Below are 57,671 nucleotides of genomic sequence, written 5' to 3'. Positions count from 1 at the left end.
GATTCATCTTGGGTCTTGCGCAGGCGAGCGCCTCCCCGGTCCGCCATGCGATCCGGTCGGTTGCCGGCGTCGAGACTTGACGGCGGACGCACCACCACCACGATGCTCCAGCGGCCGCTCCGGCGTGAATGACGACGACCGGCGCCGGTGCGTTCCCCTACGTCGAGCGCCGACCCTCAGCCTCGGATCGCCGCATCCCGTGCCGCCTCACGGCGGCGCTTGAGCAATCTGTAGACCACGATGCAGCAGGCAACGGCCGTAAAAGGGACGGTCAAAACCCAGCGAGACACATTCTGCCATTCCAGGAGCCGATGTGCGACGTTGAGCACCACGACCCCCGCCCAAAAGATAAGCATCCAGCGTCGACTATTGCTTTTCTCTTTCGGCGCGGTCATCGTCTCAGCGCGGGCGCTCATGGTGTCAGGGTAGTTGGCGGGACTCATCGGCCCGGCGCCGGATTACTGCCTCCTTCGACGCCTTACGGCGATCTTTGACCCATACGTAAATCACGATGCAGCCCGTAACGGCCGCAGCAGGGGCGGTCAAGAACCACCGAGACACATTGAGCGATTCCATGAGATTGGGCAGCACGATGAGCAAGAGAACGGTCGGTGCCCACGCCCACATTTGAACCTTCTTCTTTTGCATGGGCGGCGTGTCGGTGTTCGTTAGTTCACGGTAATCGGCGGCGCTCATCGGCGACGCGGAGGTCTCTGCCGGCATCGAACGGGCGGAGAGCCGCATCTGCCACCTGGTCGTAGCGCCGACCTGGAAGGGACTCTCAAGAACTGACCAGCACTCAGCGCGCTAGCGCGTCCGCTCAGGAGCTGCAGGAGAGCTGGCTGCAGCCGACTCTGGTGCGTGCCCAGTCGGGTCGCAGCGCCGCGTAGGACTCCCGCTCGGGCTGTTCGTCGTAGGGGCGGCGCATGACGTCGAGCAGCTCGCCGATGGCTTCAGGCCGGCCCTCGGTCGCGCTGTCGATGGCGAGCTGGGCCAGATAGTTCCGCAGCACGTACTTGGGATTGACCCGATTCATCGCCTCGGCCCGGGCGGTGTCCGCGATGGCCAGCTCTCGCAACCGCTCGGCATAGCGCTCGACGAATTCGCTCGTGGCTGAGCGGTGCTCAGCGGTGACCTCGGCGGGCCGGTAGTAGGCGTCTGCCAGCGGGGCGATGCGATCGGCCGGTTCGACGCCGTCGGAGGTGTCGACCGTCGCGAGCCGTCGCCAGAACACCGTCATGTCGGTTTCGACCAGCCGCAGCACCTCCAGCACGTCGGTTGCCAGCTCGCGGTCGGTCTCGGTCTCCAGCCCCGGCAGGCCGAGCTTGGCGGCCATCATCGCCGACCACTGCTGCTCGAAATAGGGCACGTAGCCGTCGAGGGCCGCCTGCAGCGGCTCGGCCTCGCCGACCAGCGGGTACAGCGCATTGGCGAGCTGCATCAGGTTCCACTGCGCGACGGCCGGCTGGGTGCCGAAGCGGTAACGGCGGTGGGTCGCATCGGTCGTGTTCGGGGTCCAGTCGGGGTCGTAGTCGTCGAGCCAGCCATAGGGGCCATAGTCGATCGTGAGACCCAGGATCGACATGTTGTCGGTGTTCATCACACCGTGGACGAAACCGACCCGCAGCCATTCGCACACCATGTCCGCAGTCGTTCGGACGACCTCGTCGAAGAACCGCACGTAGCGGTCCGGTGCCCGTTCGGCCGCCAGGTGGGCGAAGTCGGCATCGATGACGAAGTCGGCCAGCGTGCGCAGCGTCTCGATCTCGCCGCGCGAGGCGAAGATCTGGAAGTTGCCGAATCGAACGAATGAGGGCGCCACCCGGCACACCACCGCCCCGGGCTCTGGCGCACGGTTGCCGTCATAGAGCATGTCGCGCATGACCATGTCGCCGGTCGCCACCAGGCTGAGCGCCCGGGTGGTGGGCACGCCGAGGTGTGCCATGGCCTCACTGCAGAGGAATTCGCGCACCGAACTGCGCAGTACCGCCAAGCCGTCAGCGGTGCGCGAGTAGGGCGTGGGTCCGGCGCCCTTGAGCTGGAGAGTCTGGTGCTGGCCGAGCGTGTCAACCACCTCGCCGAGCGCGATTGCCCTGCCGTCGCCGAGCTGGCCAGCCCAGTTGCCGAACTGGTGGCCGCCGTAGCAGTGGGCGTGGGGGTCCATGCCGTCGAGCACGACGCTGCCGCCGAATACCGCGGCAAACTGCGGGTCTTCGAGCAGTCTCGTCTCGAACCCGAGCCGTTCCATCATCTCCGCGCTGTGCGCAAGCAGCCGGGGCGCAGGCGTAGCGGTAGGCGCTACCCGCGAGTAGCAGGCGCCCGCAACCTGGCGACGGAAGTTGTCGCGCTCGGGATCCGCAGGCAACGCTGCGGTGAAGCGATTGTCGAACTGGATTTCGTCGAGCGTCCCGATCGGCGCCGACGCCGGCGCCGCTGAAGCGACGCTCATGATCCCGCTCCCGGGCACCTTGCCAGCGCCGATGACCGAGTGGACGACGCGAGCACGGCGCTCACAGCAGCTTCAGCCCCTCGTTGTAGCGCCGAGTGGGCAGATGCTCCTCGCAGAGCAGACGCGCCATGTCCCTGAAGACTCCGGCGGTATCACTGTTTGGATCGACCGCGGTGATCGGCATGCCCTCGTCTCCGCCTGCGCGCAGTTGCGGCACCAGGGGCACCTGGCCGAGCAACGGCACCTCCAGCTCGTCGGCGAGCGCTTGCCCGCCGCCGGAACCGAACAGCTCGTAGCGCTTGCCGTCGTCTCCGGTGAACCAGCTCATGTTCTCGATGACCGCTCTCACCTGCAAGTTGACGCGCCCAGCCATGTGGGCGGCGCGCTGGGCCACCTTCTGAGCGGCGGGCTGCGGCGTGGTCACCACCAGCAGCTCAGAACGAGGAAGGAACTGCGCCAGCGAGAGCGAGATGTCGCCGGTTCCAGGGGGAAGATCGATGAGGAGGTGGTCGGGCTCGTCCCAGAAGACGTCGGTCAGGAACTGCTCGAGCGCCTTGTGCAGCATCGGGCCACGCCAGATCACCGGTTGGTCCTCGCGGGCGAAGAAGCCCATCGACATGCACCGCACGCCATGCGCCTCGGTGGGCACGACCATCTGGTCGATCACGGTGGGCGGACGGCTCACGCCCAGCATCCGCGGAATGGAAAAGCCCCACACGTCGGCGTCGATGACGGCGGTGCGGGTGCCACGCTGGGCCAACGCTATCGCGAGGTTCACCGTCACGCTGGACTTGCCGACGCCGCCCTTGCCGCTCGCCACGAGCAGCACGCGGGTCTTGTTCCCGGCCTGGGCGAACGGCACCTCGCGGCCTTCGGCGTGGCCGTGGCCTTCGTGTGTGCCGGCGGATGCCGCAGGATCGCCGATGAGCTGGGCCCGCAATGCCGACTGCTCAGCCTCGTCCATCACCGTGAACTCGACGACCACGTCGTCGATGCCGTCAAGCGTGCGCCCCGCCTCGCTGACAGCGTGCGAGACGTGCCCAGCCGCAGGCCAGTCGCGCGACGGCAGGGCGACGAGCACCTGGCCAGCGCGTCCGGCGACGGCCGCGGCCCTCAGCATGCCCATCTGGCCGATGGGTCGGCGTAGCTCGGGATCGATCACATCTACCACTGCGGCCGCCAGCTGCTGGTCGGTGACCTTGACTGGACCGCCGTTGGCGGCAGACCCTCGACGCTTGCCCTTCACTGGGTGCCCCTGGCCGGTTGCGATCGATTGCCGCGTAGTGGCTGCACCGGCGTTGCAGCCGCATCTGCCGCTCGCCTCGCACGCTACTGCCGGTACTGCCGCCGCCCGCAGGCGGCGGAGCCGGTTCGGCCGAACATGGGCTAGTTGGCAGAACCTGACGACTCTTGGGGGCCTTGTTCGGACTCCATCTCGGCGATCGCGCTCTCGAGGGCGGCAGCCATGGCGGGCGGCGGGTCGCGCTGGAGCGCCGCCTGGTAATAGCCGATGGCGGCGGACAGATCCCGTTCGATGAAACGGGCCGTGTAGCCGCGGAACACCCACGGGTCGAACTCGCCGGGTTCGAGTGCCACTGCGGCATCGAGCGACGCGATGCCTGCTGCGACCAGCTCGCGGTCGGGGATGCGCACCAGCAGCCAGCCGCGCAGGGCCAGTGCCTCGGTGTCGCTGGGATCATCGGCCAGCACTCGGTCGAGGTCCACGAGAGCCGACTGCAGGTCGCAGCCGGCCGCAGGGGCATCGGCTGTCTCGCCGGAACCCGACCCGTCCTGAGCCGACAGCGATTCGCAGTGGCGCAGATGCAGGCGAGCCGACAGCACGAGCGCGCCGCGCAGGTCACGGTCGAGCCGGAAGATTTCTTCCAGCGTGGCGCGGGACTCGTCGAGCTGGTTCGCAGCGAACTGGCGCTGGGCGTCGACGAGCAGCGAGCGAGCCGAACGGTCGATATCACCCGAGAGGGTTTCGCCCGACAGGCGCAGCCCGGCCGAGCGCGCCACCACAACGCCAGCCAGCGCACCCACCAGCAACAAGGCGGCGACGGTGGCGACGGAGACGAGGCGCGCTGGTCGCGTGCGTGGTTCGCCACCGGAAATTCCTGCCGCTGAACGACTGCCAGAGCGATCATCGACCAGACCAGGTTCGGCATCGCTGTCCACGCTGGGCCTTGCGCCGCTCGAACGGGAATCGGCGCCGTCGTCTGGTGCGCCCGCGGCGGCGGCCCGCAGCTTCCAGCGACGGGTCGCGGCCCACAGCCCAGCCCCAGCCGCGGCGAACGCGGCCACCGGGAGCGCCCACACCAGCGTGCCGATCCCCTGCCCCGGCGGCAAGGCGTTCACGTCGTCGCCGTAGGCCGCGGCAAGGTCGGCCCGGATCTGGGAGTCGCTGCGTCCTGCATCGACCCACAGGTCGATCTGCCGGCGCATGGCCGCTGCTGCGGGCGCATTCGACTCGAGCACGCTCTGGCCGTCGCAGACCGGACACAGCGTGGCCTGCTTCAGCTCGTAGGCGCGCTCGGCCTCTGTCGCCGGCGGGCGCGACGCCGTCGCGGCCAGCACACCGGCGACGATCGCCACGGCAGCGACGACGAGCCAGCCGATTCGTCGCATTCCCGTGCCATCGCCCGTCCCAGAAGCCGGAGCAGTCGGCTCCGTCGGCTCCGTCGGCTCGGTCGGAACAGCAGGCGAGGCCTCCCCCGAGACGCTCATGGCGCGTTCACGACCCGGGCTGCGGCGAGGCGTCCCCGCTCGCAGTGCCCAGCAGCAGTTCAATGACAGCATCGGGATCTTCCGCGCTGATCTGACCCTGCCAGCGAGCTGCCACGATTCCGTCGGGCGTGATCAGGAACGACTCGGGCGGACGCAGCACCCCGAACTCGACGGCCCAGCGGGAGTCTGGATCGTCGACCACCGACCAGTCACCGCCGAGACGCTCGTAGAACGCCACCGCGTCCTCGGTCCGATCCCCAAACGGGACAGCAACCACGACGCCGTCGTAGGAATGCCGAGCCGCCCACTCGGCGAGCGCCGGGTGTTCGCGCTCGCACGGCACGCACCACGATGCGAAAAAGTTGACGAGCACCCACCGGGGGGATGCCGTGTCGATATCGAAGCGCGCGACATCATCTGGACCGATCCGTACCCCGGGCAAGGCGTGCGCACCGCCAGCATCGAGGAACGACGCAGGCGGCCAGATGAGCTCGCCGCGCAAGGGCGGCACCAGTTCGCCGATGAGCGGACTGGCAGCGCGGATGCCGCCGCTGTCGGTGTCCTGCGTCGCGAGGACTGCGATCAGGCCTGCCGCTGCCAGCCCGACCAGCACCGCGGCTGCACGCACCCACCCATGACCCCGCCGAGCCCGGGTGTTCGGGTCGCCGCCGGACGGCGCCGGCAGATCACCACTCGACGGATCGGCGGAGGGCGGAGTCACGGGCCGCGCTGCCCCGCCGCCGCATCCGCTCGATCCTCGACGGCACCAGCATTCAAGCGAGTGTCGTGATGGTCGTCGGCATGCACGCCCGCGGAACCTGTGGCACCCACGGCGCTGCTGGCACGACGACGGACCCGGTCGCGTGCCCCGATGCGGATCGGCACCAGTGCCGCGGCGATGCCCAGCACGAGCACAGCACCACCGAGCCACATCCATGCCACGAGCGGCTTAATGAGCACACGCAGCGCCACCTCGTCGCTGCCCTCATCAGGAATGGAGGCGAGCGAGAGATACACGTCGTCAATCAGGCTCGTCGCCACCGACGGTGTCGAGATCGGCTGGCCGAACTCGGCGAAGCGCGTCACGGCGGGCTCGAACACGCCGCGGCCTTCGACGTCGACGCGCACACGCACGACCCGGTTGCCGTCGGAGATCCCGTCGGTCAGGCCGAGGTAGGTGACCTGGTGGCCTGCCACCACGCCCGACTCACCCGGTGACAGCGTGAACTCGCCTTCAGAGCCGTAGGCGCTCGATGCGATGAAGCCGAAAGCGATCACGCCGACGCCGATGTGGGCGATCATGCCGCCGCCGGTGCGGCCAAGCAGGCCGCGCCAGCCATTGCGTCGCACCCCCAGCCACAGCAGCCGCACCGCGCTGCCGATCACGAAGCCGCCCAAGCCCAGCGCCAGCACTTGCCACAAGCCATGTGCTCCTGCGGATACCGACACGACCATGGTCAGCGCCCCTGCCGCCGCAGGCCACAAGAGCCGCTTCGAGCGGAGCTCAGCCGGCGTGCCGCGCCAATTCAGCGCCGGCGACAGCGCCATGAGACCGAGCAGCGCGATGCCCACCGGTGCGAGCATCCGGTCGAAGTACGGCCGACCGACGGCCAATCGCTCCTGCGAGACAGCCTCGGCCAGGAGCGGGAAGACCGTGCCGAGCATCACCACGAAGGCCGCCACGGCAAAGATCAGGTTGTTTCCCAGGAAGGATCCCTCCCGCGACCAGATGGACCTCAGGCTGGCGGGATTTCGCAGCGCCTCGCCGCGCCACGCCACCAGCACGACGCCCGTGACCACGATCGCTGCGAAGAACCCCAACAAGATCGGTCCGAGCGAGGACTCGCTGAACTCGTGGACTGATTCGAGCACGCCTGAACGGGTGAGGAACGTGCCGAAGATGGTCAACGCGAACGTGATGATGAGCAGCGACAGATTCCATACCCGCAGCATCTGACGGCGCTGCTGGGTGATGAGCGAATGCACGAATGCGGTGGCCGTCAGCCACGGCAGCAACGAAGCGTTCTCGACGGGATCCCACGCCCAGTAACCGCCCCAGCCCAAGACCTCATAGGACCACCAGGCACCCAGCAGGATTCCCGCGCCCAGGCTGCCCCACGCCACGAGCGTCCAGCGGCGCGTATCGGCCAGCCAGTGACTGTCGAACTTCCCCGTGACGAGCGCGGCGACGGCGAACCCGAACGGCACGGTGAATCCGACGTAGCCGAGGTACAGCATCACCGGGTGAATCGCCATCAACGGGTGGTTGCGCAGCAGCGGGTTCAAGCCGCCGCCATCGGGGGGTGGGTCAGCCAGCGTGGCGAACGGGTTCGCCGGGCCGGCGAGCAGCGCGAAGAAGAAGACGCACACGATCAGCATCACTGCCAGCGCCCACGCCACCGTCGGGTCTGCGGTCCGGCCGCGGAATCGCCACGCTGCCGCGCTCACGTAGCCGCACAGCACCAGTGCCCACAGCAAGATGGACCCTTCGAGCGCGCCCCACAGCGTCGCGATCTTGTAGATGAGCGGCGTGGCGATCGTGGAGTTGCGCGCAACGTAGGCGAGCGAGAAGTCGTCGCTGAGCAGCGCGAACTCCATCGCCCCGACGGCGAGCGCGCAGCCCGCGGCCATGGCCGCAATCCACGCGAGTGCCTGGCGGCAGCGTTCGGGCTGGTCGAGCACTCTCGCTGCAACCAGCGTTCCGGCGCCGCCGAGCGCGCTGACAAGGCCGACGGCCACGCCGAGCGTGCCCAGCACGGCAATCACAGCCGGGGCACCTCGAATGGACAGTCGTCGAGGAAACCCTCGGGTGGCTCGTCAGGGTCAGCGATGCGATCCTCATTCGCTGCTACGTACTCATTGGTGTGCTTCACGAGCATGTTGTCGCTCGAGAAGAAGTGCGTGTCGCGGCCGGCAACCGTCACCACATCACCGCGCACCCAGCGGCCTTCGAGCACCACCGGAATCCAGGGCGACTCGAACAGGTCCGGAGGATCAACCGAATGGCGCACCGAGACCGACGCACAGTTGTGAATCACTTCAAAGGTCGTCACACCGCTGTCGACCGCTACCGAGGACGGCACGACCCGTCCCTGCAACCGAAAGCGGCGGTCGCCCAGTTCGACCCGCTCCCCGATTGCCTCATCGGCATTGCGGAAGAACAAGGTGGCGTTGCGCAGGCCGGCAACAGTTGCCGCGCCGCCCGCGATGAGCAGCAGCAACACGAAGGCACCGATCATGGCCTTGCGCCGGCGCCCCATCTGCTGGCGCACCGCCGCACGATCAGGCGCTGATTCCAGCGGGTGCCGGGGGCTGAGGTCGCTCATGGCTCGATGGATGCCGGGTCCGAATTCTCGCGAGGCGCGCTTCGATCGACGCCGAGACCGCGTCCAAGGACGCGGCCGCGGCGCACTACCCATGAGGCGTATCCCAACACGGCGATCGTTGCCAGCACGTAGCCGCTGAGCACGTTTGCTGCGTGGGTCATCGGCTCGTCACCTGTTCGGCGTGGTCGCTGCTCTCTTGGCCCGTGGATCGGGGGCCTGCGCTTTCGTATTCGGCCCGGCGTGCTGCAAGCAACTCTTCGAGGGCTGCTTCTTCGGCGAGCTCTTCGAGGCGCAGCACCCGGTAGCGGTGAATGCCGATCCACAGCGCCACCACCGTGAAGGTGGCCCAGGAATACAACAGCGTCCAGTACATCTCACCGGTGTAGTTGCGGGCACCCCCGGGCCCGAGTTCCAAGCTGGCCTCTTGATGCAGCGTGCGCCACCAGTCCACGGAATAGTGGACGATGGGCAGATTGACGACCGCGATGAGCGCCATGACCGCCGAACGGCGCGCACGCGAGCGCGACTCGGCCGGGAGCCGGCGCAGCGCCAAGTACCCCAGGTAGGTCACGAACAGCAGCACGGTGGTGGTCAATCGGGCATCCCACTGCCAGTAGGCGCCCCAGGTCACCTTCCCCCACAGTGAGCCGGTCATCAGGGTGAGCGCAGTGAAGATCACACCGAGCTCGGCAGCGGCGCCGGCCACGCGGTCCCAGTGGCGCGCCTGGCGGTCCGCGATCACTCCCTGCGAACCACCGGCCCCGCTGCGGGTTCGCCGCAGGACACGTGCGCTGGCGAACGCAGTCAGCACGAAGCTCCCGTACGCCACCCAGATGGACGGCACGTGCACGTACATCAGCCGAACGGCGTCGCCCTGCACTTCGTCGGCAGGCGAGATCCACAGAGCCAAGATCGCCATCACCGCTGCCGCTGCCAGCGCGACGGCACCCAGCACCCTGGTCGCCAGGCTGCCGGTCATCGACAGTGACCCTGCTCGCTGCGCCTGCTGACAATGGTCATGGCTCAGGCGTCCTCCAGCAGCGGTCCGGCCGCCGCCCAGCCCACTGCGATGTAGGTAACCAGCACCACCGCCAGCAGTGCTGTCCAGCTCCAGCCTTGGTCGGCGCTGGTCCCGAGCGCCACGTCGAACGCCCGGGTTCCGGCCAAGAGCACCGGTGCTGCCACCGGGATCAGCAGCAGCGGGAGCAGGGTATCCGCCGACCGCAGACCTACCGTCATCACCCCGTACAGCGTGCCGCAGATCGCGAACGCAGCGATGCCGCAACATCCCGCAACCACCATGAGGAGCCAGTCCTCGACCGTCACCGAGAAGAGCACCAGCAGACCTGCGGCCGCGAAGATGCCGATCACCATCGATTGGAGCGCCAAGGCTGCTGACTTGCCCCACAGGATGGACGCAGGCGCGAGCCCGCCGAGGCGCAAGGCGTCGAGGTTTCCGCCTTCGGCTTCGACATCGAAGCTGCGCTTCGCGCCGAGCACTGCCCCGAAGAGCACCGCCACCCAGAACAGACCGCCGGCACCGGCACCCAGCAGCGACGGATTCGCGTCAAATGCGAATGCGAAGACCACCAGCACGAGCAACACAGTCGGAACGATCTGGACGAGGGTGACGCGGGCTCGCCACTCGATGGTCAAGTCCTTGCGGCAGACGAGCCAGATCTCACGCAACATCGTCAGAGGCTGAGCCGAGAGGCGAAGCCGTGGCCCGAGCGGCCCGTGAGCGCGAGTGAACAAGAGCGGGAGACAACGGGTGCGACAACGTCAACGTTCACCTATCCGCACCTTTGCTTCGCACCGGTCGCGGGCGTCGTGGGCGAATCCGTCTCGACGCGGCCGCCGCCCAGCAGTACCTGGCGAGCCGCCGAAACTCCGGGTCGGCCCACTTCGTGAGTCGCGAACATCACCGTGGCGCCCGCCGTGACGGCATCGGCCAGCAGATCGTCGAGCGCGTCCCGGTTCGAGCTGTCGAGCCCGGCATGGGGCTCGTCGAGCAACCACAGCCGCGGGCGCGCAATGGTCAGGCACGCCAGCGCGACGCGCCGTTGCTGACCTTCGGACAGTCGCCGAATCGCCACGGCGCCAAGCCGGCCGCCGATCCCGAATCGTTCGACCGCTGCTGACACCTCGGCAGGAGCGGCAATATGCAGTTCGGCGCAGTGACGCACCTGATCGTCGACCCTCAGATCGCCGTACAGCGGCGCCCGATGTCCCAGCAATCCGACGTGACGCCGTACCGAGCGACGATCAGCTCGCAGGTCGAAACCCAGCACCTCGGCTCGCGCGCCCCGCACGGGCACAAGTCCCGCACATGCCCGCAGCAACGTGCTCTTGCCCGCGCCGTTGGGACCTCGCAGGCAGACCATCTCGCCGGCTTGCACGCTGAGGTCCACTCCCGCTAATGCGGGAAAGCGGTCCAACAGGGCCACGACGCCCTCGAAGGAAACGGCAGCTCCCACGGAGCATCAAGGCTACGGGTGGGCTCGCCACAGGCCTTGCGCAAGGTGCAGGCGCACCGTCTCCCGACGGTGCGGGCACCAGCACTTACGACGTAGCGACCACCGCGAGCACATCGCCTTCAGCCACGGAGTCGCCTTCAGCCACATGTATCTCGGCCAGCGTGCCGTCCTCGGGCGCCGTGACCGGAATCTCCATCTTCATGGACTCGAGGATGAGCAATTCGTCGCCCTCGGCGACGGTGGTACCCACCTCGGCGACCACTTTCCACACGGTGGCGGTCAGCTCTGCTCGAACGTCCAGCACGTCGTTGCTCCTCTAGAAGTCTCGGGCTCACGGCCGGCGCCAAGCTAACCGCGCGAGCCGGCAGGTGTGCTCGCAGCTGCCGCTGCGCCCGCTCATGGCGCGCCACAGTGATGTCTGTGAAATCCCCGAACGTTCGCGCGCCTACCGGTACTGTCGGCAGACGGTGTTCCTCATCGTGCTCGCGACCATCATCGGACTTGGCCTCGGGTTTGCTGTCGCTCTGGTCACGGGCGGCACGCCGCGCGAGATCTTCAGCAGGCTCCGTGTAGTGCAAGTCCACTACTGGCCCGTCCTGGCCCTGGGAGCAGTGCTGTCGCTCGCTGTCGGACTCGACACCAACATGCTCGCGGGAAGGTTCGCGCTCGGCATCTCGCTGGCGTTGCTGCTCGCCGTCTGCCTGCTCAACCGGCACATCACCGGCGCAAGCGTCGCTGCGATCGGCATCGCAGCAAACCTCGGCGTGCTCCTGTTGAACGGTTACCTGCCGGTGAGCGAAGGCGCTGTCGTGGCCGCAGGGATCATCGACTTCGAAGGACTCGACCGCGTGCTGCTCGGTGCGGCACGCCGGTGGTCCAACGACGCGACGATCGCCGCATGGCTGGGCAGTGCGATCCCTCTCGCACCACTGAAAGACGTCATCACGCTGGGCGATCTGGTGACCGCCGCCGGCTTGGCCAATATCGGATTCCGGCTGATGTGGCCCGCTGTGTGGCCCCTCAGGCGGCTCGAGTCGGTCTCGCAGTCCGCTTTCGACGACTACGAGAGCGCAGTCGTGCTGAGGCCCGCAGCACAGCCCACGACGCTCGAGCACGCGCCGCTCGTAGGCGCGGCGACTGCGACACCCGCAGCGATGCCGGCACCGACGGCGCCCGCGACCGCACCGAGTCCTGAGCCGGCATACGCCGAGCCCGCTTGGGCGTCGCGTGTCGAGCCGGCACCATGGCCGGCACCCGCCCCGTGGCCTCGCGAGCCGTCGCCCGAGGGGTCCCCGGCAGCCCGACGGGCCTCAGGCGACGAGCCGACTGAGAACCACGATCCACTGCTGTTCGGAGCCTGAACGCCGTGTCAACCGTTCGATTCTGAATCAGCAGCATCGCCGTCGTCTGCGGGCACTGGCACCAGATTGTCGACGAGGATGCGCCCAAGCTCGACGAAGCGCAGAACTTCGAGAGGCCAGGAATTGTTGTCCAATTGCGTGCGCGCCTCCACGAGCAACGCGTCTACGCCTACTTGGGGAACTTTGCCTTGGGCCGCGGACAGCAGGAGCTCAGGCAACAGAAACTTCCAGTCGTCATCGGAGCGACCCTTGAGCTCTCCGATGAGCGCCTCGCACTCGTTGTCATCAACACCCCACCAGGCGCGCGCTGGCTCCGTCCAGCGCAGGATCGACGCGTGGATGATCCCGTCGAAGTAGGAACGAAATGCATTTGGCAGATCGAATCTCACCCACTCCGGCACCTCCTCGTCCGTGCGCCGAAGCAGTGCCGCCTGCATTGCAGCTCCCACCGCGACAAGCACATGCCGATCGTCCAAGTTGCCGTAGAGCGACGTCAGACGCAGTTTCTGCGGCTCAGGGCTCCAGAGCGGGCTCTGCGGCAATCCGACGGCGTTGGCATCAGGTTCAAGCCAAGTGAGCCGCTCTTGCCACAACAAGCCTGTGCCGTCGATCGTGCCACCGAGCCATTCATCTTGAACCTGGTTTAGAACCCTGAACTCGTCCTCAAACGGAGATGTCCGGGGCAAGTAGGTCAGCCACAAAGCCAGCAGCCGTGCGGCACCGCTCCGACCACGGAACGTGTTCCTCAGCGCCCGCCACGTCTGTCGGTCAGCAGGATGCGCGTGTATGACAAGTCCGTGCATCTCGGGCGGCGTACCAAGTTCCCGGTACGCGTTCTGTACGCGCACCACGAGCTGCTGCAGCGTCGCACCGCTCCGCACCCCGGGCGCCACGAGGAGCAAGGCGGCCTCCGCGCTCGCGCACGGGTCCATCGCATTGAACTCATCGTCAACGAGTACAGACTCCACGGTGGGACACACCGACTGAGCGATCGTCAACACTTGGTCCCTCGCCGCGTCGTCGTCCCCATCGACTGGTCGAAAGAGTGGGAGATGCTCCCGGGCGCAGACCGCGGCCGTCGGCTGCCCGTCCCGAACTGCCTGAAGAGCTTCAGCTATCTCCTGCCGGTCTCGATCCCGTACCGGCAACTCCTCCAGTTCATGGATCCGCCTCTCGACGAGCTCCCGGGTCGTTATGGGGTCACCGAGAAGCGTGTCCATTCCGAAGCGCACGCCTCGATACGGCAGCCGCAACCGCGGTGATGCGGCCGCCGGGCTGGCCTCGGCGTCCGTGAGGCACACGCCGTGACGCGCACCGCTAGTAGACGCTTCGTTTGGCGGCGTGGAGTGCTTCTGATACACCTCGAACAGGCTTGCGTTGCGTCGTCCTGCCTGGATGTCGGGCATGATGCGCGTGGGCTGAGGCAACACCATTGCGGCAAAGGACCGGGGGTCGATCTCGACAACCCGGGGCCGGTCGACCTGCTGGCACTCGACACAGGAATCCGGCCAGGCAAGAAACGGCGCCGTCTCGCCGAGGGCCAGCCACGGCGCTTGTCGCCCCCGCGCGTCGTGTTGCGGGACCGACAGTGCCTGGGTCTCGCCACGCGACACCAAACACTCTGCACGCCAGTTCTCGCCGGCCGTCTCAAGCAACGTGTCTCGAAGCATGCGATAGGTCCGGCCTGTCGAACTCACCGACAGAAGCGCTAGCACGGTGAGTTCCTCGAATGCCGAAAAGCGCTCCAAGTACTCGAACCGGCTGAGTGGATATGAATCGAGCGTTTCCATTGCGGCAATGCCGCGCGGAACGAACTCTCCGGTTGCCCTCGCGGCGAGTCGAAGCACATGATCGAGATGCTGCGCGATCGGCATCAACGTCCCCGAGTCGGCCACCACGGCGATGTTCTCGCTGAGACAGCCATATAGCCAGCTCGCGAGGGCTGAGGCGGCCCGATGATCACGAAACACGTCTGCAATGCGCACGAACGTGCCGGTGTGGTGGCCCGACGGGAGGCGGTAGTGATACTTGCTTGGTCTCCAGATCGCATTCCCAGACTGCAGCAAGGCATCAAGTTCCACCGCACGGCATCGGGCAAGCACCTCGTTCGACACGCCCGCGCTTGTTTCGGCATCCGCGCCAATCGGCAACTCGACGGCGCCGACTGCGACGGCCGACAATCCATGATCAGCGAGCGCAGACTGGACGCTCAAGGCCATGTCATCCATCGTCGACGGCCACTCCGATCCGACTACCGATATCGATTCGCTCGAGCCTCGCCACCGAAGTCTCGGACTCCTTATGACTACCTGCGATGCGTCGCTCAGCGTGGCCGGCGGCATTGTCCTGAGAACGGCCTTTACGTCATCCCACCTCACGGCTTCGACGTCCATGTCCACAAAGAAGAGCCCACCCTCCCGAGGTGGCATCTTCACCTGAACCGTCGATGCGGTCAGACGACCGTAACCGTCACCATGACGAAGTACCGGAGTCATGGCGGTGTCAGCTACGCGGTATCTTGATGACCGTCGCGCTGCCGGTCCCTGACGTCGTCGGAAGCCGAAACTGAAAACGGCAGATACTCCGCCTCGGCGGCCTCCGCACGCGCGCCCTCTTGGTCGACGGCCTGGAGCATGACGTGAATCAACGTGCCTCGAGCGCCGGGCAACTCAGGCGAGCCGGTAACGATCTCAGCGTCTTCCTCTGCGAGTCCACGAGTTCCGAGTCTCAGCACATGACCGTCTCGGGCCGTCGTCATGATGTCGACAGCGCCCACCCACTTGGTTGCCCTGGACTGAGTCGTGTGCAGTCCGTAGCCATTGTGATGCGGAATCTGGCGCTCGCCGAACGAGCGGAAGACCAATGTGCGGAGAAGATCAATGTCTGCAATATCCGCCCAGTTGGCATGTCCGCACGCGTCCCGCACAGCCGCGTAGGCGGCTGCATCGTTGTGCAACGCGCTGGGGATGCCGATGCCATCATCGGCGACGATGACGTGCAGCCGGTTCCAGCTCACCCGTCTCTCATCGCGATGAGCGCCCCCCTCGGTGACCGAGAGCACCGCATAGGCATTGCTCGATTGGCTCCATTTGTGAACGTTGTCAAAGAGTTCCGCGACGATTACATCGGCGTCATTGACGAACTGGTGGAGGCCCTCGCACGAAATCGCCGGGGACATGAGGCGGAGGCCACCCAGCCACGGATAGTGCAACCCGCACTTTGCCAGCGCCGGCACCTGACGTCGCGGGCTCTCAAGGTCAGACACGACGCGGAGCTGATCACCGTCGAGTTCGTCGAACAACTCCCATGTCACGCCAGGAAGGCGCGGCCGGTGCCGTCGCAGGTCGCTGTACAGGTGCGTCCAGTCGAATTCGGTCTCGTCGCTGTATCCCAGGCGCACCGACCGACTAGCCGCAGCTGTCATCAGACCGGTACGCCCCAGAAATCTCATTGGCGCCGAACCTGCCGGCGGAAGAATGACCTCGAGTGGATCGCCACCGGCAGAGGCCGCGACGGCAGCGTGCCCCATCAGCCACCAGCCAAGACCGCTCCAAGCGACCATGTCGGCATGGGTAGCGCGGTTGTGCTTCACATCAGTGAGGTCAATTTCGCGCTGACCGAGGGTCAGTCTCCCGACCTCGCTCTCAACCCGGCTGAGGTCAACTAAGCGCTGTGCAGTTGCCAATGCGAAAATCCCTTGGGCGGAAGACTCACACCATATTCGGACACGACGATGCGCCGACAACGGTTTTTCGTGCCTTTGCTGTGCGGCCGGGGACGTGCTGCGGGCCAAGATCACGCTTCCTTACCGGATTGCCGTAGCGTGCCGCGATAATGGGGCCGTGGGTGACGCCGGGGAGTCTCATCAGCAAACGGCAGACAGCGGTACGGGTGCTGGCGGCGAGGCGGGCGAGCCGTTCGACGACGTCGTGGCCCGGCGGGCACGGCTGAAACGGATCACCAGCCTGGGCCAGCGGACCGGGTACGGCCTTTACGTGGGCTCGCTCATCTGCGGTGCCATCGGCATCCGCTGGGGATACACCCCGCTGCTGACCACCCTGATTGCGGTGGCGCTCGTGGTCGGTTCGATGCTGCTCGCACCCACCATCGTCATGAGCCACGGCATCAAGGCCGCCGAGCGTGAAGAGCGCCAGGCGGCTGCAGCCGGATCGACTGAGTAGGCCAGGATCACATGCCAGAAACTGCAAGTACCGCCGCTGCCGGCAACGAGTCGGCCGGCGCACTTGACGGCATACGCGTCGTCGATCTCACGACCGTGCTGATGGGGCCGATGGCATGCCGCATGCTGGGCGATCACGGCGCTGATGTCATCAGGGTGGAATCGCTGGACGGCGACTCCACGCGCAACGGTCTTCCTGCCCGATCCGCGGGCATGTCCGGCTTCAGCCTCAACATCCAACGCAACAAGCGCTCGCTGGCGCTGGATCTCAAGTCCGCAGCCGGGAAAGCGGCCATGCAGCGCTTGCTGGCGAGCTCCGACGTGCTGGTCACCAACATGCGAGCGGCTGCGCTCGAACGCCTCGGCCTCGGCGCCGATGCGCTGCGATCGCAGCACCCGCAGCTCATCTGCTGTCGAGCGAACGGCTACGGCAGCGGTGGCCCCTACCGTGACAAGGCGGCCTACGACGACGCCATCCAAGCCGCCTCAGGCCTCTCGAATCTGATCGGCCGGATCTCGGGCGAACCCGGCTTCGTCCCCGCCGTGGTCGCCGACAAGGTCACCGGGCTTCACGTCGTCGAAGCCGTGCTCGCCGCCCTGTTCCACCGGGAACGAACGGGCGTGGCGCAAACCATCGAAGTGCCCATGTTCGAAACGATGGTGGCGTTCAACCTGGTGGAGCACTACCGCGGCGCAGTGTTCGAGCCGCCTGAGGGACCGTTCGGATACGACCGACTGCTCACACCGCACCGACGTCCATACCCGACTGCCGACGGCTGGGTCTGCCTGCTGCCCTACAACGACGCGCAGTACCGAACGTTCTTCGCGTTCGTCGATCGACCCGATCTGGCCTCGGATCCGCGCTTTGCGAATCACAACTCCCGGATTGCGCACATCGACGACCTGTACGCGCTGATCGGGCAGCTCTCGGTGCGTCGCACGACGGATGAGTGGATCGGGTACTGCGACGAGCACTCGATCCCGGCCGCACGGGTCATGGACCTCGCAGATCTCGATGCGGATCCGCAGCTTGCGGCTGTCGGCCTGGTGAGCATCTCAGAGCATCCCACCGAAGGGGCCTACCGCTACGTCGCTGATCCAGTCGTGTACTCAGCGACGCCGACTCGTCTGCGCCGCCACGCACCGCTGCTGGGCGAGCACGCAGTCGAGATACTCGGCGAACTGGGTTACAACGCGGGCGAGATCGACGCCATGCGCGATGAGGGCGTCATCGTGGAGCCGAGTTAGCCGCTGCGCCCGCCAATGCCTTGCTTCAAGGCGCTGACAGCAGCGTCTCGAACCGAGATGAACGCGACGAGAGCGATGGATGACGCCACGTCCATGCCGAATCGGCCGCGGCCGTTGGCAGGGCTCGCCGGTAGCTTTTCCCCGCATGACACAGGTGCCCGACAGGCCCACCGTCGACGGGCTCGAGGCCAAGTGGTCCCAGCGCTGGGAATCCAGCGGCGTGTACCGCTTCGATCGCACCGCAACCCGCGACCAAGTGTTCAGCATTGACACCCCGCCGCCCACGGTGAGCGGCTCGCTGCACATGGGTCACGTGTTCAGCTACACCCACACCGACAACATCGCCCGCTACCGGCGCATGGCCGGCTACGAGGTCTTCTACCCGATGGGCTGGGACGACAACGGTCTGCCCACCGAACGCCGCGTCCAGAATTACTTCGGGGTGCGCTGCGACCCCTCGCTGCCCTACGACGAGAACTTCCAGCCGCCGGCCGACGGCGGTGATCCCAAGGCGGTGGAAGCCCGTGGTGAGCTGGCGATCTCGCGGCGCAACTTCATCGAGCTGTGCCATGTGCTGACCGCGCAAGACGAGCACGCGTTCGAGGCGTTGTGGCGCCAGCTCGGGCTCAGCGTGGACTGGTCGATGACCTACGCCACCATCGACGAGCGCTGCCAGCGGGTCGCGCAGCGTGCGTTCCTGGGAAACCTCGAACGCGGCGAGGCATACCAGATCGAGGCGCCCTCGCTGTGGGACGTCACCTTCGGCACAGCGGTGGCCCAAGCCGAGCTCGAAGACCGGGAACGGCCAGGCGCATACCACCGCATCGCCTTCCACCGCATCGATGCCGACGGCGCCCGCAATGGCACCGTCGAGATCGAGACGACCCGGCCCGAACTGCTCGCCGCTTGCGTTGCACTGGTGGCGCACCCCGATGACGAGCGCTACCAGCCCCTGTTCGGCTCGACCGTGCGCACGCCGCTGTTCGATGTCGAGGTGCCGGTCATGGCGCACAAGCTGGCCGAACCCGACAAGGGCACCGGCATCGCCATGATCTGCACGTTCGGCGACACCACCGATGTGACGTGGTGGCGCGAGCTGGACTTGGGGGTGCGGGCGATTGTGGATCGCCGGGGCCGCATCACCGCCGAGCCGCCGCAGGGCATCGACACGCCTGCTGGTCGCGAGGCGTACGCACGCCTGGCCGGCAAGGCCATGGGCGGCGCTCGCAACGCAACGGTGGAGCTTCTGCGCGACTCGGGCGAGCTCATCGGCGAGCCGCGCCCGATCACCCATGCAGTGAAGTTCTTCGAGAAGGGCGACCGGCCGCTCGAGATCGTCTCGAGCCGCCAGTGGTACATCCGCAACGGCGGTCGCGACGCGGAACTGCGCGACGAGCTCATTGCCCGCGGCTCGGAGATGACATGGCATCCGCCCTACATGCAAGGCCGCTACACGAACTGGATCGAAGGCCTGAGCGGCGACTGGCTGATCAGCCGTCAGCGCTACTTCGGGGTGCCGATACCGCTGTGGTACTCACTCGACGACAACGGCGAGCCGGTCTGGGAACGGCCGCTCGTGCCCGACGATGCCGCTCTGCCTGTGGACCCGAGCAGCGACGTGCCCGCTGGCTTCGATGAGTCCCAACGTGGCCGGCCCGGCGGCTTCGTCGGCGATCACGACGTCATGGACACCTGGGCGACATCGTCGCTGACACCGCAGATCGCCTGCGGGTGGAGCGAGGATCCCGATCTGTGGGAGCGCACCTACCCCATGGACATGCGCCCCCAGGGCCACGACATCATCCGGACCTGGCTGTTCTCGACTGCAGTGCGCAGCCATCTCGGCGAAGACTGCGCTCCGTGGCGGCACTGCGCGCTGTCGGGCTGGATCCTCGACCCGGACCGCAAGAAGATGTCCAAGTCGAAGGGCAACGTGGTGACGCCGGTGGGCTTGCTGGACACCTACGGCGCCGACGCCGTGCGCTACTGGGCCGCCAACGGGCGGCCCGGCACCGACACCGCCTTCGACGAAGGCCAGATGAAAATCGGACGGCGCCTGGCCATCAAGCTGCTGAACGCCGCCAAGTTCGCCTTGACGATGGCCGCTTCGGCGCCTGCCGACGACCCCAACGCGCAGCTGACCGCACACGTGCTCGAGATGCTCGCCGGTCGCGACGAGCGCGATCGCGGGGCCGAGCTCTCGGCCGCTCAGGTGGCCAACAGCTTGGACGCAGCATTGCTGGACGAGCTTGCCGAGTTGGTGCGGGTTGCGACCGAGGCATTCGAGAACTTCGACTACGCCCGCGCCCTCGAACGCTGCGAGCAGTTCTTCTGGCGCTTCACCGACGACTACGTCGAGCTGGCCAAGGGTCGGGCTTACGGCGGGCAGGGCGCCGAGGCAGCCGCAGATGCCCACCGGACACTGACAGTGACGCTCGATGTGCTGTTGCGGCTGTTCGCGCCGTTCCTGCCGTTCGTCACCGAGGAGATCTGGTCGTGGTGGCGGCCCGGCTCGATCCATCGGGCATCGTGGCCTGACTCGGCCGAGATCGCGGCGCTGATTCCGGATCTTCCGGCCAATGCCTTCGAGCTGACGGCTTCGGTGCTCAGCGAGGTACGCCGGGCCAAGACCGAGGCTCGACGCAGCTTGCGGGTGCCCGCCGAACAGGTGACGGTCAGCGCTGCGAGTGCTGATGTCGCCGTGCTCTCAGGGACGCGGCTTGATTTGATCGATGCAGGGCGGATCGAGAATCTGACCTTCGTGACCGACGATGAGCTGGCACACCCGGTGGTCAACGTGGTGCTCGCCCCCGCCGAAGCGGCGGCAAAGAACCAAAAGAGCTAACCGTCTGAATTGCCCAGCGCGACCGGCTCAGAGGTCGGCACCGTCGCCGTCGGCGTCCTCGGCTTGCAGTGGCGTGGTGGTCGTCTGGAACGCGCCCACCGCCGTCCTGCCATCGGATTCGGAGGGCTCGCCGCTGCGCACCCAGACCGTCCGCTGCGGGAACGGGATCTCAATGCCTGCCTCGTCGAACGCGTCCTTGACGCGCTTGCGCAGCAGGCGCGCTGTGGCCCACTGCTCGGAAGGCTCGGTCTTGACCATGACGCGGATGGTGACCGCGTCGGCGCCGAATGCCTGCACGCCCACGACACTCGGCTCTTCGAGCACGGTGGTGTTCTCGCCCTGCTCGTGCCACACGTCGTCGGCGACGCGCTTGATGATCTCCATGGCGTGGTCGAGGTCGGTGTCGTAGGCGACATCGAGATCGAGCGGCACGCGTGCCCACAGCTGCGACATGTTGCCGACGCGTGCGATCGCGCCGTTGGGCACGTGCCAGACCGTGCCCGAGATGTCACGCAGCCGCGTGGTGCGCAGCCCCACCGACTCCACGGTTCCGACCGCATCGCCCAAGTCGACCACGTCGCCGACGCCGTACTGGTCTTCGATCAGCATGAATATCCCAGTGAGCAGGTCCCGCACGACCGACTGCGCACCGAAGCCGACTGCGACGCCGACGATGCCGGCACCCGCGATCAGGGGGCCGAGGTTCACGTCGAATTCCGCAAGCAGCATCATGAGCGCGACGGCCCAGACGATCGTGGTGGCGACGCTCTTGAACAGCGTCCCAAGCGTTGTGGCTCTCTGGCTGGAGCGTTCGGTGCGCTCGCGCAGCTGCCGCATCTTGGCCGAGAGGCGCTCGGGATCCCACGTGCGCCCTTCTTCGGCAGTGCGAGCCGCCTCGCTTTCCTCGGCGTGCTTCTTGTCTGAAGCGATGCGCTCCACCAGGTGATCGATGGCCCGGCGCACGACGCGGCGGGCGATCATCGCGAGCAGCAGGATGATCAGCACCGTCAGCGGCTTGTCCACGATCCATACCGACGCGGTCGCAAAGCCCTCACTGCCGGTCCAATCGAAGATGCGCTCGCACACCCAGCTGGGCTCGGTGCCGCACACCTCCGTGCCGCGGCTGGCCTCCAGCAGCGCCTCCACGGCGTCGGTTGCCGAGGAAGCCTGTGCCAACAGTTCAGTCATCGCGGCAGCCTAGGAGTCAGCCTCAGCGCCATGTGTCCACGGCTCGGTGCCGCACGGCTCAGCCTCCTAGCATCGCCGCGATGTCACAGGACCATGCAGGCAACGACGTCGACGATCGAACCCCGACCGAGGATCCCGACGCAGCCGTGCTCTATGAGGTCGCGGGCGGGGTTGCGACGATCACGCTGAATCGACCTGACTACCGCAATGCGCTCAGCGTCGAGATCGTGAACGGTGTCGGCGATCACTTCGAGGCCGCGCTGGCCGATCCCGCCGTGCGAGCAATCCTGTTCACCCATGTGGGCAACACGTTCTGCGCCGGCGCCGACCTTCGGGCAGCCCAGCCCGGCGTGCCCCAGCCGACGCTGCGCCACAACTTCGTGGAGATCCTCGAGCAGATCATGACCTGCGACAAGCCCGTCGTGGGCCGGCTGGCCGGTCATGTCACCGCCGGCGGTGTGGGGTTGGCTGCGGCAATGGACATCTCAATCGCGGCCGACGACGCCATCATCGGCTTCACCGAGGTCCGCATCGGCGTGGCGCCCGCGGTGATCTCGGTGGTCTGCCTGCCGAAACTGCGTCGTTCCGATGCCAGCGAGCTGTTTCTGGAAGGCGAGCGTGTGCCCGCACCTCGGGCAGCGGCGGCCGGGCTCATCAACCGTGCGGTGCCCCGCGACCAGCTCGACGACGAGGTGTCGGTGACGTTGCGACGGCTAGTGCGGGGTGGCCCCAACGCGCTGGCGAACACGAAGCAGCTCGTGACGAGGGTGCCCGAGATGGATCGCGCCGAAGCTTGGGAGTGGACTGCGGAGTTGAGCCAGCGTCTGTTCCAAAGCGATGAGGCCGCCGAGGGCATCGCCGCCTTCCGGGAGCGCCGAGACGCCAGCTGGGTGCCACCCGAGTCCTGAGTTCGGTTCTCGCTCGACGCTTGCGCCGCCGACGAAACTCTCGACTCGATACAACATCGGCCTGCTGCTTCTCGGGCATGTATGCGGGGCGGGCGGTAGCGTCAGCCGCCGTGAGCGGGCAGGTGCATCTCGAACGCGACGGCCATGTGGGCCGCATCATCTTGGACCATCCGGAGCGGCATAACGCCATCAGCGCGCAGATGTGGGACGGCATCACCGCGGCCACGACGGAGCTGGAAGGCGACGGCGAGATCCGGGTAGTGGTCATCCGCGGCGCAGGCGAGCGCGCGTTCGCCGCAGGCGCCGACATCAGCCAGTTCGGCGAGCAGCGCTCCGATGCGAGCGGCAACCGCGACTACGACGACACGACATCTCGGGCACATGCGTCGCTGCTGGGCTTGTCCAAGCCGCTCATTGCTGCCATTCACGGCTACTGCATCGGCGGCGGATTGGCGGTGGCGCTGACGGCCGACCTGCGCGTCGCCGCCGAGGATGCCCAGTTCACGATTCCCGCGGCTCGCCTCGGCCTCGGCTACGGCGCCGCTGGAATCGGCACGCTGATGCGCCTGGTCGGCCCGTCGGCTGCCAAGCGCATCTTCTTTCTCGCCGATCGCTTCGGGGCACAAGAGGCGCTGCAGATGGGGCTCGTCAACCGGGTCGTCCCGAAAGCAGATTTGGAGGCGTCGGTCACCGAATGGACCGATCTCATCGGCCAGAACGCTCCGCTGACCATTGCCGCCGCCAAGGTAGCGTTGACGCAGTGGCAGAGGCCCGAGTCTGAACGCGACTTCACCGAGGTCGAGGCAATGATCCGGGCGTGCTTCGACAGCGACGACTACCAAGAAGGCGTGGACGCGTTCATGAACAAGCGGCGGCCCGAGTTCAAAGGCCGCTGAGCAGACCACGGCGTCGCCTGCCGGTTCAGCGTCCCATGTCCGCCACGAGTTCGAGATAGGTGCCGAGTCGCTCGTCAGCCAGGTCGCCGGTCTGCACCGCAGCCACCACCGCGCAGTCGGGCTCCACGGTGTGCGCGCAGTCGGCGAAGCGGCAGCGCTGAGCGAGCGTCGCAATCTCGCCGAATACCGACGCCAAGCCGTGGTGAACGCCGTCGGGGGCGGACACAAGGCCCCCCTCGCCGCCCCAAGGGATCAGATTCTGCAGGCCTGGCGTGTCAATGAGGGTCCCTCCGCTTGGTCCACCGATGGGAACGAGTTGGCGCCGCACGGTGGTGTGCCGGCCGCGGCCGCCAGGGCTGAGCGGCGCAACTGACATGACCTCGGATTCTGCGAGCCGATTCACCAGCGACGACTTTCCCACCCCGGAAGGACCGCTGAAAGCCACCGTCGCACCGTCTTGGGCCAATGCTGCGAGGCCGTCGAGCCCGCGACCGTCGAGGGCGCACGTCTCCAGGATCGCCACGTCGTCCGCCGCAGCGCCGAGGCGGCGGCGCAAGGCTTCGACGGTTGCCTCGCATTCGGCTTGCGACGCCGTGTCGATCTTGTTCACGACGATCAGCGGGCGGACTCCCCCGCCGAATGCTGCGGTCAGATACCACTCGATCCGGTGGCCGGCATCGGTCGCGCTGGTGGTGCGGTCATCGGCGGCCGGAGTCGGCGTGGTGACGACGGCGAGGATGTCTGCGTTCGCCGCCACCAGTTGCGGCTGTGGCCGCGGGCCGGAGGCGCGGCGGCACAGCAGAGAGGTCCGGTCCAGCACCTCGACGATCGCGACGCGCCGGTCGTGTCGGGCCTCCAGCGACCGGACCACCCAGTCGCCGACGGTCGGAAAGTCGAACGGCGTGCGGGCTGCATCGCGAATCGACGCATCCACAGCCCCGATCGTCCTGCCGTCGTCATCGACAAGTTCGTAGGCGCCGCGATGTTCGACGGCCACCCGGCTCACCTCATAGCCCGGCTGCGGCCGTCGACCCCGACCGGGCCTGCGATGCCAGCCGAGCGCGGCGACATCTGGGATCGGCGACGATTCGACGATGCGCCGATCAGCGCCGTCACTCACGGCGCAGCCACACCTCGTCGTAACGGCCGACACCGAGCCGCTGGCCTTCGATCACATCGCCGTCGGGAAGCGTCGTACGCCCGAGCCCCCCGACGTCCGCGCTGGCCGCGATCACGCTCGATGCGTAACTCAGATACACGTAGGGTGCCTCGTTCGCGAGGGCGGCGCTGAACTGCGCAACTGCGTCACGCCGGTCGTCTCCGTCGGCGGTCGACTTGATGAGGCTCGCCAGCGCGCCAAGGTGCTCTCCGGTGAAGTTGGACACGTTCAGCGGCGTGGTGCGGATCGGACCAACCGCAGCCGACGCCAGAACCCCAGGATCGGACTCGCCTCCGACGCGCCAGCACGTTGCTCCGAAGTCACCGGCGAACGACGGGCTCTGGACCACCGAGCCCATGACACGGCTGATGAGCCCCGTGCGGGCGACCGTCTCGACGTCAACGTCGACAAGGTCGGTTGCCTCCCATTGGCGCTCGAGTCCGGCCGTCATACGCATGAGGGCGAGATCGTCGGTGCACAGGATGCGGATACGTACCGGCTCGCCGGGGTCTCGGTCGTCGGAGCGCTCTGGATCCTCGACGTACTCGCGCAGCAACGAGCGGGCGCGCTCGGCATCGTGGGTGGGCCAAGCCTCCGCCACCTCGGCCGAATGCCAGATGCTTCCCGGCGACCACCACTGGGTCGCGGGCAACGAGTCGACATCAGGTCCGAGTGCGGAGATGAGCTGTTCCTGATCGGCCGCAGCGATCAGCGCGCGTCGTACCCGGATGTCGTCGAGCGGGGCGCGGAGCAGGTTGAACAGCACGACTCCGGCGTTGTCGTCGTGCCGCTGGATGGCGGTGAGCGAGCGGCCGCCGGTGTCGGTCGCCGTGGCCACGGCGGTTGCAAGCTCAGCCGACCGCGACATCAGGACGTCGCCTCGGCCGTCGAGCAGCGACGCGAGGCGATCCCGCTCGTCGGGAATCTCGGTGAAGACAATCTCGGCTGCCCACGGCAGTGTCGAACCATCCGCTCCAGTGCGCCAGTAGTCAGGGTTGGCTTGCAGCACCGCCGGCTCTCCGGCCGACCAGCGCCGGAAGACGAACGGTCCGGTGCCCACTGGTGCCCTGGCGAAGATGTCCGGATCGGCCTCGGCTGCGACGACGGAGAAAACGCGCCCGACCGGGCCCGCAAGGGCAGCGGGCAGGCCGGCGTTGGGCTCGCTCAGCTCGAAGGTCAAGGTGAGTTCGTCGTCGACGATGATCGATGTGATGCGGGCGTCTCGCAGGTGGCCGCCGCTGGCTCGGCCTGAGCGCAGGTAGTCGTCGATGCCGGTCTTGACGGTGATCGCATCAAGGGGCTCGCCGTCGGTGAAGGTGATGCCCGGTCGCAGTTTCACGGTCCAGCGCTGCAATGACGCGTCGACCGAGACCGATTCCGCCAGCCAGGGCACGACGGTTCCGTCGGGGAGCACGACCATGAGCGTCTCGACGACATGGTCCAGCACGTTGCGGCACGACCATGCGCACACGTGATCCCATGGCGTCCAGCCGGTAATGGGCGTGGGGTCGGCTGCCAGCAGCACACGCAGCGTGCCGCCGCGCCGAGGCCCCGTGTCCGCAGGCGCCTGCGTTGTGGGCACCGTGATCTGCGCGGCCTCGCCGGTCGTCGTGGCGACACCCGCCGTGCCAGCGGCGGGGGCGACCGTTGTTGTCGAGGCAATGACGGGCTCGGGAACCTCGTCGGTGCCTGTGCTGCAAGCCCCCACGAGCAGCAGAACCGTGAGGAGGGCCGCCACTGCGGCGCGCCGCGGCCTCAGGAGCCCCAGTCCTTGCCGCTCATGGCGCACTCGCATTCGTCGCCGTGTGTGCCGCGCATCGACGCCGACGCTAGACGCACGAACCTCAAGCCCGTCAGCGCAGGGCACTTCGGGACTGGTTTGGCCCTGACCGCATTGCGCCACGTTTCAAGCATCGTTGCCGTGCGGATCCCTTCTGGCAGTCGTCATCAACCGGCGAAGCCAACGGGATTACGCTTGAGCTGTGTCCCGTCGAGAGGCGATCTTGCTCCATCACCGCAAGGAGTGAACCGCATGTCCGCTGGTCTTGCCGCCGTGCTCGGAGTGTTGGTCGGTCTCGCCGCCGGCGCGGGTGCCGTGTGGGCTGTGCTGTCTCGGCGACTAGCCACCGTAACGGCAGAGCGCGACGACCGCTCGCAACGCAATACCGAGCTGGCCGGTGAACGAGACAAAGCACGTGCCAAGGCGGATCAGCAACGCGACGCCGCTGCGGACCTGCGCGTCAAGTTGGCGTCTGCTGAGGCAGAACGGGACGCGCGCGTCGAGGAGATGACGAAGAAGCAGGCTGAGATCGAGGGACGTTTCAAGGAGATCGCCGCCCAGGTCAGCGAGTCAACGCGCGACACCTTCATGAAAGAGTTCCGAGACCTCACCACCGAGCAAACCAAGACGGCCGGCAAAACCGTCAAAGAGCTGGTTGAGCCGATGCGTGAACGGCTGGCGGAACTGCAGAAGTATGTGAACACGGCCGACACTGCGCGGGCCGAAGACACCGCCAAGGTTTCTCAGAGTGTCGACAAGCTCGTATCAGAGACGAGCGGACTGCGTCAGATTCTGCGCGACTCGAAAATGCGCGGTGCTTGGGGTGAGCAGCACCTCCGCAATGTCATCGAGGCGGCTGGCATGAGCCGACACATTGACTACGTCGAGCAGGCCACAGTCGGCGAAATCGGCGCCGAGGGACGCTTGCGGCCCGATGTGGTGGTCAAGGTGCCAGGCGGGGCGAGCGTCGTGATCGATGCCAAGACGCCGTTTGCCGCCTACGACCGGGCGGTACAGGCATCGGACGAAGCGGAACAGCAGCAGGCCCTCGCAGAGCATGCGGCAGCCCTGAGCGAGCGCGCCAAGGAGCTCGGCGATCGCGATTACGGCCGGTGGGTGTCCGGGTCTCCCGATTTCGTCCTCATGTACGTGCCGACCGACCCAATGCTCGATGTGGCCATGGACGCCGACAGCGACGTCTGGCAGAACGCGTGGCACCGACACCGAGTGCTGATCGCGACCCCCGGCCTGCTGATTGCCTTCCTGAGGACCGTGGCACTGGCCTGGCAGCGTCAGGACATCGCCCGCAATGCGGAGAAAGTTGCCGACTTGGGCAGTGAGCTGTATTCCCGACTCTCGACCTACATCGAGCACGTGGACAAGATGGGGCGAGGCTTGCGCACCGCAGTCGGTGCCTTCAACGATGGTGTCGGCTCGTTTCAGCGCCGAGTGCTCCCCCAGGCCCGACGCTTCCGCGACTTGGGTTCAGTGACGGGGGGCGAAGAGCTCGGCGAGCCGGCTCCCGTAGTGCTGGATGTTCAAGAAGTCAGCGCGCCTGAGCTGGGTCCCGGCGAGGACTAGTCAGATCTGGAGTGAGTCGACGACTGAGGAGACTCAACCGGTGGCGTCGGTGATTGCTTGCCAGACGCGTTGGGGTGTGAGCGGCATATCGATGTGGCGGATGCCGAGATGGGCGACAGCGTCGATCACTGCGTTCTGGACGGCGGGCGTGGCGCCGACCGTGCCTGACTCACCGATGCCCTTGGCGCCGAGCGGGTTGATGTGCGTAGGCGTCTCGAGCACGACCCGGTCGAAGAACGGCAGTTCTGCCGCCGAGATGATCGGGTAGTCCGCGAAGTTTCCGGTGAGCGGGTTGCCGTCGTCGTCGTAGACGAACTCCTCGTACAGCGCCTGGGCCGCACCTTGGGCCAGGCCCCCGTGCACCTGCCCGGCTGCCAGCAGGGGGTTGAGAATGGTGCCCGCGTCGTCGCAGGCGACAAGGCGAAGCAGTTCCACCTCTCCGGTGTGGCGATCGACCTCGACCACGGCGACATGGGTGCCAAAGGGAAACGTGGGCGCTTCGGAATCGAACACCTCTTCGGCGTGCAGCAGGCGCGGTCCCGCGCCGGCGCTGCCGCCCGCGTTGCTGTCGGACTCGCCGGCGTCGGCGGCCAGGTGCTCAGCGACGGCAGCCCAGTTGACCGAAACCGCCGGTGTGCCCACGACATGGAACGCACCCGACCCAGTGTCAAGCGTGATGTCGGCAGGGTCGGCTTCGAGCAGCGTGGCCGCCACCTCTCGGGCCTGATCCACCAGCGTGGCGGAGGCTTCCCAGATCGCCGCGCCTGCCAACTGCACCGAACGAGAACCGCCGGTCACCTCGCCACGAGGCACCTCGTCGGTGTCGCCGTGGACAATGTCGATGCGGTCCATCGGCATACCGGTCCGATCCGAGATCAGCATCGCCCATGAGGTGTGGTGGCCCTGCCCGTAGGGCGACGATCCCGTGCGGGCCACGATGCGGCCGCCCTCGACGAGTTCCACCGCTCCGTACTCGGACCGTCCCACACCCGCCGTGCGCTCGACGTAGGTGGCGAGACCGATGCCGAGCAGCCGCTCGTCGCCGTCGGCGCGGCGACGCGCCTGCTCAGCACGCAAGGCGCCGTAGTCGGCTGCCTGAAGTGCTGCGTCCAGGCTGGCCTCGTACGCGCCCGAGTCGTAGGGCATGCCGGTGCGGGTCTTGAACGGGAAGACTTCGGGCTGCAGGAAGTTCTTCCGGCGCACGGCGGCGGGATCCATGCCGATCTCGGCGGCGAAGGCGTCGACAGCGCGCTCGATCGCCGCGGCGGCTTCGGGCCGGCCGGCACCGCGGTAAGGGCCGGTCGGCGTGGTGTTGGTGAGCACCGAGACCGAGGTGAAGCCAAGCGTCGCGATGTCGTAGCAGCCCGCCAGCATCGCCTTGCCGTTATTCGGCAGCGCCGCGCCCATGTTCCCGTAGGCACCCGCTTGCTGGACCACGTGAACGTGGAAGGCCGTGATGCGCCCCTCGCGAGTGCCGCCGATGCGGCAGTACTGGATCTGGCCGCGCCCGTGGACGAGCCCCACCATGTCGTCGCTGCGCGAGGGCACCCACATGATGGGCCGACCGACACGAGCCGCCAGCCAGCCGAGCAGCGCTTCTTCGGGATGGGGCCGAGCCTTGGCACCGAAACTGCCGCCCACGTCACGCGAGAGCACACGCATCTGGGAACGGTCGAGGTCCAAGATCTTGGCGAGACCCGCGCGCACCGGGTGGGGGCCCTGGCCGGCATTGACATGGTGCAGGCGCCCGTCGTCAGCCCAACGGCTCGCGGCGACGCGCGGCTCCAGCGGGCACGGCGCGATGCGGTTGTTGACCGTGCGCACCTCCACGACGGATTCGCACCCCTCGAAATCGGCCTCGGAGTCTTCGAGCGACATGCGGACCACGACGTTCGGCTCGGCCATGCCCTCGAACAGTGCGGGGCCGTCGAGCGCCGCCTCAGGGTCGACGATCGCAGGCAGCGACTCGTAGTCGACCATCACCATCTCGGCTGCGTCGATCGCTGCAGCCGGGGTGTCTGCCACCACGACGGCGACAGGCTCGCCCACGAACCGCACCCGATCGGTGGCCAGCATCGGGCGCACAATGGCGGCGTCGAACGCCGGGCTCGGCGACGGATACGGATCCAGGTTGACATCGGCGGCCGTGACGACATCGACGACGCCGGGAGCGTTGCGTGCCTCGCTCACCTCCAGACCGGCAACGCGGGCGTGGGGAACCGTCGAGGTCACGTAGCAGGCATGGGCCAAGCCGTCCCAATCCGCATCGGCGGTGAGGTCGGCGACGAACTGTCCCTGCCCGCGCAGCAGCGGCTCGTCCTCGCGCCGGACGACAGATGTTCCTCGCAATGCCATGAATCGACTCCGATGCGCGTATGTGGGCCAAGCCCCGGCGATTGTGGCAGGTCCGTGCCCTGCTCACAGGTGCCCACGGATCCGGAATCGTGGCAGGCCGTCCCGAATTGACGGGTTCGCGCTACCAGACTGCCGATGCGTCAATCGAGAGCACTTCAACCATCTCGGCGTGCAGCGCTGCAAAGTGAGGCGAGCGCCCGCCGGCTCGACCGCTCGCCGGCAGGGGCTCGTCACGGTGTGCAGGCCACTGGGGCTGGTGCCCTGCCTGAGCGAGCGCCTCGTCGACCGTCGCTTGCCACTCGACGCGCTGCTCGCTCACTGGGCGGGACATGACCCCCGCGGCCACGAGGCCATCTGCGTCGCAGCGCGGAGGAAGGTCGAACAGCTCGCAGGCCATCGGCACAAACTGGTCGAACAGCGGGAGCAGTTGGGAACAGCCCGACTCGGTGCGCAGCAGCCGCGAGAGCAGCCCAGAGGCGTGACGCAGATGCGACCGTTCCTCGGCCAGGGCTCGGCGCGCAACGGCGCCGAGGGCTTCCCACGACGAGTCGGCCAGCGCCGCCCATCGAATGCTCTCAGCGGTGTCGTACAAGAAATGCCGGACCAAGGTCTCGCCCCAGTCACGGCACGGCAGCTCGGTGAGATGCGCGCTGCGGTACTCATGGGGCTGGCGGCCGTAGGCCAGTTCGTCGATGTCGTCGCTGAGCAGCCCAAAGAGCGCCCGGGCGTGGCCCAGCTCGTCCTGGCTGATCGAGGTCAGCGCCAAGTCCTCCTCGAGGAACGGACCGACAGCAATCCACCACGCGAGGTTCTGGCCGACACACAGCTCGTCGTCGGCAAACGCCAGCACCAATTGGTGCGCGTCGGGTGCGCCTGCTACATCGACGACGCTCATCAGGTGGGTGAGTCTCCTGCCTTGCGCAGATCCCGCAGCAGCGCACCGTCGTTGTGGCGATGAGAGCGATCTGCCATTTCGAGCTCGACAGGATCGGCGGTGAGCAGGTCTTCCCGGGCTACCACCCACATCTGCTCCCCCTCGGATCGCCGTGTGTAGCAGTCGCGGGCGAAACTGAGCGCCAGTTCGTCATCGGGCGCTTCGAGCGCGCCGACGTGAGTGAACGGATCCTTGCCGGGGCGCTTGAGGAACACCTCGTAGGTCTTCACGCCGACACCGCTATGTCGACCCTGCCGACGACCTCGATCGGGTTGCGACAGCTCGGGCACCACTCCACGCTGCGACACGGTGTCGGCCCGAAGTCTGAGCGATGCTCGAGTGCAGCGTTGCCGCAGATAGGGCATGTCGCATCGGTCAAAGCGCTGCGGACTGCCACGGAGTATTCGCGGGCCATGAAGTCGACCGCCGACGGCGCGATTCGGTCGGGCGTCCACACGGGGTCGGCCACGAACACCACCTCGATTCGGGCCTCGACGCCGACGCAAGCCGACTGCGCCGCGGCCGCCACATCGCGCCGGATCACATCGAGGGCTGGGCAGCCGAGCATGGTCGGCACCAACTCGATGCGCACAACCGAGCCGTCGTCGGCCGTTGAGACGCTCTCCAGAATGCCCAGCTCGGCGATGGTCACGTCGGGGTATTCGGGATCGCATACCGACGACACCGCGTCGAACACCGCCGTCTCCACGTCGGCCCTAGTCGAGGGAGTCTGCACAACAGCGACGCGCATGCTCGCGTTCTGCCCGGCAACGGAGCGCTCGCTTGTCGCGTTCTGCGTGGCAGCGGAGCACCCGGCCGCCGCTTCCTCATCGGCGCTGCGAGCCGCCATCGGCGCCCCTGCTGCGGCCTCGCTGCGGGTGTCGCTCATGCAGGCACCGCCGCTGCTTCGTCGAGTGCGGTACGAACCCATGCCGCACCGTCCCAGGCGTTGCGCGCATCGCGCAGACGCCGTTCGCTGTCTGGCCCCCGGCCTGCGATCGCCGCTTTGAGGGCATCCCAGTCGATCTTCCCGCTGATCCAGCGTCCGGTGTCAGCATCTTGGCGCAGGTCCGGGTCGGGAATGGTGAAGCCGGCCGCCTGCAGCTGCGGCACCATCTTCTGAACGAACCGGTCACGCAGCACCTCGTTGCGCTCAGACTTGATGTGCCAGCGCAGCAGCACGTCGTCTGGGCGGGTGTCGGGGCCGAACAGCTGCACTGACGGCCACCACCACCGGTCGATGCTCTCCTGCATCATCTCGTGCTGCGCAGGGGTGCCTTTAGCCATCTTCAGCAGCAGCTCCTCGCCGTTGCGCATATGGAAGCCTTCCTCGGCGATGATCCGCCGCAGGATGCGCTTGTAGGGCCCGTAACTGCAGTTCTTGAACACGGCCTGCTGGCTGGCGAGCGCCGCAGCATCGACCAGGTAGGCGATCGCGATTTGATCGCCCCACGAGTAGGCCCGATAGTGGAACACGTTGTGGAAAGTGGTGCGGCCGGCGAGCAGGTCGGCGGTCATCTCGTCACGGGTCTTCATGCCCATGTCTGCGGCGACCATGTACAGCAGGTGCGCGTGGCCGATTTCGTCCTGGGTCTTGGCCAGCGCCGTCAGCTTGTTGGCAAGGCCCGGCGCCTTCGCGATCCAGTCGCGCTCGGTGAGCCCGCCCATGTACTCGCTGTTCGCGTGCAGCTCGATGAACCGGAACACCGCCTCGCGGTATGCGTCGGGCATGTCGTCGCCTGGCTCCACGAGCCCGCCGCCGTCCAGAAACGCCTCGAAGTCGTCCATCGAGTCCCAGCTGCGCATAGGCACCTCCCTGCCAAGGGGTACAAATCGAATGCTACGCCCGCCCGGCTACGGAGCTATCCGCACGTACACGCTCCGCTCGGGTACGGCGTTCCCCAAATGTCCGCGCGCCGTTCGAGTGCCGGGCTGCGGCGCAGCCAGCGCAGGTCACCCGCGCCGCGACCATTGCGCTGCGACATACAAATGGTTCGATTCGGCGAGAAGCGGGCAGCTATGTTGGCAACAGCCTCGTTGCCCGGCTTGTGCGGCGACCTACCCGGAACCGAACGTGCGCTTTGAAGCGCCGCGACGCTCAGCGAGGCCCGATGCCCACACCAGTCGACACCGCCGCCATGACCGACCCTGACGAACACGAAGCCGCCACCGAGGCATCAGCGCAGCCCGACGCGGGCCAGGCACCGAGCGCTGCGGCTGCGAGAGGCGCACTCGGCGGCAAGAAGTCGAGTGAGGCGAGCGCCGCGGTGTCACGCAATGGGATTCTGAGCGTCCTAGCTGCGGCGTTGGCGACAGCGATGTTCAGCATGCTGATGTGGCAGATCAGCTCCCTCGGTGACCGCATCGACACCGTCGGCGACCGCCTCGACACCCAAGGCGCACGCATCGACGCCGTGGCAGCCGAGTTACGCGCCGAGATACAGTCCGAAATCGGAGGACTGCGAACCGAGATGCAGTCCGAAATCGGAGGACTACGAACCGAGATCGGAACCTTGCGCACCGAGATGCAAACCGAGATCGGGAGCCTGCGTGCCGAGATGCAAACCGAGATCGGGAGCCTGCGTGCCGAGATGCAGGCTGGTTTCCGCGAGATCAACGCAACCCTGCTCGATCACACCGATCGTCTCGCTCGCCTCGAAACCGCGGCCGGGCTGCCTCGCAGCGTCGTCACCCCCGAGTCTCCCGACGGCGAGGCCCAATAGCCGCGCAGCAGACGTGTAGCCCACCTCGGCAGCGGCCGTGGACAAACTCGTAGCGCTGCCGAGCGCGGCGGCGCTCAGCGAAGACCGATGCCGGCATCAGTCGAGACATGGGTCAAGACGGGCTGGTTGCTCGTGGTGTGGCCGTAATGGGCTTCGTGACCGATCCCGGCATCGACCTCGGGCATCTTCTCGGAACCCAACCGATCCGGGTTCTGCAACCCGCATCGAGGTGACTCCGCATCCCACCCGAATTCATGCTGAACCCGCCCGCACATGAAGCATGGCGGACGGGCCACAATGGCCCAGACTTCACACAGTCGGCAGGCGCTTCGAGCGACGATATGGGCCAGCCACCGGGCTCCTCCTGAGCCCGGGCGAAGAACACCCCGGAGCAGAGGGTTCCCTCCCTCCCAACGGGAACGGATCGAATGCTACGCCCGGGCGGCGGGGCACAGATTGCGCGCATCTTGACGCACGATCTCAGTCGCAAGGAGCGCGACCCGCTAGGTCAAGACTTGGGCGTTGCGGTCGCCCAGCTTGACCAAAGGCCCATACCTTGCGTGTTCCATGCACGGATTCTCACCCGGTAGCTTTCGCCGTTGGTCAGAGAGGTGAGATCGAGGCTGAGATCATCTGGGTCATCATGACGCACGCGCATCCAGTTGTCGTAGACATAGTTGTCGAGGCTCTGGGTGCAGTCGTCGTCGAGACGGCCATCTTCGTCTGCGTCCTTGCAGTGAGCAATCTCGTAATGGGTGATGTCGGAGGAGTTAATGGTCGGCGCCAACCAGGTCACGGTGATCTCAGTGTTGCCGGCCGTCAGTCGAGGTGGCGAAGGTCGACCTGGCCCGCCGGGCGTTCCATTTGGCAAAGGCTTCGGGTCGCTGTCTCCGTGGCTCGTGCTGGTGGTGAGCATCTCCATGCTGTACGCGTTGTCGTTGCTGAGATTTGAAATCGTGCGGGTCCTCGTGGAACCGCCCAAAGTTATCGTCGTCCAGTCATCGGAACCGCTCGTGCAATCCTCCGAGGAATCGCAATAGCGCCACTTGAAGCCGATCCCAGTTGACCCGTTCGCGCTAGGAGTCGACCACGACACGATCAAAGACCGGTTGCCCGATGCAACTTCGACCCTGGCTGGCGCGCTGGGCGCGCCTCTCGGTATGCCCACGGCAGCAGGTGACCACGGACTCTCTCGGTCGCTGGCGGTCGCGCGGACCCGCACTTGGTAGGCGGTGCCGTTCGTCAGCGGCGAGATGGTCGTCGAGGTACTGGTTCCCGAATGACTGTGCATTTCCCAATCGGTGGGCCACGTCGGATTCGAGGCGCAGGTCAGAACCTTGGTGTCGGAGTTGGTCGCTTCGCAGGCCCGGTAGCGCACCTCATAGCCGCTTATGTCCGAACCGTTGCGGCGCGGCGGGACCCAATTCACCGTCAGCTCGCCATCGCTCGCGGTCACCATCGGCGTGGTGGGCCTTGATGGCGCGCCCACAGGGTTGTTGCTCGCCGGCGGTGACCACGGCCCCCAGCCGTTCTCGTTCTGGGCTCGCACGCGCACCTGGTACGTGGTGCCATTGGTCAGGCCGGTGATGATCCTCGACAGGCTGGCGCCAACATCGCCGTGCAGCCGCCAGCTCCCCCACGTCGGATCCGAGTCACAGGTCAGCTTCGTGGCGTCGGCACCGGTCGCGGTGCAGGCCCGGTAAGCCACCTCGTAATGCTCGATCGTCGAATCATGATCGTCTGGCTCCCTCCAGTCGACATTGAGCTGACGATTGGAGGGAGCCAGTGTCGGCATGCTCGGAGCGTCTGGTACTGCAGCCACTACGGCTGACTTGATCTGCGACCAACCGCTGTTGCCAGTGCCGCTCGTTGCTCGAACCCTCACTTGATACGCGGTGCCGTTCTCCAACGGAGTGATCTCCGCGGTCGTCTTGTCGACGACCGTTTCCGACTTCCACCTCTGGTTCCACTTCGGACTGGAAGTGCAGTCCTTCCGTGTGGCCGTGCAGTCGCGATACGCCACGAGGTAGCCGGTGATGGTCGAACCGCGCGACGCCGGCTCGTTCCACGACACCACGAGCTGGGTATTGCCTATCTCCAAAGCCAAACCGGTAGGTGTCGACGGTGCGGCCAAGGGGATATCGCTTTCAGCATCCGACCACGGCCCTGCACCATTGGCGTTCAGCGCCCGCACCCGCGCTTGGTACTTTGTACCGTTGATCAGCCCGGTGATTGTCGCAGTGATGCTGGTGGCCGCGAACCTGCGCTCAATCCAGTTGCCCCAGGTCGGATTCTCGTCACAGGTCTTGTCGGTTGCCGTGCAGGCCCGGTATTCCACGTAGTACTGGGTGATCGCCAGCCCGTTGCCGTTCGGCGCCGACCACAGGAGTCCGATCTGACCGTTGCCCACCGACACGGTCGGCGCGGCGGGAGCGTCCGGCCGCAGCGACGGTATGCCAGAAGCAGATGACGACCACGGTCCATCGCCCTGCCCGTTGACCGCTCGGACACGCACCTTGTACGACGTGCCATTGTTCAACTCGGTGATCCGGTGGGTGGTCTCAGGAGGGTCTCCGTCGGACCCCTCAACCCGGCTTGGTATTGACCAATCTCCGTCGAGACTGCAGTCTTCGGTGCTCTCGCAATGCGAGACCTCATAGCGGGTGATTGCGGAACCGTTGTCGGCCGGTGCCTTCCACGTCACCACCAGCGTTTCGTTGCCCGTGGTCAGCGTGGGCGTCGCTGGCTTATCCGGCTTGCCGAGCGGCGTTGCGCTCGCAGTTGCGGAATACGGCCCGTTGCCGTTCGAGGTGCGGGCCCGCACCCGCACCTCGTACTGGGTGGCATTCGCGAGGCTCTTGATCGTCAACGCGAGGCTGTCGAGGTCGGTGTGGGTTCTCGAGCGCCAACCTCCCCACCGTGGAGTCGGGCTGCAATCTTTCGGCGTTGCCGTGCACGCCCGGTGCTCGACGTTGTAGCCAGTGATCGTCGTGCCGTGGGCATCCGTTGGCGGATCCCACGAAACGTCGATCTCGCGGTCACCGGCCGTCAGGCTCGGCGGACTCGGGGCGTCGGGCAGTGCTCTCGGCGTGCCCCCTCGGGGCGAAGACCACGGGCCCTCGCCTTTGCCCGCGCCGCCAAGACTGTTGATGGCCCGGACGCGCACCCTGTAGGTCGTGCCGTTGTCCAAACCGGTGATCTCATGCCTGGTGTCGGTGACCGAGGCTCTGGCGTCCGCCCAATCAGATGAGTCGCTTGCGCATGTGCCGGTGCAGTACTCGACGTCGTAACTGGTGATCGGCAAGCCGTTGTCTGACGGAGCCGTCCACGTCACCACCAACTGCAGGTTGCCGGGCTCGACGGTGGGAGTGTTCGGCCTCTCCGGCACCGAGACAGGTCGGGCTTGGGCCGCTGCCGACCACGGCCCCAGCCCGTTGGCGTTTCTGGCCCGCACCTGCACTTGGTATGCGGTGCCGTTGGTCAGCGGGGTGATCGTCACGATCTTGCCGGTGCCCGAGTGGCTGCGCAGCTTCCAAGGGCCCCACGTCGCCTTGACCTCAGCCTCGTTGTCGCCCGTGCAGGTCAGATTGTTCTTGTCGTCGTCGGTTGCGGTACAGGCCCGGAACTGCACGTCGTAGTCGGTGACAGCCGACCCGGAGTATCCGGGTTCGTTCCATTGCACGAGGATGTTCCGGTCGCCCGGCGTCAAGGCTGGGGCACGCTCGAAACTCGGCAACTCCTCAGGTGTTGCAGAGGAGGTGCTCGACCAGTCGCTAGCGCTCGCGCCGCTGCGGGCCCGCACTCGCACCTCGTGCTTGATGCCGTTGCTCAGCTTGGTGATCGCGGCGGTGGTGCCCGTGCCTTGATGGCTGTGCGATGTCCAGTTGCCGCATGTCAGGCTCGAACCGCACGTCCGGTACTCCACGTCGTAGCCGTCGACGGTCGCTCCTCTCGGGGGCGTCGACGGTGCCCACGACACCTTCAACTGCTCGTTCGCGGCTTCCACGGTAAGCCTGGCCGGCGCCGAGGGCTTCGCTGTCTGCACTGCCGGTATGCCCGACGCGATCTGCGACCATGAGCCGAGCCCGTAGATGTTGCGGGCCCGCACCCGCACTTGGTAGGCGGTGCCGTTGGCGAGGCCGGTGATAGTGGTGCTGGTGCCGGTGCCCGAATGGGCATGTGCGATCCAGCCGCCCCAACTCGGGCTCGACGTACAGGTTCTCAGCGCAGCCGTGCACGCTCGGTACTCCGCCACGTAGCCGGAGATTGCAGCACCGACGCTGCTGGTGGGCGCTCTCCATGACACGGCCAGACTGGCGTTCCTGGCGGTCGCCGTGAGCGATATCGGTGCGGCCGGCGGATCTGTGCCGATGGCCGTCAGCGTGCCTGCCGCGGCGCGCGCTGCTGTGTCGATGCGGTCCGACCCGCTGATTCTGTGAAGCGCCGCTGTAGGGGCGATGGCGCGCAGGCTGGCATGCAAACTGGTGTCGAGCGCGTTGCGCCCGCCGACGAGCACGATCGCGCGCGGCCGCTGTTCCTGGATGCGCAGCTCGGTGGGCGTGGTCAACGTGCTCGTCTGGGAGTACATCACGGCACCACCGGTGGTGACGGCCGCGTAAGCAGCGGCAACTCCCATGTCCGCTGGACTCCATCCGTTCGCGATCACCAGCGTGGTGGCGGTGTCGGGCACGGCCGCTGCTGCGGTGTCAGTGCGGGACGCGCCGCTGTGGCGGGGCACTGTGCGCACCGATGGAGCGAGCTCGCGGACACGATCGACAAGCGATGCTGCGAGCACCACCGTGCCTCCTACGAATTCGACCTGCGCGGGCTGCTGTTCGCGGATGATGCGTTCGGTCGGTTCCGTCAGGCTGTCTGCGTCGGCCAGCAGCACCGCTGCATTGGACCTTGTCGCCGCCAGGGCAGCCGCCACGCCGGTGTCCGCCGCGCTGTGGCCGTTCGCCACAATGAACGTAGTGGCGTTCGAGGGCACTGCCCTCGCCGCCGTGTCGAAGCGGTCGGCGCCTGCGATCCGCCGTACTGCCCCGCCGCCGACCAGTGCGACCACCTCATCTTGGACTGCGGTTGACAGCGCAGCCGTGCCGCCGACCAGGATCACCGCCGACGGCTGGCGGTCTTTGATGAAGTCTGCAGTGCGGGCCGTGAGCTCTTTCGAATTCGCATACAGCACGACTGCATCGGAGCGGGTGTCGCTCTCGAGGGCTGCGAGAGCCGACGCGACGGCCGAGTCGGCAGAACTCCAGCCGTTGGCGACGACCACCGTGCCGATGGACCGGCTGGACTGCGCCGACGCAGCGGGTGTCAGCACAGTTGCGAAGAGCGCGAGCACGGCCAGCATCGCCGTGGCGCCACGCAGCCCCCCCGCGAGGCAGTGTGATACGGGTGCGCATCAGCCGCCCGGAGTGTGTGCGAGAGCCGTCCCGAAATTGTCGGATCAGCCCGCGCAGCGAAACAGAATGCTTCGGTGCAGGCATCATGTCGGACTCTATTTCTCGCCGGTCTGCGGGTCGGGGATGGCAGCATCGCACCTGACGGGCAGCCGGTCCGCGTGGATTTTTTCGACGGGCCGCTGCCGCGCCGCCGCACTGCCGTCCGGCTGCCCTCAGATCGTGGCGACGGCGCGGCCGAGCAGAGCGAACAGCGGGTCCTTGGTGGCCTCGAGCGCGGCCGAGACGTCTTCGTGAGAGATCTCGCCGTCGAACATCCCTGCCGCCATGTTCGCCACCACAGCTACACCCGCATAGGGAATGGCAGCCTCTCGTGCCAGGGCAACCTCGGGGTAGCCGGTCATGCCGACGACGCTGCCGCCCATCTGCGCGTACATGCGGATCTCCGCAGGCGTCTCGAAGCGGGGGCCGTTCGTGCAGACATAGGTGGCGGTGGGCCCCACGTCGATGCCCTCAGCCTGTGCTGCTGCGGCCAACGCTGCGCGCAGCGACGGGTCATACGGCGTGGACATGTCGGTGTGCACCACGTGGCCCGGCTGATCGAAGAAGGTCGCCGCCCGACCGGTCGTGAACTCCAGGTAGTCGTCGAGCAGCAGGAACGAACCGGTGGGGCGTTCAGGCACCATCGAGCCGACCACGTACACCGCCAGGATCGCCGTTGCGCCCAGGTCGCGCATCGCGGCGATGTTTGCCCGGTAGTTAATGGCCGACGGTGGGATCGAGTGGTCGCCGCCGTGACGAGGCACGAACACGATCCGCCGACCGTGCCAGCGGCCAGTCATCGCCGAGGCGTCGCCCCAGTCGGTGTGCACCTCGTGGTGCTCGGCCTCGCTTAGGCCGGGCAGCTCATAGAAGCCGGTCCCGGCGATGATCCCCACCGGGGCCCGCTCGGCGGTCGCGGCCGCGTCGCCGTGTTCGTTTGCGTTGCTCATGTCCCCGACTCCCGTGCCAGACGCTGCGCTCGATGCTGGACCTCGTAGCGAGCCCGTGCCTCGTCGACGGTGAGGCACACCCGATCTGCCACCACTCGCTCGCCGCCTACCCACACATCGGTGACGTGGCGGCTGCCGCCTGCCCACGCCACGTGGGCGACAAGTTCGCTGGGCGAGGTCACCGGCACGAACGCCGGGTCGTCAAGGTCGAGCCGAATCATGTCGGCCCAGCGGCCAGGCTCGAGCACACCGGTGTGCAGGCCCAACGCCTCTGCGCCGTCGTGAGTGGCCATCGAAATCACTTGCCGTGCACTCATCACGGTGGGATCCAGCGCAGTGACCCGTGCCAGCAGCGATGCGATCTTGATCTCCTCCCACAGGTCCAAGTCGTCGTTGGAAGCCGGACCGTCGGTGGCAAGCGACACGGTGATGCCCCTGTCGATCATCTCAGGCACCCGCGCGACGCCTGAGCCGAGCTTCATGTTGCTGACCGGGCAGTGAGCGACCGCGACACCAGCCGAGGCGTAGATGCCTAAGTCGGCATCGTCGAGCCAGACGCTGTGCGCTGCAAGCACGCGCCCGTCGAACACGCCCGCATCGGCCAGCAATCGGGGCACGCTCGCACCGCCGTGCTCAGCGGCCAGCGCATCGCCTTCATCGGCGGTCTCTGCCACATGGACGTGCAGCAGGGCGTCGCGCTCACGGGCTGCGGCCGCTATTTCCGCGCAGGCGTCCACGCCAAGGTCGTACGCGGAGTGCGGCGCGAATCCGATCGTGACAAGGCCCGACGGGTCGTTCACCCCGTCGTGCACGGCAGCGATGTCGGTGACGCGATCGGCGACGCTTCCCGAACCATCAGTGTGCGCCACCGACAGCACCCCCGGACACATGACCTGCCGGATGCCCGCCTCACGTCCCGCGTCGATCACCTCGTGTTCGAAGGCGTACATCTCGCACGTGGTCGTCACTCCCGAGCGCAGCATCTCCACCGAGCCCAGCGTCATGCCCCACCACACGTCTTCGGGACGCAGGCGACCCTCGCGGGGCCACATCACCTCTTCGAGCCACGCCATCAGCGGCAACCCGTCGCCCGCGCCGCGCACCAGCGTCATCGGCGTATGCGCATGGGTGTTGATCAAGCCCGGCATCAGCAGGCCGCCCAGGTGGATCACCGGGGCATCGGTGGTCGATGCGTCGGCGGCAGCGCCCACCCACGCGATGCGTCCGTCCGCTCGCACGTCCACCGCCCCGCGCTCGATCATCGCGAAGTCCTCGTCGCAGGTCAGCACGACATCGGCGAGGTAGCGAATGTCAATGGAAGGGCCATCTGATCCGTTCGGCACGGCCTCATCTTCGCACCGTGACGCCTGGTGGGGTCAACGCGGCGGCCCGTGACACAATCTGCGGCCGTGACCCTGTTCCTGCAGCGGATCTTTGACTCGTTCGCCAATGGTTCCGCGTATGCGGCGCTGGCGGTGGCGATCTCGATGGTGTTCCGCTCGACGGGGGTGCTGAACCTCGCGCAGGGCCAGATGGCGATGCTGTCCGCCTACATCGCGGTGGTGTTCGCGGCAGGCGCAGACCCCTCGGTTGCGTTCTCCGGCTGGCTGACACCGTTCGCGACGCCGTGGCCGATCTGGGCTGCGGTCGCCGGAGCTGTGGCCGTGTCCGCCGTCGTGGGAGCGCTGCTGGAGTACACGGTCATCCGGCCCATGGGCGGCGACCCGGTGCCGACCATCGGGGCGACGCTCGGGCTGTACCTGCTCATCGGCGCGTTCGTCGTCAAGCATTTCGGGGGTCGCCAGAGGTTCCTCGGTTCGCCGTTCCCCCAAGAGCACACCGACCGGTTCATCATCGGGGGCGCCCGGCTGTGGTTCGACACCATCGGGCTGACGCTCGCCATGCTGGCCGCCATCGGGGTGCTCGCGCTGATTCAGCGAACGACCAGGGTGGGCCTCGCGTTCCGGGCGATCACCTCCAATCGCGACAGCTCGGCGCTCGTGGGCATCAGAGTCGAGTGGGTGGTGATGGGCGGATGGGCCGTAGCAGCCGCCTTGGGCGGGCTGGCCGGCGGCCTCATCGCAGGCGAATTCAACGTCCGCCCCGACATGATGGAACGCCTCCTGGTCTTCGGCCTCGCAGCCGCCACCCTCGGCGGCCTGCGCAGCCCGGCGCTGGCGCTGGCCGGGGGCTACCTGTTTGCCTTTGCCGAAACGATGATGTCGGGCTACGTGGGCTTCATCGACAGCCAGGTCACGCTGGTGTGGGCGCTGGCGGTGCTCATCGTGGTGCTGTCGGTGCGCCCGTCCGGCCTGCTGCCACGCAAAGCCGCTCGCGGAGGCTCAGCGAATGATCGGCCGGCACCACGGCTGGCCGGCTCGCGTGGGCTGGCGTTCCGCAAGGGAGCTGACGGGAGTCACCGGTCGTGACCGACGCTGCAGATCCGACGGCGTCAGGCTCTGAACCGTCAGTGTTTCGTTTGGCACCACTCGAGTTCGACGCACCTGAGCGCACCGACGATTCGAGCAGCCCGATACCGGGACTCGGCCCGGCACCGGTTCCCCCAGAGCCGGCTGAACCGCTCATCGACTTCGGACGTGAAGAGTCTGATGGTGCTGCAAAGGCGGAGGTCGTCGTTTCGGAACCTTCTGGGCCAACGACGGCGGTTCGCGCCGCAGAGAGCGCGGGCAGCACCCCGCTTCGTGCGCAGCCGAGGGAGCTGTCGCAATCGCATGAACCCGCAGCGGTCTCCACGAATGCTTCGACGCTCGGCGCTTCGCCACGGCAGCCCGCGATGGCAGGCGCCCTCGCGCTGGTCGTGATCGCGGCGTTCGCCGTGCTCGTTCCCCTGCGAGCGTCGTCGACGTTTGTCACCGACTTCACGCAGCTCGCAGCGTTCTGTCTTGTCTTCGCAGGGCTCTGGTTGCTGACGCACCGAATGGGGCTGCTGTCGGTCGGCCATGGAGCACTGACGGGCGTCGGTGCCTACGCAGCGCTGCATGCAGTCAACGACTTCGGCTTGCCGCCGATGCTGATGCCCCTGGCTGGCTTTGCTGCGGGCTGCGCGGTCGGCGCGCTGCTTGGCATTCCCGCGCTGCGCTTGCCGAAGGCCTACCTGGCGCTGCTGACCCTGTCTGCTGCGGTGGCGTTTCCCATCGTGCTGCGCCAGCTCGACGGTCCGCTGCCGGTCACCCTCGACGGCGAGTTCGTTCCGCCTGCGTGGACGGGCATTGCCCCCAACGACGAGCACATCTGGGAGTTCTGGGTGGTGGCGGTGTGGGTGGCGGTCGCCTTCTGGCTGCTGCGCGGCCTGCTGAGCGGACCGATCGGGCGGGCGCTGGTCGCCACCCGCGACGACCCGACCGCGGCTGCGACGTTCGGCGTCTCGGTGTATCGACTGCGCTTGGCCGGGGTGAGCCTCAGCAGCGGACTCGCCGGCCTTGCAGGCGCTCTCATGCTGGTGCCGGTGAACTTCAACGATCAGTCGCTATATCCCGAGGAGCTGTCGATCAAGCTGTTCGCCCTCACGATCGCCTTTGGCAGCACCGCCATCGGCGGCAGCCGGCTCATCACCACCGTGCCTGCCGCCACGGTGCTGGTGCTGTTGCCGGTGTGGCTCGTGGATCGGCCTGGGTGGGTGACCCAAGGCGGCTGGATCGGCTTCCTGAAATCCGAGTTCTTCCTCTACGCGGCGCTGCTGCTCGTGGCCGCCTACGCACGCAGCCGCCGGGCGCGAGCAGTGCGGTCCTACGACTCGTGAGCGCCGCCGACCGCTGGGACGCGAAGTACGCCGATTGGGACGAGCCTGGGCTGCCGTCGGAGTTCGTCACCGGCTGCGTGGAACATCTGGCCGACTGCCCGACAGCGGCGGATCTCGCCGGCGGCACCGGGGGCACTGCGCTCTGGCTGGCATCCCAAGGCATCGACACCACGCTCGTCGATGTCTCCGAGCGGGCCCTCGAGATCGCCCGCGCCGCCGCCGGAGAGCGCAGCCTGCACCTGCGGACCGTGCAGGCCGATCTAGAAGCCGAACCGCTGCCGACCCTCGCAGCACTCAGCGGCGGCAGCCGCGAAAGCGGCGGGAACGAAGATGGCCTCGGCGGCGGAGACGAAAGCAGGAACAGCGGAGCTGAAGACGGCGGCGGCTGGCACGCCGTGGTATGCACCAACTTCCTGCACCGGCCGCTGCTCGGCGCTCTGGGCGGCCTGCTTGTGCCGGGTGGCATCGCACTGGTGCTGATCGCCACGGTCGACAACTTGCTGTACAACACCCGGCCTGGGCGCCCGTTCCTCGTCAAGCGAGGCGAGTTGCCTGGCCTGTGCCACGGGCTCGAACCGATCAGCTTCGAAGAGGGCTGGTTCGGCCAGCGCCACGAAGCTCGCCTGGTGGCCCGCCGCGCTACCAGCCCCGCCTCATAGGCCTGAGGAGCAATTCGGCACTGATTCCAATCCGCATCCGATCCGCACCTGCGCCAGAGCACCTCGGGTCCGGGGGAAAATACGAACGCAGAAACAAACAAGAAAACATAAGCAAACAAGAAAACATAAGCGCAGAGAAACGCAGAAGCGCTAGCTGCAGTGCCATGATCCAATTGGTCGGGTTCCACGCTTGGCGCTTCGGCATCGACAATCCCGGCCCAATCGCTGCCTCCACGGTCCAGGCCGCGATCAGCGAGGCTGAGCGGACCATGATCGAACAGATCGCCAGACCTGTTTGGAATCGGCTCTCGCCCCTGTCACATGGACAAGCGCTTCATGGCCGCTATGACGACCTCGACCTGCTGGAGAGCTGACCCAGCGATGCTGCTGCACGCCGACTGCCGAACGCGTACACCGCCTCGGCACACGCCCGCAGCGCCACGCAAGAGCGTCAGCTGAGCAGCCAGTCGGCTGGGGTGATGTCGGAGTCGGCGAACAAGCGCGCCTGGAAGCGGCGCATGCCCGAGAGCCAGCGGTCTATGTCGGATGCCTTGCGTTCGCGGTAGGTCTGCACTTCGGGGTGGGGCAGCACCAAGAAGCGCTCTTCAGCCATTGCCTCGATGACGGTGTCGGCCAACTGCGAGGGCTGCAGGACGCCGTCGCCTGCTGCGGCCCCGGGAGTGCCGCGTTCCTGGTTGCCGTTGCCGGTGCGGTCGGGGCTGTTGGACAAAATGTTGGTCTCCACGGCTTGCGGGCACAGCATCGACACCACGATGCCCTTGTCGCCGTAGGTGATCGACAGGAACTCCCCCAGCGACACCGCTGCGGCTTTGGTAACCGCGTACTGCAGCGATCCGAGCTGGGTCAGCAGGCCCGCCGCCGAGGCAGTGTTCAGCAGGTAGCCGCCGCCGCGCTCGACCATGACGGGCACCGCCGCCCGGGCTGCGTACACGTGGGACATGACGTGTACTTCCCACATGCGCTGGATCTCGTCGTTTGCGACTTCGAGACCGCCTTGGGTCACGTAGCCGGCGTTGGACACGAACACGTCGAGCGCGCCGTGCGCTGCCACCGTGTCGGCCACGACCGCCTTGATGGCCTCCTCGTCGGTGACATCGAGCCCGACGGCCGTGCCGCCCACCCGATCGGCGACCGCCTGGGCGCCATCCCCGTCGCGATCCACCACCACCAGCGCTCGTGCGCCTTCAGCCTTGAAGCGCTCAGCGAGCGCTTCCCCGATTCCGCTTGCGCCGCCGGTGACGACAGCGACCTTGCCTGCAAGTTCCATGGCCGGGCAGGGTAATGGTGCATGCTCACGGAGATCCCTGCCGTCTTCGCGGCTGCGGCATCGGCGCGTCTCAGCAGTGCTCGACGTGCAATGACAGGCTGGTGCGCCGGACGCCGACGGCCCGCCAGGGTCCGGCACCCCGAATGGCGCAACGATGGCTTGGAGGGCACGTGGCAGCACCGCTGGACGATGTGAAGGTGATCGAGGTGGACAGCTGGATGGCCACGCCGTCGGCGGGGGCGATCCTGGCCGACCTCGGCGCGGACGTCATCAAGGTGGAGCCGCTCGAGGGCGACCCGGCCCGCGGGTTCAGCCGCCCGGCCAAGCTGCCGCCCGAGATCAAGGACTACGACTTCCAGTTTGACGTGGACAACCGCGGCAAGCGCTCGATCGCCGTCGACCTGGCCTCGTCACAGGGCCAGGCAGTGGTCCACCGGCTGATCGCCGACGCCGACGTGTTCATGTGCAACCTGCTCGTGCACCGCCAGGAGCGATTCGGGCTCGATCCAGCGACGGTGACGGCGGTCAACCCGCGAATCGTCCACGCCACGCTGACGGGCTATGGCACCACCGGTCCTGAGGCGTGGCGGCCGGGCTACGACGTAACCGCGTTCTTCGGTCGCTCGGGCATCTACGACGCCATGCGGGAAGGCCCCGACGGCGCAGTGCCGATGGCCCGCCCCGCCCAGGGCGACCACACCACCGGCCTCGCACTCGTGGGCGCGGTGCTCGCAGCGCTTCGGCTGGCCGAGCGCACCGGCGAGGCCCAAGTGGTGGAGACATCGCTGTATGAGACGGCGGTGTGGACCCAGGCCTCCGATTACGCCATCACCGCCATGGACCGGGCGCCGCTGCGACAGCGTGCCCGCGAGAACATGATCATCCCTACCGCCAACCGCTACCCCTGCGGCGACGGCAAGTGGGTGGTGTTCAACATGCCCCAAGACAGCGCCTGGCCGTTGCTGTGCCGAGTGATCGAACGGCTCGACTGGCTCGACGACGAGCGATTCGGCGACATCCGCGGCCGGTTCGCCCACATGCCCGAGATCGTGGCCGGCATTGACGAGGCGCTGGCACACCGGACTCGTGACGAGTGGGGAGAGATCTTCGATGCCGAGGGGATCATCTGGGGACCGGTGCTGGGATTGCACGAAGTAGCCGACGATCCCCAGGCCGAGGCGCTGGGCCTGTTCCCCACGCTCGACAGCCCCGACATCGGCGAATACCGCAGCGTGGGCATTCCGATGCGGTTCGCAAACGCCACCGTCGGCCCACGCGGACCGTCGCCGAAACTGGGCGAGAGCACCCGTGAAGTGCTGGCTGCCGCGGGCGTGCCCGACCACGAGATCGACAGCCTCATTGCCGACGGTGCGATACGGGAGGCCGCAGGCGACTGAAGCCAAGGGGGCACCCGCTCGGCAGTTGACCGAACCGGGGAGGCTCGCTGAATCAGCCGGCGCAGACCCGCCGGGGTGCCGAGCGTTACTTCCGGGAGTCCGACGGGAAGTAGGTTCATTCCACACCGGTGACGCCGCAGGAGGCACACCTATGCGACACGTGTTGATCGTGGCCAACCAGACCCTCGTGGGCAGTCATCTGCATGAGCGGGTGGAGCACATTTTGGCGGTGGACCCCGAAACGCGGTTCCACATCGTGGTGCCCGCCACGGGTGCCAACGGGCCCGACCCCGCGCGCGCCCTCGCAGGCGCCCGGCGGCGGCTCAGCCAGGCGTTCGAGGCACTCGACGACATCGGCGCCCAGGTCACCGGCGAGGTGGGGCCGGCACATCCCGTCGTGGCGGTCAACCTGGCGATCGACCGGCTGAGCCCCGATCTCATCGTGTTGAGCACACTGCCGGCGGGGGCCAGCCGGTGGCTGCACCTCGACCTGCCGCACCGGCTGCAGCGTCGCTTCGGGGTGCCCGTTGAGCACGTCTCGGCCGAGACGCAGACCGTCGATCGGGCAGCAACGTTCGAGCCGCCCGTCGTGCATGCCCCAGACGACACCGTGCACGTGCTGCTAGCCGAGGAGAACCAGCACGACGTCGACGTGATCACGATGGCGCTCGCCGAGGCAGGCACCCGGAACCAGGTCCGCGTCGCCCATGACGGCGCGAATGCCCTCGCATTCATGCGCTCAATTGGCCCCTCCGAGATCGATCTCGTGCTGTTCGACCTGAAACTGCCTGTCGTCAGCGGCTTCGACCTGCTCGCGGAGGTGCGCGAGTCCGACGAGTTCGACAAGGTGATGATGGTTGCTCTCACCACCGACGAGGCCGCTGAGGACCGGGCACGTGCCTACGACCTCGGCGCCGATGCGTTCGTGATGAAGCGGCCCGACTACAGCCAGATGGCCCACGTCATCGACGACCTGCTGGCCGAAGTCGCCGGCTGACCGGCGATCATCAGACACGTCGCCGGCTGACCGGCGACAAGCCGGCACGTCCCAACTAGTGATCGGCGGCGCGGGCGGCTGCCATGCCGCCAGGGAAGCCGATCTCGGCCGGCGCCTCAAGTTGGCTCTGCAGCACCCAGCCGAGCTGCCCGTGCTGGTCGCAGATGGCCGTGTGGGTGCCGGCCAGGCCATGCACCGTGCCGACGGTCTCCGCGTCGAAGTAGAACCACTCCCCCAGCGGAGCGCGCAGGAGCTGCAGCGTCACGTCGGTGTTGATGTAGGCCCCTCCAGACGGCGAGAAGTCCCATCCGATGGCTGCGCCGAGGTCGGCCAAGGTCGCAATCCGGACGAATGGCGACGGCGTCTCACCGGCCATCAACCGATGATCGAGACGCAGCCACGTTCGACCCGGACCCGGCTCTTCGGTGGAGCCGCCGACGAATCGCAAGTCAACAGCGTCGGCGTTGAAGCCCGGGCGCGGGTAGTCGATGTCGGGGTTCGATCCGGGATCGGCCCGCTCAGCCGGAATCGGCGGCAGCGCCCGGCCACCGTCGGCAACCGCAGGCGTCGCGATGGTGGGCGTCAGCCACTGCGATGTCGCACGCGCTACCACGCGCCCGCTCCCCGGCGCTGCGTTCTCGGGCGGCGCGGCCCGCACTTCGGCGTCGACGAGCGCAGTCCGCTTGCCTGCTTTCACGATGGTCGCCGTGACCTCGTAGGTCGCCATCGGCATCCCCGAGAGGATCTCGGTCGTCAGCCGGCTGCACACCTGATCGATCCCGAGCCGTTGCTGCTCGCGCTCGACCGCCCAGCCCAGCAAGCCGCAGATGGCGCCGCCGTGCATCACCTGGTGAGCCCACGGTCCGCGCGTCAGCTCGGTCGCACGCACGCAATCGGGTTCTGGGACAAACAGCGCCGGCGGCATCGGCCCCATTGCGGCGCCGTCAGGGTTGCTTTGAGCGGCGGTGCTGTGCTCGGATCCATCGTTCACCACGGCGACAAGCTAGGTGGCCCGATGTTGAATCGCCTGGTTCCGCGTACGAGCGGCGTCGCCCCGCGACAGGGTGAATCACATCGTGTACACGAGATGGTCGTGGGTGTCCGCCGACACGCGCTGCGAGGTTTCCGGACTGACGAACAGCCTCGTAGGGTGCCGCTGTGCATCCGTTCAGATTCGGTGTCCAGTACGGCAAACCCGAGAGCCCGGCTGCGTTCCGCGAGATGGCACGCAAGGCGGAAGACCTGGGCTATTCGTCGTTGTTCTGCCACGACCATTTCTGGGACAGCTGGTCGCCGATCGTGCACCCGGCGGTCGCGGCGGAAATCACCACGACGTTGCGAGTCGGCACGCTGGTGTATGCGGCCGACTACCGGCACCCCGCTGTGCTGGCGAAGGATTTCGCCACTTTGGATCTGCTTGCCGAGGGCCGCACCGAGTTCGGCATCGGTGCCGGCTGGCTGACCGAGGACTACACCCAAGCCGGCATACCGCTGGACCGGCCCGGGGTGCGCATCGACCGCATGATCGAGGCCTTGGAGGTCATCAAGGGACTCTGGAGCGGCGAGCCCCTGCATTACGACGGCGAGCACTACCAGATCTCCGGCATGGTGGGGCGGCCGCTGCCCCATGCGCCGGGCGGGCCGCCGGTCATCATCGGGGGCGGCGGCAAGCGGGTGCTGAGCGAGGCGGCGCGCCTGGCCGACATCATCAGCCTGAACCCGAATCTGCGCTCGGGCACCGTGGGCCCCGATGCGGCGCGCAGCTCGGTGGCGGCCGAGTTCGCCCAGCGGCGCCGGTGGATCGCTGACGCTGCCGGCGACCGATTCGGCGACATCGAGATCCAGCTCAATACGTTCATGGCGCTGGTGACTGACGACGCAGACAGCATCCTCGCCGAGTTCGCACCGGGTTTCGGGCTGACGGCTGAGGAGGCACGCGAGGTGCCGCTGGTGCTCGCCGGCACGGTCGACGACATCTGCGAGCAACTGCATCACCATCGTGAGGCCTACGGCGCTAGCTACATCGTGATCCACGACCCCGAGGTGGAAGCGATGGCGCCGGTTGTGGAGCGGCTGGCAGGCACCTGAGCACGTCAGCGGGAGCAGCGCACCCGACGCGGCAGTACTGCAACAATTGGGACATGACTTCCACACCACGAGAACTGCCGCCAGAAAATCAGGGTGACGTGACCCGCGACGTGCGCGAGGCTCACCGGCGCAGCCGTCGGCTGCCGTCCCTACGACCCGCCCGAAGAAAGAGGCCTCCTGCGGGTGCCACGCATATCACCGTCACCGTCAAGAACCCAGCAGCACGCGACCGCGTCTGGCAGTCCGAATTCCTGGTGGACACCGGCGCCATAGATTCGCTGGTGCCGCGCCGCTACCTCGAGGCCATCGGCATCGAGCCGATCAGCTCGCGCACATACGAACTGGCGGACGGCAGCCGGGAACCGTACGACATTGGCGCTGCCGAATTCGAATTCATGGGCGAGACCGTCTTCGGCATGGTGGTGTTCGTCGACAACGACGCCGAACCCCTCCTGGGCCTCACTGCACTGGAGTCGGCAGGAATCGAAGTCGACCCACGCAACCAGCAGCTGAAGCGCCTGGCCGCCGTACGGCTCAAGACGCTCGCGCCGACCTGAGCCCGGGCGCGTGCCCTGCGACGGCAGCCCGTCGGTGGTGCTGCTTTCGGCCTGGGGGTAGTCGTCTGACACATTGACCGTGGCGCTGCCGCTGCTCGACGACACCGTGTCGCCGGTACCCGCGTCGGCGGCGGCTGTGACCGAGCCGTCGGGATCGTCAGCATGGGCGCCAGAGGCGAGGCAGTCGGTCGGGTCGGCGGCCGGGACGCGGGAGTCGTTGCTGCTGGGGCTCGGCCAAGCCGCAGGCATCTCCGAGCGCGAGCCGAAGATCACGCCCTCGTCGTGACCAGCTATGGCCTGCTGCAGCGCGACATCGAGTTCCCGCGCGAGGTGCCATGGCGGGGCGTCGCACTCGATGAGGCACAGCAGATCAAGAACCCCCAGACTGCCCAAGCGCGCGCCGCGCGCTCCTTGATTGCGGACTACCGCGTCGCGCTCACCGGCACGCCGGTCGAGAACCACCTCGGCGACCTCTGGTCGATCATGGAATTCCTGAATCCAGGCTTTCTCGGGACGCTTGCAAGCTTCAAGCGCAGCTTCTTCGTTCCGATCCAGGTGGAGCGCGACACCGATGCAGTACAGCGCCTGCGCCGCGCCACAGCGCCGTTCATGCTGCGCCGGGTCAAGACTGACCGCACGATCATCGAGGACCTGCCCGAGAAATTCGAGAGCAAGACCTACTGCTCCCTGACCGCCGAGCAGGCATCGCTGTATCGCGCTGTGCTGCTCGATGCCGAGGAGTCCCTCCAGCAAGCCGAGGGCATCGACCGGCGCGGCCTCATCCTCGCCGTCGTGACCAAGCTCACGCAGGTTTGCAATCACCCCGCGCACTTTCTCGGCGACAACTCCGCGGTCGGCGGACGTTCGGGGAAGCTCAATCGGCTCACCGAGATGGTCGAAGAGGTGCTCGCCGGCGACGAACGAGCACTGGTCTTCACCCGATTCGTGACCATGGGCGACTTATTGCAGCAACACCTCCAAGGGGTGTTCGGCACCGAAGTGCTGTTCCTCCACGGCGGCGTGCCCAAAGCGCAGCGAGACCGCATGGTCTCTGACCATGCGGACCCCGCACTTGCCCCCGCCGATCCTCTGCCGGAGGACCCCGACGCATTCTGGGGCAGTGCTTACGAGCCCGACCTGGCACGCGTAGTGGGTGCCGCGCGGGTTCCCGTCGCGAACGCGGTCATCGCACGCCGTCTGGGAGGCTTCCCGTTCTGGACCGGTTCCGATCCCTTCTTGCCGACGCTGGAAACCGTCTACGGGGCAGCGGCATCCGCAGCGCTGGAAGTCTTTCTCGGCGATTCCTAGCCGGACAGATCCCAGGGGTGCATGGCTCAACGCAGTAGCCGTCTGGACCCTTGGAACTACACAATTGCTTTGCTGGCATTATCGCAAGAATGCGATTATCCTGCGCGTGGCAGACATCGAGATCGCACGGGCGCGTCGCGCTGCGGCGGACTGCGCGCGTCAACAACCGTGATGGAGCAGAGCCGTGGCTAACCGATCCCGTTGGGAGGATGTCAAAGCGGGCCGCGGCGAGCCGTCCCCGACGACTCGTGCCGCCGTCGAACAGGAACTCGCCTTGGGCCAGCTCATCCACGACCTGCGGGTGCAAGCAGGCCTGAGCCAGCGCGAGCTGGCAGAGCGCATGGGAACCACCCAGTCGGTGATCTCGCGCCTGGAGGAGGGCGGTGGAGCACGCAACCGAATCGACACGCTCGTGCGCGTTGCGTCCGGGCTGAACCGACACCTCGTGCTGTCATTTCCCGAGAAGCCTCCGAGCCAACTCCGCGACGCAGTGCAGGTCGCCTGAGTCTTCCTGTTCCTCGTCGAAGCGACTGATGACCCAAGCCCGAACTGCTGACCCCAACATCATGTGTGTGACACCCCTGACGTAGGTTCGCTGAGGTGCAGCAGCTCTCGTTCCGGCTCGTTGGCTACGGACAGTCAGCCTGTGACGAACTCGCGGCCGTCGTGCGCGACGCCAAGGCCGACGACCCGTTCGCGCCGGTCACGGTGCTGGTGCGCAGCAACTACGAGGGTGTTGCCTTGCGGCGGGAGCTCACCCGGCAGCGGGCCGGGCGGACCGAGTCCCAGACTTGCTCGCCTGGGTGGGCCAGACCTTTCAACGGACGACAACCGCGAAGCCAACGCCAAGCAGCTACCCGTAGTCAAGCTAATATCACGGCAGGTAACTAGATGCAATAAAAATCATTTTGAGCTCGAGTCAGTGTCTTCTACGGTGCCCGACGGTTCGCTGCCCACTCCAGGAGGCCACCGTGTCCGAAGAAGACCGATCCCGGCTCTACGCTTGGCTGCGTGAGCAAACCGACGAGCCGCTCGCCGAGTACATGATGTCCTGCCTCGCCCCCGCGCCGCTGTCCGACCTCGTCACCAAACCGCACCTCGCCGCAGAGTTCGCCGCATTCGCCCTGAAAATGGCCGAACAACGCGACGCAGACCGCGCCGAAGCCACCGCACAACGCGAAGCAGACCGCGCCGAGTTCGCCGCATTCGCCCTGAAAATGGCCGAACAGCGCGAGGCAGACCGCACATCGCTCGACCGGCGACTGCGACGGATCTCAGTAGCGCTTCCACTCGAGATCGTGGTGGCAATCACAGCCGTCACTGCCCTCACCGAATGGCTACGCGGCTGAACCGCTCCGGGTCTGTCACACCCCATGCCTAGCTTGGCCGGCGTGGACACCTCAGACTTGGCGATCGGGGAGACGCACGGCACGCGTGCGCCGTTGGGCGGCGGGCTGGCGGCGGTCGGCGTCGGATTCGGGGCCGAGGCCCGCGAGGCGCTCGACGATTTCGTGAGCCGCGCCAAATGCGGCGATCCGCTGGCGGCGGTGACGGTGGTGGTGCCGTCCAACTACACGGGGCTGTCGCTGCGACGCCAACTCGGCAGTCGTGGCGGCGGCATCGCCGCGCTCGAGACGCTCACCGTCGCTGAGTTGGCCGAACGCCTCGGCGGCCCGTCGCTGCAGCGAAGCGGGCGCAGGCCATTGAGCGACATGGCAGTCACGGCGGCGGTGCGCATCGCGCTGCGCGACGACCCCGGCCCGTTCGGTCCCGTTGCCGACCATCACCGGACCGCCGGTGCCCTCAGCCGCACCTATATGGAGTTGCGCGACCTATCCGCAGCCCAGCTCGACGGCATTGCCGACATGTCGCTGCGTGCGGCAGGCGTGGTGGACGTCTGCAGACGAGTGCGGGCGGCGCTGCGCAACGACTGGTACGACGAATTCGACCTCATGGCCGTTGCCGCGGAGCATGTCGGCTCGCTCGATGCGCTCCCGCCGGGACTCGGACGCATCTGCGTGTACCTGCCTCGGCGGCTGAACCAGCATGAGGCGCGCTTGCTGCGTGCGCTCGGCGACACTTCGGTCGACGCTGCCGTCGAGCTGCTTGTGGGGCTGACGGGTGAACGCAGCGCAGATGCAGTGGCGGAGGGCATCTGCCGGCGCCTGCGAATCGAGCCGCCAGTTCTCGACGAACGGCGCCGCGACAAGCTGCGGAGCGCGTCGTGCGGCAACCGGATCGTGAGCGTCACCGATGCCGACGCTGAAGCCCGCACGGTGGTGCGCGACGTGCTCGCCGACCTCGACGCAGGCGTCCCGCCGGACAGGATCGCGGTGTTCTTCGGCACGACCGAGCCGTACGGCCGCACGCTCGAAGACCAGTTCGACGCCGCCGGCATCGCCACGTACGGCAACACCGCCCGGACGCTTGCCGAGTCGATCTACGGACGATTCGCCCTGGGCCTCGCCGCACTCGCCGACGGCGGTCTCCCAGCGCCCCGTCTCGAGCGCCGCGACGTCTTCGACCTGCTCGCCGGCGCACAAGTGCCCCAGCACCGTGCGGGCGAGCACCGCAGCGAGACGGCCGCCGACCGCCCCTTCTTCGTGCCCGATTCCGCATGGGAGCGCCTCGCTCGGGCCGCCCATGTCGTCAGCGGCGACGACTGGCCCTCACGGCTCGGGCGCCATGGCGCTGAGCTGCGCGAGCGCGCTTCGCTGGAACGGTCCGGCGACGATCCCAGCCTCGCCCGCTGCAGGTGGCTCGAGCACGAGGCTGACGAGTGCGACGCCGCCGCGGCGTTCATGGCGGAGATGCGTGAGCGTCTCATGGACGGCCGCAATCGGCACACCTGGCGGAGCCTGTGCGGATGGATGCAGGCATCGCTGCATCGCTACCTCGGCACCGTCGGCCAAGCGCAGTGGACCCAGGACTGGCCCAAGTGGGAGATCACGGCCGCAGAACGCGTCGAGGGCGTGCTCGAACGGCTGTCCGACCTCGGTGCCATCGAGCCGCGAGTCAGCTTCGACACCATGTGCCAAGCACTGGAAGCCGAACTCGCCCAGCCGCACGGCCGCAGCGGAACCGAGGGCATGGGCGTCTACGTCGGTCCGCTCGCCGGGGCACTCGATGTCACCCCCGACCGGAGCTACGTCGTCGGGATGGCCGAAGGCATCGCACCCCCGCGTCCCCAGCCGGACAGTCTCGTCAACGACGACGAGCGGCATTCATCGGGCGGCGCGCTGCGGCTGCACGCCGACGACGCAGCGGAGAGCCACCGGACTCTGCTCGCTGCGATTGCCGGCACTCGTGAACGCTGCACCCTGCTGGTGCCGCGAGGGAATCTGCGCCGCAACGCCGAATATGTTCCGTCGCGCTGGCTCGCGGACACGGCGCGTCGCCTCGATGTCACCGGGCACTGCTTCGCCGACGGATACCTCGACGCGGAGAACCTTCGGGCCGCTGCGCTCGACGACACGGTGCCCGGAATCGTCGAGCAGCCGTCATTCCTGGGTGCCGTGCGTTCGTGCGCTTTCCCTGCCATGGGGTGGGAGTACGACGCGGCGAGCCTGCTTGCCACGAGCCGCGCCGAGCTGGGCCGGCGGCAGCACCCGATGTACGACGACCCGCCGTTCCGCTGCGGTATCGAACTCTCCGCTGCCCGGCGCAGCGCGGCGTTCACCCGTTTCGACGGGAACCTCTCGGGGGTCATCGACAGCGCCAGCGCTATGGCCGCAGTCGTGTCCCCGACTCGGCTCGAGACATGGGCAACCTGCCCGCGCAAGTACCTGTTCGAGCAGCTGCTGGAAGTGGGTGCCGCCACCGAGCCCGAGCAGATCCTCCGCATCGGCGCGCTCGAACGCGGCAGCTTGGTGCATGAGGCGATCGATCGCTTCTACCGGCCGCTCATCGCCAACCGCGACGCGTGGGCGTCGAAGGGGCCGATGCCGGCCGCCGGTGCAGGTCGACCGCCGCCGGGGCCGAGTCGCCCCCCCACCGGCGAGGATCGCGACGAACTCGTCAGCCTGGGACGTGAACTCGCCGATGATGCCGAACAGCGCGGTCTGACCGGCCTGCCGCTGCTGTGGGAGCGAGATCGCGAGACCCTGCTCGCCGATCTCGGCGAACTACTCGACCGCGACGCCCAGCGCAGCACCCGCTCGCGAGGAGACATCGTGAGCTCGGAGTTCCGCTTCGGCTTCGACGGCGCTGCGCCGGCGGTCTCCCATCGCCTTGCCGACGGCAGCGAAGTCGGATTCCGGGGCATCATCGACCGGGTAGAGCGCACTGCCGACGGCGGCCTCGTCGTCGTCGACTACAAGACCGGCGGCGCCGACAGCTACAAAGCCATCGTCAAGCGCGACAAGGCCGACCCGACCGTTGGGGGGACCAAATTGCAGTTGCCGGTCTATGCACTCGCCGCAGCCGCGCACTTCGGATCCCCAATGGCGAGCGCAGGGGCAGTGCTGAGCGCGTACTGGTTCATCTCGTCAGGGCGCGGACGCTGGGACTGGCTGGAGCTCCCCATCGACAGCGCGGTGATGGCGCGCTTCGCCGAGGTGGTCGATGCGATCGTGGCCGGCATCCGCAGCGGCGTGTTCGCCGGCTTCGCTCGGCCTGAAGACGACCGGCGCCAGTACTGCGTGTGCCCATACTGCGACCCCGACGGACTCGGCACCGCTGACGTGCAGCGCTCATGGCGTCGCAAGCGAGACGACCCGGCCCTGGCGGCGTTCGCAGAGCTTGTCGAGCCAGACGGGGAGCGGTCGTGAGCCTGCCGCCACCCGCAACGACATCGCATCAGGCTGACCTCACAGATCGCGATCGTGTCTGCCGGCAGACCGCCACCACCATGTTCGTCGAAGCCGGCGCCGGAACCGGCAAGACCACTGCGCTGGTCGATCGGATGCTCGAACTCGTCACCGGACCGAGCGCGGCGGCGATCGGCTCTATCGCCGCCATCACGTTCACCGACAAAGCCGCCGCCGAACTGCGCAACCGGGTCCGCGCCAAGCTCAACGAACGCCTCGCATCGACATCGAGCGGGCAAGGCAGGGCGGAATTGACCGGTGTGCTCGACGGGCTC

The 57,671-nt window shown here is 67.3% G+C and carries 50 protein-coding genes (1 of these 50 running past the window's edge); 22 read left to right on the top strand and 28 right to left on the bottom strand.

The window, feature by feature from the left end; genetic code table 11:
• Positions 1–176: 176 nt before the first annotated feature.
• The 13 genes from ACOOF5_RS09905 to ACOOF5_RS09845 form a co-directional block, all read right to left on the bottom strand.
• Positions 177–416, bottom strand: coding sequence for a hypothetical protein (locus tag ACOOF5_RS09905; protein WP_420438665.1), 240 nt, complete (start codon positions 414–416; stop codon positions 177–179).
• 4 nt (positions 417–420) lie between these two features.
• Positions 421–744 carry a hypothetical protein gene (locus ACOOF5_RS09900; protein ID WP_420438663.1) on the bottom strand — a complete coding sequence of 108 codons (324 nt, stop codon included), beginning with the start codon at positions 742–744 and terminating at the stop codon, positions 421–423.
• 76 nt (positions 745–820) lie between these two features.
• Positions 821–2,449, bottom strand: a complete 1,629-nt coding sequence (locus ACOOF5_RS09895; RefSeq protein ID WP_420438661.1) for a protein adenylyltransferase SelO — start codon at positions 2,447–2,449, stop codon at positions 821–823.
• 61 nt (positions 2,450–2,510) lie between these two features.
• Positions 2,511–3,695, bottom strand: coding sequence for an Mrp/NBP35 family ATP-binding protein (locus ACOOF5_RS09890; RefSeq protein WP_420438659.1), 1,185 nt, complete (start codon positions 3,693–3,695; stop codon positions 2,511–2,513).
• 140 nt (positions 3,696–3,835) lie between these two features.
• The gene (locus tag ACOOF5_RS09885; protein ID WP_420438657.1) at positions 3,836–5,077 is read right to left on the bottom strand and encodes a cytochrome c-type biogenesis protein CcmH; all 1,242 of its coding nucleotides are present in this window, start codon (positions 5,075–5,077) and stop codon (positions 3,836–3,838) included.
• Between the two features lie 106 nt (positions 5,078–5,183).
• Positions 5,184–5,897, bottom strand: a complete 714-nt coding sequence (locus ACOOF5_RS09880) for a TlpA family protein disulfide reductase (protein WP_420438655.1) — start codon at positions 5,895–5,897, stop codon at positions 5,184–5,186.
• The gene (locus ACOOF5_RS09875) at positions 5,894–7,942 is read right to left on the bottom strand and encodes a heme lyase CcmF/NrfE family subunit (protein WP_420438653.1); all 2,049 of its coding nucleotides are present in this window, start codon (positions 7,940–7,942) and stop codon (positions 5,894–5,896) included. The genes ACOOF5_RS09880 and ACOOF5_RS09875 overlap by 4 nt, the downstream gene beginning before the upstream one ends.
• The gene (locus ACOOF5_RS09870) at positions 7,939–8,502 is read right to left on the bottom strand and encodes a cytochrome c maturation protein CcmE (RefSeq protein ID WP_420438651.1); all 564 of its coding nucleotides are present in this window, start codon (positions 8,500–8,502) and stop codon (positions 7,939–7,941) included. The genes ACOOF5_RS09875 and ACOOF5_RS09870 overlap by 4 nt, the downstream gene beginning before the upstream one ends.
• Positions 8,499–8,663: a hypothetical protein gene (locus ACOOF5_RS09865; RefSeq protein ID WP_420438649.1), complete on the bottom strand. Its 165-nt coding sequence runs from the start codon at positions 8,661–8,663 to the stop codon at positions 8,499–8,501. The genes ACOOF5_RS09870 and ACOOF5_RS09865 overlap by 4 nt, the downstream gene beginning before the upstream one ends.
• Positions 8,660–9,481, bottom strand: coding sequence for a cytochrome c biogenesis protein CcsA (ccsA, locus tag ACOOF5_RS09860; RefSeq protein WP_420438647.1), 822 nt, complete (start codon positions 9,479–9,481; stop codon positions 8,660–8,662). The genes ACOOF5_RS09865 and ccsA overlap by 4 nt, the downstream gene beginning before the upstream one ends.
• Before the next feature lie 44 nt (positions 9,482–9,525).
• Positions 9,526–10,194 (bottom strand): heme exporter protein CcmB, encoded by a 669-nt coding sequence (locus ACOOF5_RS09855; protein WP_420438645.1) that lies wholly within the window; start codon positions 10,192–10,194, stop codon positions 9,526–9,528.
• Positions 10,195–10,295: 101 nt separating this feature from the next.
• Positions 10,296–10,979: an ATP-binding cassette domain-containing protein gene (locus ACOOF5_RS09850; RefSeq protein WP_420438643.1), complete on the bottom strand. Its 684-nt coding sequence runs from the start codon at positions 10,977–10,979 to the stop codon at positions 10,296–10,298.
• An 85-nt stretch (positions 10,980–11,064) separates the two neighbouring features.
• The gene (locus tag ACOOF5_RS09845; RefSeq protein WP_420438641.1) at positions 11,065–11,283 is read right to left on the bottom strand and encodes a biotin/lipoyl-binding carrier protein; all 219 of its coding nucleotides are present in this window, start codon (positions 11,281–11,283) and stop codon (positions 11,065–11,067) included.
• A gap of 163 nt (positions 11,284–11,446) precedes the next feature.
• Between ACOOF5_RS09845 and ACOOF5_RS09840 the strand changes: the two genes are divergently transcribed.
• Positions 11,447–12,340, top strand: coding sequence for a DUF5317 family protein (locus ACOOF5_RS09840; RefSeq protein WP_420438639.1), 894 nt, complete (start codon positions 11,447–11,449; stop codon positions 12,338–12,340).
• An 8-nt stretch (positions 12,341–12,348) separates the two neighbouring features.
• Here the strand turns inward: ACOOF5_RS09840 and ACOOF5_RS09835 are convergent, their stop codons facing one another.
• Together ACOOF5_RS09835 and ACOOF5_RS09830 are read right to left on the bottom strand one after the other, a co-directional pair.
• Positions 12,349–14,559, bottom strand: a complete 2,211-nt coding sequence (locus ACOOF5_RS09835) for a hypothetical protein (RefSeq protein WP_420438637.1) — start codon at positions 14,557–14,559, stop codon at positions 12,349–12,351.
• 287 nt (positions 14,560–14,846) lie between these two features.
• Complete coding sequence (locus tag ACOOF5_RS09830; protein WP_420438635.1) at positions 14,847–15,791, bottom strand: hypothetical protein; 945 nt, start codon at positions 15,789–15,791, stop codon at positions 14,847–14,849.
• A 391-nt stretch (positions 15,792–16,182) separates the two neighbouring features.
• Here ACOOF5_RS09830 and ACOOF5_RS09825 point away from each other — a divergent pair, with 391 nt between their 5' ends.
• The 3 genes from ACOOF5_RS09825 to valS all read left to right on the top strand — a co-directional run bounded on the left by ACOOF5_RS09825 (position 16,183) and on the right by valS (position 20,613).
• Positions 16,183–16,521 carry a hypothetical protein gene (locus ACOOF5_RS09825; RefSeq protein WP_420438633.1) on the top strand — a complete coding sequence of 113 codons (339 nt, stop codon included), beginning with the start codon at positions 16,183–16,185 and terminating at the stop codon, positions 16,519–16,521.
• An 11-nt stretch (positions 16,522–16,532) separates the two neighbouring features.
• Positions 16,533–17,768: a CaiB/BaiF CoA transferase family protein gene (locus tag ACOOF5_RS09820; RefSeq protein ID WP_420438631.1), complete on the top strand. Its 1,236-nt coding sequence runs from the start codon at positions 16,533–16,535 to the stop codon at positions 17,766–17,768.
• Between the two features lie 145 nt (positions 17,769–17,913).
• Entirely contained in the window at positions 17,914–20,613 is a 2,700-nt protein-coding gene (gene valS, locus ACOOF5_RS09815; RefSeq protein WP_420438629.1) for a valine--tRNA ligase, read from the top strand.
• A gap of 27 nt (positions 20,614–20,640) precedes the next feature.
• Here valS and ACOOF5_RS09810 read toward each other — a convergent pair whose 3' ends face one another.
• Complete coding sequence (locus ACOOF5_RS09810; RefSeq protein WP_420438627.1) at positions 20,641–21,801, bottom strand: mechanosensitive ion channel family protein; 1,161 nt, start codon at positions 21,799–21,801, stop codon at positions 20,641–20,643.
• Positions 21,802–21,881: 80 nt separating this feature from the next.
• Here ACOOF5_RS09810 and ACOOF5_RS09805 point away from each other — a divergent pair, with 80 nt between their 5' ends.
• On the top strand, positions 21,882–22,709 hold the full coding sequence (locus tag ACOOF5_RS09805; RefSeq protein ID WP_420438625.1) for an enoyl-CoA hydratase/isomerase family protein: 828 nt from the start codon (positions 21,882–21,884) through the stop codon (positions 22,707–22,709).
• A 110-nt stretch (positions 22,710–22,819) separates the two neighbouring features.
• Entirely contained in the window at positions 22,820–23,605 is a 786-nt protein-coding gene (locus tag ACOOF5_RS09800; RefSeq protein ID WP_420438623.1) for an enoyl-CoA hydratase, read from the top strand.
• A 25-nt stretch (positions 23,606–23,630) separates the two neighbouring features.
• Here ACOOF5_RS09800 and rsgA read toward each other — a convergent pair whose 3' ends face one another.
• Together rsgA and ACOOF5_RS09790 are read right to left on the bottom strand one after the other, a co-directional pair.
• Positions 23,631–24,725, bottom strand: coding sequence for a ribosome small subunit-dependent GTPase A (rsgA, locus tag ACOOF5_RS09795; RefSeq protein ID WP_420438621.1), 1,095 nt, complete (start codon positions 24,723–24,725; stop codon positions 23,631–23,633).
• Positions 24,718–26,502 (bottom strand): ABC transporter substrate-binding protein, encoded by a 1,785-nt coding sequence (locus ACOOF5_RS09790; protein WP_420438619.1) that lies wholly within the window; start codon positions 26,500–26,502, stop codon positions 24,718–24,720. Before ACOOF5_RS09790 ends, rsgA begins: the two co-directional genes overlap by 8 nt.
• Positions 26,503–26,796: 294 nt before the next feature.
• Between ACOOF5_RS09790 and rmuC the strand changes: the two genes are divergently transcribed.
• Entirely contained in the window at positions 26,797–28,125 is a 1,329-nt protein-coding gene (rmuC, locus tag ACOOF5_RS09785; protein WP_420438617.1) for a DNA recombination protein RmuC, read from the top strand.
• Positions 28,126–28,158: 33 nt separating this feature from the next.
• Here the strand turns inward: rmuC and ACOOF5_RS09780 are convergent, their stop codons facing one another.
• The 5 genes from ACOOF5_RS09780 to paaA all read right to left on the bottom strand — a co-directional run bounded on the left by ACOOF5_RS09780 (position 28,159) and on the right by paaA (position 33,220).
• Complete coding sequence (locus tag ACOOF5_RS09780) at positions 28,159–30,480, bottom strand: xanthine dehydrogenase family protein molybdopterin-binding subunit (protein WP_420438615.1); 2,322 nt, start codon at positions 30,478–30,480, stop codon at positions 28,159–28,161.
• A gap of 121 nt (positions 30,481–30,601) precedes the next feature.
• Entirely contained in the window at positions 30,602–31,375 is a 774-nt protein-coding gene (gene paaC / locus ACOOF5_RS09775) for a 1,2-phenylacetyl-CoA epoxidase subunit PaaC (RefSeq protein ID WP_420438613.1), read from the bottom strand.
• Entirely contained in the window at positions 31,375–31,644 is a 270-nt protein-coding gene (paaB, locus tag ACOOF5_RS09770; RefSeq protein ID WP_420438611.1) for a 1,2-phenylacetyl-CoA epoxidase subunit B, read from the bottom strand. Before paaB ends, paaC begins: the two co-directional genes overlap by 1 nt.
• On the bottom strand, positions 31,641–32,303 hold the full coding sequence (locus ACOOF5_RS09765; protein WP_420438609.1) for a metal-sulfur cluster assembly factor: 663 nt from the start codon (positions 32,301–32,303) through the stop codon (positions 31,641–31,643). Before ACOOF5_RS09765 ends, paaB begins: the two co-directional genes overlap by 4 nt.
• Positions 32,300–33,220, bottom strand: a complete 921-nt coding sequence (gene paaA, locus ACOOF5_RS09760) for a 1,2-phenylacetyl-CoA epoxidase subunit PaaA (protein ID WP_420438607.1) — start codon at positions 33,218–33,220, stop codon at positions 32,300–32,302. Before paaA ends, ACOOF5_RS09765 begins: the two co-directional genes overlap by 4 nt.
• A 305-nt stretch (positions 33,221–33,525) precedes the next feature.
• Here paaA and ACOOF5_RS09755 point away from each other — a divergent pair, with 305 nt between their 5' ends.
• On the top strand, positions 33,526–34,137 hold the full coding sequence (locus ACOOF5_RS09755) for a hypothetical protein (RefSeq protein WP_420438605.1): 612 nt from the start codon (positions 33,526–33,528) through the stop codon (positions 34,135–34,137).
• Between the two features lie 508 nt (positions 34,138–34,645).
• On the opposite strand, the gene ACOOF5_RS09750 is transcribed toward ACOOF5_RS09755, so the two are convergent.
• The 3 genes from ACOOF5_RS09750 to ACOOF5_RS09740 form a co-directional block, all read right to left on the bottom strand.
• The gene (locus ACOOF5_RS09750) at positions 34,646–39,493 is read right to left on the bottom strand and encodes a fibronectin type III domain-containing protein (RefSeq protein WP_420438603.1); all 4,848 of its coding nucleotides are present in this window, start codon (positions 39,491–39,493) and stop codon (positions 34,646–34,648) included.
• 264 nt (positions 39,494–39,757) lie between these two features.
• Complete coding sequence (locus tag ACOOF5_RS09745; RefSeq protein WP_420438601.1) at positions 39,758–40,534, bottom strand: S-methyl-5'-thioinosine phosphorylase; 777 nt, start codon at positions 40,532–40,534, stop codon at positions 39,758–39,760.
• Complete coding sequence (locus ACOOF5_RS09740; RefSeq protein WP_420438599.1) at positions 40,531–41,877, bottom strand: amidohydrolase family protein; 1,347 nt, start codon at positions 41,875–41,877, stop codon at positions 40,531–40,533. The genes ACOOF5_RS09745 and ACOOF5_RS09740 overlap by 4 nt, the downstream gene beginning before the upstream one ends.
• A gap of 48 nt (positions 41,878–41,925) precedes the next feature.
• On the opposite strand from ACOOF5_RS09740, the gene ACOOF5_RS09735 reads away from it, so the two are divergent.
• The 4 genes from ACOOF5_RS09735 to ACOOF5_RS09720 all read left to right on the top strand — a co-directional run bounded on the left by ACOOF5_RS09735 (position 41,926) and on the right by ACOOF5_RS09720 (position 45,327).
• Complete coding sequence (locus ACOOF5_RS09735; RefSeq protein ID WP_420438597.1) at positions 41,926–42,963, top strand: branched-chain amino acid ABC transporter permease; 1,038 nt, start codon at positions 41,926–41,928, stop codon at positions 42,961–42,963.
• 365 nt (positions 42,964–43,328) lie between these two features.
• Positions 43,329–44,294, top strand: coding sequence for a branched-chain amino acid ABC transporter permease (locus ACOOF5_RS09730; protein ID WP_420438595.1), 966 nt, complete (start codon positions 43,329–43,331; stop codon positions 44,292–44,294).
• Positions 44,291–44,953, top strand: a complete 663-nt coding sequence (locus tag ACOOF5_RS09725; RefSeq protein ID WP_420438593.1) for a class I SAM-dependent methyltransferase — start codon at positions 44,291–44,293, stop codon at positions 44,951–44,953. The genes ACOOF5_RS09730 and ACOOF5_RS09725 overlap by 4 nt, the downstream gene beginning before the upstream one ends.
• Positions 44,954–45,117: 164 nt before the next feature.
• Positions 45,118–45,327, top strand: a complete 210-nt coding sequence (locus ACOOF5_RS09720) for a hypothetical protein (RefSeq protein ID WP_420438591.1) — start codon at positions 45,118–45,120, stop codon at positions 45,325–45,327.
• A gap of 77 nt (positions 45,328–45,404) precedes the next feature.
• Here the strand turns inward: ACOOF5_RS09720 and ACOOF5_RS09715 are convergent, their stop codons facing one another.
• Complete coding sequence (locus ACOOF5_RS09715) at positions 45,405–46,241, bottom strand: SDR family oxidoreductase (RefSeq protein ID WP_420438589.1); 837 nt, start codon at positions 46,239–46,241, stop codon at positions 45,405–45,407.
• A gap of 170 nt (positions 46,242–46,411) precedes the next feature.
• On the opposite strand from ACOOF5_RS09715, the gene ACOOF5_RS09710 reads away from it, so the two are divergent.
• The gene (locus tag ACOOF5_RS09710) at positions 46,412–47,638 is read left to right on the top strand and encodes a CaiB/BaiF CoA transferase family protein (protein ID WP_420438587.1); all 1,227 of its coding nucleotides are present in this window, start codon (positions 46,412–46,414) and stop codon (positions 47,636–47,638) included.
• 151 nt (positions 47,639–47,789) lie between these two features.
• Positions 47,790–48,635, top strand: coding sequence for a response regulator (locus ACOOF5_RS09705; protein ID WP_420438585.1), 846 nt, complete (start codon positions 47,790–47,792; stop codon positions 48,633–48,635).
• A 55-nt stretch (positions 48,636–48,690) separates the two neighbouring features.
• Here ACOOF5_RS09705 and ACOOF5_RS09700 read toward each other — a convergent pair whose 3' ends face one another.
• A complete protein-coding gene (locus tag ACOOF5_RS09700) occupies positions 48,691–49,629 on the bottom strand; it encodes a thioesterase family protein (protein ID WP_420438583.1) in 939 nt (312 codons plus the stop codon).
• A 164-nt stretch (positions 49,630–49,793) separates the two neighbouring features.
• Here ACOOF5_RS09700 and ACOOF5_RS09695 point away from each other — a divergent pair, with 164 nt between their 5' ends.
• From ACOOF5_RS09695 to ACOOF5_RS09660, 8 genes are all read left to right on the top strand, one after another.
• Positions 49,794–50,723, top strand: coding sequence for a TIGR03621 family F420-dependent LLM class oxidoreductase (locus ACOOF5_RS09695; RefSeq protein ID WP_420438581.1), 930 nt, complete (start codon positions 49,794–49,796; stop codon positions 50,721–50,723).
• Between the two features lie 53 nt (positions 50,724–50,776).
• Positions 50,777–51,280 carry a clan AA aspartic protease gene (locus tag ACOOF5_RS09690; RefSeq protein ID WP_420438579.1) on the top strand — a complete coding sequence of 168 codons (504 nt, stop codon included), beginning with the start codon at positions 50,777–50,779 and terminating at the stop codon, positions 51,278–51,280.
• Positions 51,281–51,359: 79 nt separating this feature from the next.
• Positions 51,360–51,566, top strand: a complete 207-nt coding sequence (locus ACOOF5_RS09685; protein ID WP_420438577.1) for a hypothetical protein — start codon at positions 51,360–51,362, stop codon at positions 51,564–51,566.
• Positions 51,563–52,588, top strand: coding sequence for a DEAD/DEAH box helicase (locus ACOOF5_RS09680; protein WP_420438575.1), 1,026 nt, complete (start codon positions 51,563–51,565; stop codon positions 52,586–52,588). The genes ACOOF5_RS09685 and ACOOF5_RS09680 overlap by 4 nt, the downstream gene beginning before the upstream one ends.
• 184 nt (positions 52,589–52,772) lie before the next feature.
• On the top strand, positions 52,773–53,093 hold the full coding sequence (locus tag ACOOF5_RS09675) for a helix-turn-helix domain-containing protein (RefSeq protein ID WP_420438573.1): 321 nt from the start codon (positions 52,773–52,775) through the stop codon (positions 53,091–53,093).
• Positions 53,094–53,559: 466 nt separating this feature from the next.
• Positions 53,560–53,937, top strand: a complete 378-nt coding sequence (locus ACOOF5_RS09670) for a hypothetical protein (RefSeq protein WP_420438571.1) — start codon at positions 53,560–53,562, stop codon at positions 53,935–53,937.
• A 42-nt stretch (positions 53,938–53,979) separates the two neighbouring features.
• Entirely contained in the window at positions 53,980–57,357 is a 3,378-nt protein-coding gene (locus ACOOF5_RS09665) for a PD-(D/E)XK nuclease family protein (RefSeq protein WP_420438569.1), read from the top strand.
• Positions 57,354–57,671 carry the 5' end (the start) of a UvrD-helicase domain-containing protein gene (locus tag ACOOF5_RS09660; protein ID WP_420438567.1) on the top strand. Its footprint extends 3,444 nt past the window's final position, so the window shows 318 of its 3,762 coding nt (coding positions 1–318); its start codon is at positions 57,354–57,356; the stop codon falls past the right edge of the window. The genes ACOOF5_RS09665 and ACOOF5_RS09660 overlap by 4 nt, the downstream gene beginning before the upstream one ends.

Origin of the sequence: Candidatus Poriferisodalis sp., assembly GCF_965214215.1 — a bacterium.
In the GTDB taxonomy this organism is placed as follows: domain Bacteria; phylum Actinomycetota; class Acidimicrobiia; order Acidimicrobiales; family Poriferisodalaceae; genus Poriferisodalis.
The sequence above is the reverse complement of the archived record's forward strand: the minus strand, read 5'-3'. Positions and strand labels throughout refer to the sequence as shown.

Coding starts and splice junctions, on each gene's coding strand:
- ACOOF5_RS09820 (WP_420438631.1), top strand. CDS start 16,533: ATGCCAGAAACTGCAAGTACCGCCGCTGCCGGCAACGAGTCGGCCGGC.
- ACOOF5_RS09755 (WP_420438605.1), top strand. CDS start 33,526: ATGCCCACACCAGTCGACACCGCCGCCATGACCGACCCTGACGAACAC.
- ACOOF5_RS09805 (WP_420438625.1), top strand. CDS start 21,882: ATGTCACAGGACCATGCAGGCAACGACGTCGACGATCGAACCCCGACC.
- ACOOF5_RS09905 (WP_420438665.1), bottom strand. CDS start 416: ATGAGCGCCCGCGCTGAGACGATGACCGCGCCGAAAGAGAAAAGCAAT.
- ACOOF5_RS09765 (WP_420438609.1), bottom strand. CDS start 32,303: ATGAGCGACACCCGCAGCGAGGCCGCAGCAGGGGCGCCGATGGCGGCT.
- ACOOF5_RS09705 (WP_420438585.1), top strand. CDS start 47,790: ATGCGACACGTGTTGATCGTGGCCAACCAGACCCTCGTGGGCAGTCAT.
- ccsA (WP_420438647.1), bottom strand. CDS start 9,481: ATGACCGGCAGCCTGGCGACCAGGGTGCTGGGTGCCGTCGCGCTGGCA.
- ACOOF5_RS09885 (WP_420438657.1), bottom strand. CDS start 5,077: ATGCGACGAATCGGCTGGCTCGTCGTCGCTGCCGTGGCGATCGTCGCC.
- ACOOF5_RS09830 (WP_420438635.1), bottom strand. CDS start 15,791: ATGAGATTTCTGGGGCGTACCGGTCTGATGACAGCTGCGGCTAGTCGG.
- ACOOF5_RS09715 (WP_420438589.1), bottom strand. CDS start 46,241: ATGGAACTTGCAGGCAAGGTCGCTGTCGTCACCGGCGGCGCAAGCGGA.
- ACOOF5_RS09780 (WP_420438615.1), bottom strand. CDS start 30,480: ATGGCATTGCGAGGAACATCTGTCGTCCGGCGCGAGGACGAGCCGCTG.
- paaA (WP_420438607.1), bottom strand. CDS start 33,220: ATGCGCAGCTGGGACTCGATGGACGACTTCGAGGCGTTTCTGGACGGC.
- ACOOF5_RS09720 (WP_420438591.1), top strand. CDS start 45,118: ATGATCCAATTGGTCGGGTTCCACGCTTGGCGCTTCGGCATCGACAAT.
- ACOOF5_RS09750 (WP_420438603.1), bottom strand. CDS start 39,493: ATGCTGGCCGTGCTCGCGCTCTTCGCAACTGTGCTGACACCCGCTGCG.
- ACOOF5_RS09855 (WP_420438645.1), bottom strand. CDS start 10,194: ATGTTGCGTGAGATCTGGCTCGTCTGCCGCAAGGACTTGACCATCGAG.
- ACOOF5_RS09835 (WP_420438637.1), bottom strand. CDS start 14,559: ATGGCCTTGAGCGTCCAGTCTGCGCTCGCTGATCATGGATTGTCGGCC.
- rmuC (WP_420438617.1), top strand. CDS start 26,797: ATGTCCGCTGGTCTTGCCGCCGTGCTCGGAGTGTTGGTCGGTCTCGCC.
- paaC (WP_420438613.1), bottom strand. CDS start 31,375: ATGAGCGTCGTCGATGTAGCAGGCGCACCCGACGCGCACCAATTGGTG.
- ACOOF5_RS09900 (WP_420438663.1), bottom strand. CDS start 744: ATGCGGCTCTCCGCCCGTTCGATGCCGGCAGAGACCTCCGCGTCGCCG.
- ACOOF5_RS09870 (WP_420438651.1), bottom strand. CDS start 8,502: ATGAGCGACCTCAGCCCCCGGCACCCGCTGGAATCAGCGCCTGATCGT.
- ACOOF5_RS09730 (WP_420438595.1), top strand. CDS start 43,329: ATGGCAGGCGCCCTCGCGCTGGTCGTGATCGCGGCGTTCGCCGTGCTC.
- valS (WP_420438629.1), top strand. CDS start 17,914: ATGACACAGGTGCCCGACAGGCCCACCGTCGACGGGCTCGAGGCCAAG.
- ACOOF5_RS09895 (WP_420438661.1), bottom strand. CDS start 2,449: ATGAGCGTCGCTTCAGCGGCGCCGGCGTCGGCGCCGATCGGGACGCTC.
- ACOOF5_RS09865 (WP_420438649.1), bottom strand. CDS start 8,663: ATGACCCACGCAGCAAACGTGCTCAGCGGCTACGTGCTGGCAACGATC.
- ACOOF5_RS09690 (WP_420438579.1), top strand. CDS start 50,777: ATGACTTCCACACCACGAGAACTGCCGCCAGAAAATCAGGGTGACGTG.
- ACOOF5_RS09810 (WP_420438627.1), bottom strand. CDS start 21,801: ATGACTGAACTGTTGGCACAGGCTTCCTCGGCAACCGACGCCGTGGAG.
- ACOOF5_RS09745 (WP_420438601.1), bottom strand. CDS start 40,534: ATGAGCAACGCAAACGAACACGGCGACGCGGCCGCGACCGCCGAGCGG.